The 57671-nt window shown below is 52.0% G+C and carries 48 protein-coding genes, 1 rRNA gene and 3 pseudogenes (1 of these 52 running past the window's edge); 16 read left to right on the top strand and 36 right to left on the bottom strand.

From position 1 onward, the window contains the following. Window positions 1–800, top strand: partial view of a stationary phase inducible protein CsiE gene (gene csiE / locus C4F37_RS21550; protein WP_001539357.1) — the 3' portion only. 481 nt of this gene lie to the left of the window's left edge; the window shows 800 of its 1281 coding nt (coding positions 482–1281); the start codon falls outside the window, past its left edge; its stop codon occupies window positions 798–800. Here csiE and C4F37_RS21545 read toward each other — a convergent pair. Beyond that, window positions 792–1931 carry a 3-phenylpropionate MFS transporter gene (locus tag C4F37_RS21545; protein ID WP_000244186.1) on the bottom strand — a complete coding sequence of 380 codons (1140 nt, stop codon included), beginning with the start codon at window positions 1929–1931 and terminating at the stop codon, window positions 792–794. The genes csiE and C4F37_RS21545 overlap by 9 nt on opposite strands. 368 nt (window positions 1932–2299) lie before the next feature. Here C4F37_RS21545 and C4F37_RS21540 point away from each other — a divergent pair, with 368 nt between their 5' ends. Then, window positions 2300–2722, top strand: coding sequence for a DoxX family protein (locus C4F37_RS21540; RefSeq protein ID WP_001539358.1), 423 nt, complete (start codon window positions 2300–2302; stop codon window positions 2720–2722). 159 nt (window positions 2723–2881) lie between these two features. Here C4F37_RS21540 and C4F37_RS21535 read toward each other — a convergent pair whose 3' ends face one another. The 6 genes from C4F37_RS21535 to C4F37_RS21510 all read right to left on the bottom strand — a co-directional run bounded on the left by C4F37_RS21535 (window position 2882) and on the right by C4F37_RS21510 (window position 11811). Then, a complete protein-coding gene (locus C4F37_RS21535) occupies window positions 2882–3754 on the bottom strand; it encodes an aldose 1-epimerase (protein WP_000158510.1) in 873 nt (290 codons plus the stop codon). A gap of 11 nt (window positions 3755–3765) precedes the next feature. Beyond that, window positions 3766–4860, bottom strand: a complete 1095-nt coding sequence (locus tag C4F37_RS21530) for a zinc-dependent alcohol dehydrogenase family protein (RefSeq protein WP_000700799.1) — start codon at window positions 4858–4860, stop codon at window positions 3766–3768. Window positions 4861–4892: 32 nt separating this feature from the next. Then, entirely contained in the window at window positions 4893–5891 is a 999-nt protein-coding gene (locus C4F37_RS21525) for an ABC transporter permease (RefSeq protein WP_001276657.1), read from the bottom strand. A gap of 24 nt (window positions 5892–5915) precedes the next feature. Next, on the bottom strand, window positions 5916–7427 hold the full coding sequence (locus C4F37_RS21520) for a sugar ABC transporter ATP-binding protein (RefSeq protein ID WP_000493464.1): 1512 nt from the start codon (window positions 7425–7427) through the stop codon (window positions 5916–5918). A 22-nt stretch (window positions 7428–7449) separates the two neighbouring features. Beyond that, window positions 7450–8433, bottom strand: a complete 984-nt coding sequence (locus tag C4F37_RS21515; protein WP_001124926.1) for an ABC transporter substrate-binding protein — start codon at window positions 8431–8433, stop codon at window positions 7450–7452. Between the two features lie 96 nt (window positions 8434–8529). After that, the gene (locus C4F37_RS21510) at window positions 8530–11811 is read right to left on the bottom strand and encodes a DUF5107 domain-containing protein (RefSeq protein WP_001774019.1); all 3282 of its coding nucleotides are present in this window, start codon (window positions 11809–11811) and stop codon (window positions 8530–8532) included. A gap of 117 nt (window positions 11812–11928) precedes the next feature. On the opposite strand from C4F37_RS21510, the gene C4F37_RS21505 reads away from it, so the two are divergent. Next, entirely contained in the window at window positions 11929–13122 is a 1194-nt protein-coding gene (locus C4F37_RS21505; RefSeq protein WP_001467877.1) for an ROK family protein, read from the top strand. Window positions 13123–13185: 63 nt separating this feature from the next. Here the strand turns inward: C4F37_RS21505 and glyA are convergent, their stop codons facing one another. After that, window positions 13186–14439, bottom strand: a complete 1254-nt coding sequence (gene glyA / locus C4F37_RS21500; RefSeq protein ID WP_000919159.1) for a serine hydroxymethyltransferase — start codon at window positions 14437–14439, stop codon at window positions 13186–13188. Between the two features lie 328 nt (window positions 14440–14767). Between glyA and hmpA the strand changes: the two genes are divergently transcribed. Then, a complete protein-coding gene (gene hmpA, locus C4F37_RS21495) occupies window positions 14768–15958 on the top strand; it encodes an NO-inducible flavohemoprotein (RefSeq protein WP_000883120.1) in 1191 nt (396 codons plus the stop codon). Window positions 15959–16002: 44 nt separating this feature from the next. Here the strand turns inward: hmpA and glnB are convergent, their stop codons facing one another. The 5 genes from glnB to purL form a co-directional block, all read right to left on the bottom strand. Continuing rightward, window positions 16003–16341: a nitrogen regulatory protein P-II gene (glnB, locus tag C4F37_RS21490; protein ID WP_000717694.1), complete on the bottom strand. Its 339-nt coding sequence runs from the start codon at window positions 16339–16341 to the stop codon at window positions 16003–16005. A 60-nt stretch (window positions 16342–16401) separates the two neighbouring features. Next, window positions 16402–17736 carry a two-component system response regulator GlrR gene (gene glrR, locus C4F37_RS21485; RefSeq protein WP_001539367.1) on the bottom strand — a complete coding sequence of 445 codons (1335 nt, stop codon included), beginning with the start codon at window positions 17734–17736 and terminating at the stop codon, window positions 16402–16404. Continuing rightward, a complete protein-coding gene (gene qseG, locus C4F37_RS21480) occupies window positions 17726–18439 on the bottom strand; it encodes a two-component system QseEF-associated lipoprotein QseG (RefSeq protein ID WP_001215879.1) in 714 nt (237 codons plus the stop codon). Before qseG ends, glrR begins: the two co-directional genes overlap by 11 nt. A gap of 164 nt (window positions 18440–18603) precedes the next feature. Further along, window positions 18604–20031, bottom strand: a complete 1428-nt coding sequence (gene qseE, locus C4F37_RS21475) for a two component system sensor histidine kinase QseE/GlrK (protein WP_001297612.1) — start codon at window positions 20029–20031, stop codon at window positions 18604–18606. A gap of 575 nt (window positions 20032–20606) precedes the next feature. After that, on the bottom strand, window positions 20607–24494 hold the full coding sequence (gene purL, locus C4F37_RS21470) for a phosphoribosylformylglycinamidine synthase (protein ID WP_001539368.1): 3888 nt from the start codon (window positions 24492–24494) through the stop codon (window positions 20607–20609). Window positions 24495–24751: 257 nt separating this feature from the next. On the opposite strand from purL, the gene mltF reads away from it, so the two are divergent. After that, window positions 24752–26308, top strand: coding sequence for a membrane-bound lytic murein transglycosylase MltF (gene mltF, locus C4F37_RS21460; RefSeq protein WP_000734199.1), 1557 nt, complete (start codon window positions 24752–24754; stop codon window positions 26306–26308). Here mltF and tadA read toward each other — a convergent pair. Together tadA and yfhb are read right to left on the bottom strand one after the other, a co-directional pair. Beyond that, the gene (tadA, locus tag C4F37_RS21455) at window positions 26305–26808 is read right to left on the bottom strand and encodes a tRNA adenosine(34) deaminase TadA (protein WP_001301544.1); all 504 of its coding nucleotides are present in this window, start codon (window positions 26806–26808) and stop codon (window positions 26305–26307) included. The two genes, mltF and tadA, sit on opposite strands and share 4 nt — an antisense overlap. Window positions 26809–26865: 57 nt before the next feature. Further along, window positions 26866–27501, bottom strand: a complete 636-nt coding sequence (yfhb, locus tag C4F37_RS21450; protein WP_000190644.1) for a phosphatidylglycerophosphatase C — start codon at window positions 27499–27501, stop codon at window positions 26866–26868. Window positions 27502–27709: 208 nt separating this feature from the next. Here yfhb and C4F37_RS21445 point away from each other — a divergent pair, with 208 nt between their 5' ends. Both C4F37_RS21445 and yfhL read left to right on the top strand, forming a co-directional pair. Next, complete coding sequence (locus tag C4F37_RS21445; RefSeq protein ID WP_001296301.1) at window positions 27710–28558, top strand: MurR/RpiR family transcriptional regulator; 849 nt, start codon at window positions 27710–27712, stop codon at window positions 28556–28558. Window positions 28559–28613: 55 nt separating this feature from the next. Further along, on the top strand, window positions 28614–28874 hold the full coding sequence (gene yfhL / locus C4F37_RS21440) for a 4Fe-4S dicluster ferredoxin YfhL (RefSeq protein WP_001196285.1): 261 nt from the start codon (window positions 28614–28616) through the stop codon (window positions 28872–28874). A 193-nt stretch (window positions 28875–29067) separates the two neighbouring features. Here the strand turns inward: yfhL and shoB are convergent, their stop codons facing one another. The 13 genes from shoB to rseD form a co-directional block, all read right to left on the bottom strand. After that, window positions 29068–29148 (bottom strand): type I toxin-antitoxin system toxin ShoB, encoded by an 81-nt coding sequence (gene shoB, locus C4F37_RS21435; protein ID WP_000128776.1) that lies wholly within the window; start codon window positions 29146–29148, stop codon window positions 29068–29070. 420 nt (window positions 29149–29568) lie between these two features. Beyond that, on the bottom strand, window positions 29569–29949 hold the full coding sequence (gene acpS / locus C4F37_RS21425; RefSeq protein WP_000986038.1) for a holo-ACP synthase: 381 nt from the start codon (window positions 29947–29949) through the stop codon (window positions 29569–29571). Next, on the bottom strand, window positions 29949–30680 hold the full coding sequence (gene pdxJ / locus C4F37_RS21420) for a pyridoxine 5'-phosphate synthase (RefSeq protein WP_001296302.1): 732 nt from the start codon (window positions 30678–30680) through the stop codon (window positions 29949–29951). Before pdxJ ends, acpS begins: the two co-directional genes overlap by 1 nt. An 11-nt stretch (window positions 30681–30691) precedes the next feature. Continuing rightward, on the bottom strand, window positions 30692–31420 hold the full coding sequence (recO, locus tag C4F37_RS21415) for a DNA repair protein RecO (RefSeq protein WP_000399404.1): 729 nt from the start codon (window positions 31418–31420) through the stop codon (window positions 30692–30694). An 11-nt stretch (window positions 31421–31431) separates the two neighbouring features. After that, entirely contained in the window at window positions 31432–32337 is a 906-nt protein-coding gene (gene era / locus C4F37_RS21410) for a GTPase Era (protein WP_000020737.1), read from the bottom strand. Continuing rightward, window positions 32334–33014, bottom strand: a complete 681-nt coding sequence (rnc, locus tag C4F37_RS21405) for a ribonuclease III (RefSeq protein ID WP_001068343.1) — start codon at window positions 33012–33014, stop codon at window positions 32334–32336. Before rnc ends, era begins: the two co-directional genes overlap by 4 nt. 271 nt (window positions 33015–33285) lie before the next feature. After that, a complete protein-coding gene (gene lepB, locus C4F37_RS21395; RefSeq protein ID WP_000002542.1) occupies window positions 33286–34260 on the bottom strand; it encodes a signal peptidase I in 975 nt (324 codons plus the stop codon). Window positions 34261–34275: 15 nt separating this feature from the next. Then, window positions 34276–36075, bottom strand: coding sequence for a translation elongation factor 4 (gene lepA, locus C4F37_RS21390; protein ID WP_000790169.1), 1800 nt, complete (start codon window positions 36073–36075; stop codon window positions 34276–34278). Between the two features lie 197 nt (window positions 36076–36272). Continuing rightward, window positions 36273–36752: a SoxR-reducing system protein RseC gene (gene rseC / locus C4F37_RS21385; protein WP_001539371.1), complete on the bottom strand. Its 480-nt coding sequence runs from the start codon at window positions 36750–36752 to the stop codon at window positions 36273–36275. Next, window positions 36749–37705: a sigma-E factor regulatory protein RseB gene (gene rseB / locus C4F37_RS21380; RefSeq protein WP_000812040.1), complete on the bottom strand. Its 957-nt coding sequence runs from the start codon at window positions 37703–37705 to the stop codon at window positions 36749–36751. The genes rseC and rseB overlap by 4 nt, the downstream gene beginning before the upstream one ends. Beyond that, a complete protein-coding gene (gene rseA, locus C4F37_RS21375) occupies window positions 37705–38355 on the bottom strand; it encodes an anti-sigma-E factor RseA (RefSeq protein ID WP_001168466.1) in 651 nt (216 codons plus the stop codon). Before rseA ends, rseB begins: the two co-directional genes overlap by 1 nt. Window positions 38356–38387: 32 nt before the next feature. Further along, window positions 38388–38963: an RNA polymerase sigma factor RpoE gene (rpoE, locus tag C4F37_RS21370; protein WP_001295364.1), complete on the bottom strand. Its 576-nt coding sequence runs from the start codon at window positions 38961–38963 to the stop codon at window positions 38388–38390. Continuing rightward, window positions 38960–39115: a rpoE leader peptide RseD gene (rseD, locus tag C4F37_RS27420; protein ID WP_001303621.1), complete on the bottom strand. Its 156-nt coding sequence runs from the start codon at window positions 39113–39115 to the stop codon at window positions 38960–38962. Before rseD ends, rpoE begins: the two co-directional genes overlap by 4 nt. 255 nt (window positions 39116–39370) lie before the next feature. On the opposite strand from rseD, the gene nadB reads away from it, so the two are divergent. Then, entirely contained in the window at window positions 39371–40993 is a 1623-nt protein-coding gene (gene nadB / locus C4F37_RS21365) for an L-aspartate oxidase (protein WP_001094471.1), read from the top strand. Here nadB and trmN read toward each other — a convergent pair. Then, complete coding sequence (trmN, locus tag C4F37_RS21360) at window positions 40978–41715, bottom strand: tRNA(1)(Val) (adenine(37)-N(6))-methyltransferase TrmN (protein ID WP_000083664.1); 738 nt, start codon at window positions 41713–41715, stop codon at window positions 40978–40980. The two genes, nadB and trmN, sit on opposite strands and share 16 nt — an antisense overlap. 131 nt (window positions 41716–41846) lie before the next feature. Here trmN and srmB point away from each other — a divergent pair, with 131 nt between their 5' ends. Next, entirely contained in the window at window positions 41847–43181 is a 1335-nt protein-coding gene (srmB, locus tag C4F37_RS21355) for an ATP-dependent RNA helicase SrmB (RefSeq protein ID WP_000219206.1), read from the top strand. Between the two features lie 32 nt (window positions 43182–43213). On the opposite strand, the gene C4F37_RS21350 is transcribed toward srmB, so the two are convergent. Beyond that, a complete protein-coding gene (locus C4F37_RS21350) occupies window positions 43214–44095 on the bottom strand; it encodes a LysR family transcriptional regulator (protein ID WP_001298616.1) in 882 nt (293 codons plus the stop codon). Between the two features lie 102 nt (window positions 44096–44197). Between C4F37_RS21350 and eamB the strand changes: the two genes are divergently transcribed. Next, window positions 44198–44785 carry a cysteine/O-acetylserine transporter gene (gene eamB / locus C4F37_RS21345; RefSeq protein WP_000189208.1) on the top strand — a complete coding sequence of 196 codons (588 nt, stop codon included), beginning with the start codon at window positions 44198–44200 and terminating at the stop codon, window positions 44783–44785. A gap of 55 nt (window positions 44786–44840) precedes the next feature. Here the strand turns inward: eamB and grcA are convergent, their stop codons facing one another. After that, a complete protein-coding gene (gene grcA, locus C4F37_RS21340) occupies window positions 44841–45224 on the bottom strand; it encodes an autonomous glycyl radical cofactor GrcA (protein WP_000627807.1) in 384 nt (127 codons plus the stop codon). Window positions 45225–45528: 304 nt separating this feature from the next. On the opposite strand from grcA, the gene ung reads away from it, so the two are divergent. Then, entirely contained in the window at window positions 45529–46218 is a 690-nt protein-coding gene (gene ung, locus C4F37_RS21335; protein ID WP_001539375.1) for a uracil-DNA glycosylase, read from the top strand. Between the two features lie 47 nt (window positions 46219–46265). On the opposite strand, the gene C4F37_RS21330 is transcribed toward ung, so the two are convergent. Continuing rightward, window positions 46266–47303 carry a tRNA/rRNA methyltransferase gene (locus C4F37_RS21330; protein WP_000997418.1) on the bottom strand — a complete coding sequence of 346 codons (1038 nt, stop codon included), beginning with the start codon at window positions 47301–47303 and terminating at the stop codon, window positions 46266–46268. Between the two features lie 206 nt (window positions 47304–47509). Between C4F37_RS21330 and trxC the strand changes: the two genes are divergently transcribed. The 5 genes from trxC (at window position 47510) to C4F37_RS21300 (ending at window position 53226) form a co-directional block, all read left to right on the top strand. Further along, window positions 47510–47929, top strand: a complete 420-nt coding sequence (gene trxC / locus C4F37_RS21320) for a thioredoxin TrxC (protein WP_001098726.1) — start codon at window positions 47510–47512, stop codon at window positions 47927–47929. A 68-nt stretch (window positions 47930–47997) separates the two neighbouring features. Further along, window positions 47998–48696: a tRNA-uridine aminocarboxypropyltransferase gene (tapT, locus tag C4F37_RS21315; RefSeq protein WP_001298618.1), complete on the top strand. Its 699-nt coding sequence runs from the start codon at window positions 47998–48000 to the stop codon at window positions 48694–48696. Between the two features lie 31 nt (window positions 48697–48727). After that, window positions 48728–51388, top strand: a complete 2661-nt coding sequence (patZ, locus tag C4F37_RS21310) for a peptidyl-lysine N-acetyltransferase PatZ (protein ID WP_000082939.1) — start codon at window positions 48728–48730, stop codon at window positions 51386–51388. A 113-nt stretch (window positions 51389–51501) separates the two neighbouring features. Further along, window positions 51502–52857 carry a CDP-diacylglycerol--serine O-phosphatidyltransferase gene (gene pssA / locus C4F37_RS21305; protein ID WP_106106715.1) on the top strand — a complete coding sequence of 452 codons (1356 nt, stop codon included), beginning with the start codon at window positions 51502–51504 and terminating at the stop codon, window positions 52855–52857. 45 nt (window positions 52858–52902) lie between these two features. After that, window positions 52903–53226 (top strand): YfiM family lipoprotein, encoded by a 324-nt coding sequence (locus C4F37_RS21300; RefSeq protein ID WP_001467872.1) that lies wholly within the window; start codon window positions 52903–52905, stop codon window positions 53224–53226. Here the strand turns inward: C4F37_RS21300 and kgtP are convergent. The 4 genes and pseudogenes from kgtP to rrf form a co-directional block, all read right to left on the bottom strand. Beyond that, a pseudogene (gene kgtP, locus C4F37_RS21295) lies at window positions 53223–54521 on the bottom strand (alpha-ketoglutarate permease). The gene C4F37_RS21300 and the pseudogene kgtP sit on opposite strands and share 4 nt — an antisense overlap. Window positions 54522–54864: 343 nt before the next feature. Continuing rightward, window positions 54865–55831, bottom strand: a pseudogene (locus tag C4F37_RS21280) (IS110 family transposase). 243 nt (window positions 55832–56074) lie between these two features. Then, window positions 56075–57422 (bottom strand): annotated as a pseudogene (locus C4F37_RS21270) (IS3-like element IS1397 family transposase). A 130-nt stretch (window positions 57423–57552) separates the two neighbouring features. Beyond that, a 5S ribosomal RNA gene (gene rrf / locus C4F37_RS21265) occupies window positions 57553–57668 on the bottom strand. Window positions 57669–57671: the final 3 nt, after the last annotated feature.

Genomic DNA, 57671 nt, shown 5'->3' with positions numbered 1-57671 from the left:
TGCAACACCACGCTGGAATTACGCCTCAGTTTAATCCGCTCCAACGTCGCTGGGCGGAATCCTGCCTTGAATTTCAGGTAGCGCAGGAAATTGGACGCCACTGGCAGCGTCGGGCGCTCCAGCCTGTACCGCCTGATGAGCCACTGTTTATGGCATTACTTTTTTCCATGTTGCGGGTTCCCGATCCACTGCGGGATGCGCATCAGCGGGACAGACAACTGCGTAAGTCTATCAAACGTCTGGTAAACCACTTTCGTGAGCTGGGAAATGTTCGTTTTTATGATGAACAGGGGTTATGCGATCAGCTTTATACCCACCTCGCCCAGGCGTTAAATCGCAGTTTGTTTGCCATCGGTATTGATAACACCCTGCCGGAAGAGTTCGCCCGCCTGTATCCACGCCTGGTGCGCACCACCCGCGCGGCGCTGGCTGGATTTGAAAGTGAATACGGCGTCCATCTTTCTGATGAGGAAAGCGGTCTGGTCGCGGTGATTTTTGGTGCCTGGCTAATGCAGGAAAACGACCTGCATGAGAAACAGATTATTCTATTGACCGGGAATGATAGCGAGCGAGAAGCGCAGATTGAGCAGCAGCTACGCGAACTAACGTTACTGCCGCTCAACATTAAACATATGTCGGTAAAGGCATTTTTGCAGACAGGCGCTCCGCGCGGCGCGGCACTGATTATTGCGCCTTATACCATGCCGTTACCGCTCTTTTCACCACCGCTGATCTATACGGACCTGACGTTGACAACACATCAACAGGAGCAGATCCGCAAAATGCTCGAATCAGCATGAGGGAACAACTTTCGGGCGCAAAAACATTGCCGGAAGCGCCACCAGCGCCATCACCCAGAACACGCCGTGGCCGAGATATTGATACAGGAAACCGGCGAAAACGGTCATGATGGCGATACTGCCGCCCATCGCGACGGCAGAGTAAACCGCCTGTAAACGGATGACTTCGCTACCCTGGCGAGCAGCAATATAGCGCATGGCAGCCAGGTGGCAGACCGTGAAGGTACCGCAATGCAGAATTTGCACCACTATCAACCACGGCAACGCCGTAGTTGCTCCCATAATGCCCCAGCGCACTACGCCGCAAATCGCCGAGATCAACAGCATATCGCGTGCACTACAACGGCGGAAAAGTTTATTACTCAGCGCAAAGATAATGACTTCCGCCACCACGCCCAGCGACCACAAATACCCCACCGCCGAGGCCGAGTAGCCAGCTGCCTGCCAGTAAATGGCGCTAAAACCGTAATAGGCCGCATGTGCCCCCTGCAATAAACAAACGCAGGCCAGAAAGCGCCAGTTCTGGCGAACCAACGCCAACCACGCAGACCAGCCGGTGCTCTCCTGCTGGCGGCTTGCCCCTTGTGGCTGAATCGTCGGACGGATGAGAAAGCCGAGCAGCATGGATGCCACGCCCAACGTCAACAGCGCGAGGATCACCCGATAATCAAACATACTGACCAGTTTGCCCGTCAGCGCCGAGCCAATGACAAACGCCACCGAGCCCCACAGTCTCACTTTGCCGTAATCAAGCGGGAACTGCTTTTGCCACGTATTCGCCAGTGCATCGGTCAACGGTACCAGCGGTGAGAAAAAGAGGTTAAAGCCAATCATCACCAGCATCAGCCACGCTACGTGCGCCCCCGCCCAGAAGGCGACAGCAAAGAGAAGTGTCAGCAGTGCCAGCACGCGCAAGGCGGAAATCAGGCGGGAAGGATCGCTGACGCGGGGCGCGATGAGCAAACTCCCGAGGAAACGGGCAACCAGACCCGCCCCCAATAACAGGCCGATGGTTTCTGGCGTTAAACCAATCCCTTTAAGCCAGACGCTCCAGAAAGGTAGAAAAATGCCGTAACTAAAAAAGTATGTGAAATAGCCGAGCGCCAACCAGCGCGTGGATTGCAAAACCATGAGTCCCTCCCGTCAGGAGGCGTTAGTCTGAGGTTAATCGAATGTTGGTGCAAGTTGAAAAATAAGAATATTCGACCCTGCTTCCTGACGGTTATCCTGCATATCAGGAAATGACAAAAAAGAGCGGCCCACAACACAACATGTAAAAAAGAACGATGAAACAGGTGAAAATCGCAATTTATTGAACTGACAAACTCATGTGAGACGGATAAGGCGTGCATGTCGCATCCGGCAGGAAACAATAAGCACATTGTCAGCCATCTGCGTTATGCCGTTATACCAGAAACGAATATCTCAACGCCTGGGCGTGGCGAGGTACCAGAGTGTGTATTACGTTTAAATCACATCATCTTGCAAAGGGATTGGTTATGAACTCACTACGTTATTTTGATTTTGGCACTTCCCGCCCCGTTTTATTATTAATTGCCCGTATCGCCGTGGTCTTAATTTTCATTATTTTTGGTTTTCCCAAAATGATGGGCTTTGGCGGTACGGTCCAGTATATGGCCTCGCTGGGCGCACCAATGCCGATGCTGGCAGCGATTATTGCGGTAGTTATGGAAGTGCCCGCCGCGATATTAATCGTGCTTGGCTTTTTCACCCGTCCGCTGGCGGTGCTGTTTATTTTCTACACGCTGGGTACAGCGGTAATTGGTCACCATTACTGGGATATGACCGGCGATGCGGTTGGGCCAAATATGATTAATTTCTGGAAGAATGTCAGTATCGCTGGCGCATTCCTGCTGTTGGCAATTACCGGGCCGGGGGCGATTTCTCTCGATCGCCGTTAGGAAAGATGCCGGATGCGGCGTAAACGCCTTATCCGGCCTACCGCTCCAACACCGATTGTAGGCCTGATAAGACGCAGCAAGCGTCGCATCAGGCATCGTGCACCGAGTGCTACAAAATCGAAATTACCCCGTAGGCCTGTGCATCCGGCATTTTATAAATTACAGCAACGCAACCCGCAACGACATCTCTGAAATTGTTGATTCCCCTGGTGCAAGCGCAATGAGGTCACCACCTTCCGGACGATGATGGTCATCCGGCGCATGGCTCATCGGTTCCAGACAGAAGAAATCAAACGCATATCCTTTATCAAACGCAGGGTCTGAAACAAAGATGAAATAACACGGTGCAGGTGGCGTCGTTTCCATGATGATGGCATAACCCTCCTGCGGCTGCTCGATGCGGGCCTTACCATTCCATCCGGCAAAACCATTGTTTACCCACTGGCGCGGCAACGGCGCGAGCTGGTTAAAATCCAGCTCCTGCGGTAGCTGCTCGCAAAACTCACCCGCCAGCCACTGCTCCCGCTCCAGCCAGTAACCGCTCGCCTGTGCCTGAATCCGCGTTTGCGGCGACAACGGAAAATAAGGATGCCAGCCGGTACCAAATGGCAGCGTCTCTGCCCCTTGATTGGTGACAGCGAGCGTCACCGTCAGCGTATCCGCCGTTAAATGAAATGCCTGGCTTACCCGATAGTGATAAACACCGCTGAGATGTTCATACACCAGACACAAGCTATCATCGCTGCGCGAGACACATTGCCACTCGCCCAACCAGCCATCGCCGTGTAGATAGTGCGCATCCCACTCAACATTCGGTTGCAGTTGATACTCACGCCCCTGCCAGACAAAACGGTTGCCGCTCACCCGGTTTGCAAATGGTACCAGCGGAAAACAAGAGGCATCGGTTGCCACACCGCTTTTTTTACCAGGACGTAGCAGCGGCGTCGTATCGCGCCAGAAGCCTTCGATTACGCCGCCCTGATCAGAAACGTCCAGCTTTAGCGGCCCGTGAGATAAGGTATAGATGGTCATCCGCAGACTCCTTAATCCGGGAAATTAATCACAACTTTCCCGCATTTGCCGCTCGCCATTAGCGCGTAAGCATCTCCCGCCTGCTCCAGTGAGAAGCGATGGGTAATAGCGTTACGCGGCCACAGTTTCCAGTCAGTCAAATCGTGGGCGCATTTTTCCATATGGAACAAGCTGGTCACCCAGGAGCCAATAATTCTGCGTTGGTGATGCATCAGGTCAGCGCTGACCTCAAATTCCACTTTTCCGGTTTCGCCAATGTAAACCACTCGCCCCCAGTCGGCGGTAGATTGCAATGCCAGCAAGCGCCCCGCAGCATTACCGGAACAATCAAGCGCAACATCCGCACCGCCATGAGTGAGTTCAGCGATGATCTGCGGCAGACCTTCGGTGGTCGCTAAATAGCCGTGATCCATCACCCCTAGCTGTTTCGCCATCGCCAGACGTTCCGGCAGCATATCAACGCCGATGATCCTTTTTGCACCACGACCTTTCGCCAGCATCATCGCCATCATGCCGACCGGCCCCAGACCGACCACCAGTACGTTATCACTGCCGGAAACTTCGCCGCGCAAAATCCCTTCATACGCTGTACCAACGCCGCAACTGATAAACGCACCATCTTCGTAACTCAGTGCATCCGGCAGGAGGATCAGATCTTTTTCTTCCACCAGCAGGTATTCAGCATGGCCGCCGTCACGCTGCCAGCCGTAAGCCGCTTTTCCTTCGCCAGTACAAGAAATAGGAAAACCGCGACGGCAGTTCGGGCAAAAACCACAGCCAGAAATGTGATACACCAGCACGCGGTCGCCCTCTTTAAAATGGCGGCAGCCTTGCCCCATCGCCACAATCTGCCCGCACGGTTCATGACCGTTGATAAATCCCTGGTATAACGGTTTATCGGGTGCCGCCGCCGTAGCGCGGTGCTGGTGGTAGATATAGTGGACATCGCTTCCGCAAATCCCGGAGGATTTCATTTTGATCAGTACCTGGTTAATCCCCGGCGTCGGCACCGCAACTTCCCGCAGATCGACGGTCGAATTTCCTGGTAAATAAGCTGCCAGCATCGTTTTCATAAATCCCTCATTAACAATACGATTAATTTTCATCCCTGCCGCACCCGCGCCAGGGGCGTTAAGGTTTAGCGTTTCGCTTTACTGCTACGCTGGGTCAGCAAGATATTCGCCAGCACCGCCACCACGATGATGACGCCGCGCACCACCTGCTGGAAAAAGGAGTTAATCCCGAGCAGCACCAGACCGTTACCGATTAGCGTAATCACCAGTACGCCAAGCAGCGTACCGAACAACGAGCCGCGACCGCCGGAAAGCGCCGTACCGCCGACAACGACCGCGGCGATGACGTCAAACTCCAGACCGTTTGCGGCACCTGCGTTACCGGAACCGAGGCGCGCCGCCAACAAAATGCCGGTCACCGCCGCTAATAATCCCGAAAGGGTAAAAATAAGAATGCGTACCCGACGAACGTTAATACCGCACAACTGCGCTGCAGTGGCATTACCGCCAACAGCAAAAACCGAGCGCCCGAAGGCGGTTTTGCGGCTAATGAACACAAACAGCGCAAATAACACCATCATGATCAGCGCGGATACCGGCACCCCGAGAAATTGTCCGCCCAGCCAGTCCAGCACTTCGTTTTCGTTAATTGGCACTGGCAAGGCGTTCGTCATAAACAGCCCCATTCCGCGCAGGGCGCTCCATAAACCCAGCGTGGCAACAAAACTTGGCACGTTAAACACGCCGCGCAGCACCCCGGCGAGCGTTCCCATCAGCGCACCTAACAGCAACACCAGCAGACAAGCAATCGCCAGCGGAACGTCAAATTGCAGCAAAAACGCCAGGCACACTGAAACAAAAGCCACCATCGGCCCAACGCTGACATCAATTTCACCGGAGATAATAATCAGCGTCATCGCCCAGGCGGCGATCCCAATGGTGGCGGCATCGCGCAGCACGTTCATCTGGTTATTCAATGAGATAAAGCCAGGCGCATTCAGGGAGAAGACCAGATAAAGAATGGCAATCACCACCAGCAAACCGATCTCATTAATATGGCGACTGACAAATTGTTTGAGCGAGACGCTCTTGCCCTGCGGCAATGGTAATGACGAAGCAGACATCTTCAGGTTCCTCGGTAAAATTCATCAGTGCACAGACAGAATGGCGGACATCAGCTCATCCACATTGACCGGCGAGTGAAACTCCTGCGAGAACGTACCGTGCTGTAATAACAGGATGCGGTCACACACCAGCGGCAACTCCTCCACTTCACTGGAGATAAACACCACGCTTTTTCCTTCGGCAGCCAGCTCGCGGACAATACGGTAAATCTGCTGTTTGGCTTCGATATCGACGCCACGCGTTGGCTCGTCGAGCAACAAAATCTGGCTGGCGGCATAGACCCAACGACCGATCACCACTTTTTGCTGATTGCCACCAGAAAGCGTGCCGATGGGCGTTTCGCTACTGGCGGCCTTGACCGTCATCCGCTGCATCACCTCTTCGGTCAGGCGGCGGATGGTGGACCATTGCAGCACACCGTTGGCGCTGATTTTTTGCCGATTGGTCAGCACTGTATTTTCGTCAACGCCCAACCAGGGAATGATCCCCGCTTCTTTGCGGTTTTCTGGCGTATAGCCAATGCCGCGTTTCAGCATGTCGCCGTAATCGGGGCGCGTGATTTTCTCGCCGTTGATAACAATTTCGCCCTGTTCATACGTCTCCAGCCCAACAATCGCCTTCAGCAATTCACTGCGCCCTGCCCCCAGCAGACCAGCAATGCCGAGCACTTCGCCACGACGTAGTGTAAAACTGATATCCTCCAGCTTGGGCTTATGGCGTAACGCACGGACTTCCAGCACGGCTTGATCCATAATTTCCTGAGGGGCAACCGGCGCAATATCAACGTGATCGCGCCCGAGCATTAGCGACACAATATGATGCGTGGAGGTGTTTTCGAGCATCACATCGCCCGCCACCTGACCATCGCGCATAACGGTGGCACAGGAGGCAATGCGGCGAATTTCTTCCATCCGGTGGCTGACATAAATCACCGCCACGCCCAGTGCCGACATCTTTTTCACCGCGCTGATCACCAGTTCAACCTCCGCACTGGCAAGCGAGCTGGTGGGTTCATCAAGAATGACCACGCGCGGCTCGCCCTTCATCACCCGCGCAATTTCCACCAGCTGCTTTTGCGCCGGGCTTAGTGTTGAAACAAGTTGTTCAGGACTAACGTCAACGCCCAACGCCTGCAAGCAACGTTGGGCGTCCTGCGCCATTTGCAGGTAATCAATCATGCCGTTGCGGCGGGGCCACTGACCGAGGCAGAGGTTTTCCGCCACTGTCAGCCCTTCCACCAGACTTAACTCCTGATAAACCGCGCGTACCCCCAGTTCAGCGGCACGGCGAGTCAGCGTAGCTTCGTCACCTTCCAGTCGCGTCTCGCCAATCCAGATATCACCGCTATCCGGACGTTCGCTACCGGTAAGCATTCGAATGAGGGTCGATTTTCCCGCACCGTTTTTGCCTAACAGCGCACGAACTTCGCCTTTATTGAGCGTGAAGTTAACGTTATCCAGCGCAACGACGCCGGGATAACGCTTATTTCCTGCCACCACTTTTGCTACCGGGACTGCCTCTGTTGCCGTGAACATAGGGACCTCTGCGAATCAGCGATTAGGGCAGACCATCAACGTGCGTTGCCAGCCACTGTTTACCGTCTTCCGTTTTGGTATAGAGATCGATTGGCACCTGAATCACTTTTTCACCGTCGGCTTGTTTATTGATAACCTTCAATGTTTGCGTAAAAACAGCATTGCCCATTTTCTTACCGGAAATATCCACTACCGCTTTCAGCACCTGGTTGTTTTCCAGCTCCTGAGCAATTTCAGTGGTCATATCAGAACCGAAAACAGCAATTTTTCCGGCCTGATTTTGATTACGTACCGCTTTTACCGCGCCGAGTGTCGCTCCGCCCGATTCCCCCATAATGGCGTTGAGATCCGGCGTGGAGATAATCAGTTTTTCACCGACAGAAATCGCTTTATCTAAAACAGTCCCTTCCTGATTAGCGACAATTTGCGCGCCGGGAACGCGGGCTTTTAATACTTCTTCAAACCCTTTACGTCGTTGCACACAAACTTCAAAGGCTTCGCAATTGATGACGGCAATTTTCGGCTGGTCAATTTTGTTGGCAATAAAATAATCGGCGGCTGCGTTACCCAGTTTTTTACCAAATTCCAGCGGGTCACCAACCAGATATGCCGAGACATATTTATCGACACCCTTTTGATTAATACAGGTGTTGTAGCAAATCACCGGAATACCCGCTTCACTGGCGCGACGAACGGTACGGCTACTGCCATTTTCAGACACTGCCGATAAAATAATGGCATCGACATTACGCGCCACGAGGGTATCAACAAAGGTACTTTCTTTCGAAATATCGCCCTGAGCGTTAGTTTCAATTAACTGTACCTGTACTGAAGAATCTTTTGCCGCATCCTGAACGCCCTGACGCACTCCGGCGTAATATCCCTGGGTATCAAGGTATATTGCGCCAATAGTCATTTCTTTATCAGAAGCCCTGGCAAATAGTGCGCTACCCAATAGTGTAGCCATTAATAATAAATTACGGGTTCTTGTCATTTTTTTAGGCATAGTGCCTCCTGTAGGGTTTTTATTTACAACGGCTTATTTTAATTATTTGAGCGTGAGCGGCAGCGCGTGCCGCTCAAATATTACAGTTAATAGGGTTTAGTGAACGTAGCTAAAAATAAAAGGCATCACGGTGGTGAATAATGCCGCTTTCGGCCAGGCTGGATTAATCGCCATCAATTCAGCGCGAGCAGATTCATAGTGCGCAACCTCCCCTAATCCCGCGGCCGCCAGCATCGCCACCATCAGGCATTTTTCTTTATGCTGCTGTTGTAAATCGCTATACAGCGACAACAAGTCAGGCTGCGAGACGGCAAAGAAATCCGCTTCGATACTGGTTTTCGCCATCTCTTTCGCCCACTGTTTCATTTCACTAAACAGTTGCTGTGCGGTGTGTTGTTCGCCCAGCAGTCGCAGCGCCATTCCTTGCCAGAAGAGATAATCAACCGGCTGATCGTTGTAATAACTGTGGATGTTAATGGTGCGATCGCCGGTCGCCGCCAGACGTAAACAACACGTCGCTTCAGTTTCATCGCCCTGCGCGTTGGCGCATACTGCCTGCCAGAACCAGATGTCGTTGTCAGTTTGCCCCGGTAAACGGCCTTCGCTTAAATTCTCCGGATAATGCAGCGCGGCATGAAGCAGCTCGCTGGCCTGCTGCGGCTCTCTGTCATCAAGATGCTGCCAGGCGCGTAATAACTGGTTGAGGATAAACTGGCTGGTGACCTTCCCTTCCCCACCTTCCCACGGGTGGAATTTGCGCGTGGCGAGAATGTCCGCCGCTTTGTCTGCCTGACCAGTGAGATGCCACAAATTGAGCAGTTCTGCGGTCATGTCGTCGCGTTTCAGCGCAATTTCCAGATTATTTTCCAGACGCGCCAGTCGTTTCTCCGGTGTGACACCGCTTAACTTATCCAGCAAATCCCGTTCGAAAAGCAGACGTGCATCCTGCGGCGCAAGCTGATAAGCATTATCAAGATAACGCGCGGCCAGCTCATAATCGTGCTGCTTATTCCACGCATGGATCGCCAACCCGCGCCAGCCGTCGGCAAACTCCGGCGACATCTCTACGCAACGCTGCCATAAGGCAATGGCTTTACCGTAGCTACGCTTGTTGTAGTAGAAGCAGGCCAGTAAATGCCGGGCAAACCAGCACTCTTCGATACTCTCCAGCGCCGCCACTTCTTCCAGCGTATTCGGGAAACGGACAAACTGCGGGAAGGCATCAATAGCTTTTACGACCAGTTCTCCGCGTTCAGCTTTTGGTAGCAAACTGGCTTGCAGGTAAAGCGGTAGCGTGCGCTGACAGTCCAGTGCGTTCAGCATATCTGCCGCCAGGGCGGGCATGCCCCAGTTAATCAGTTGCCCGGCGGTCATCAGGGCGTTAACGTCGCGTCCCTGACAAAGACCTCGCCACTGTACGAGGGCAGATTCGCTACGACCATCGAACCAGTTCAGCCACCACAGAGTAGCGTTCAGCGGATAATCACGCAGCAGTTTCTCGCGCTGCAAACGCGCGTTGTCCTGACGACCACTTAACACCAGTAGCAGGTTATGCAGGCAAAGCACTTCCTGATTGGTTGGGCAGGCGCGAAGACTTTGTTGGCAAAAATCCAGACCAGCGTCAAAGTTACCATTACGCGCCGCCAGCCGTGCCAGACCATAATAGCCGCCTGCTTTACTGTTGCCGCTCCAGACCGCACGCCAGAAATCCTCTTCGGCTTGTTGATATTGCCCCTGACGTTCGTAAGCACTGGCGCGAATCAAACTCGCCTGTCCGCACTGCGGATTTTTGTTCAGCGCATGTGCGCGTTTCAGCGCCTGAGTGGCATACGCCACCGCTTGCGGGAAATCGGCACGGTTATATTCCAGCATCGCCAGCGCCAGGTTACAGCGATAATCCAGCGGATCCAGCGCCACGCCGCGCAGGTAGTAATCGAACGGTGAACGGCTCGCGTGATGATATTGCTCCAGATGTTGACCGATAAACCAGGCTTCATCTGTACTGGTAATGTCTTGTGCTGCCAGTGGCGCTTTGGCGACGTCCGGCAACGGCAACGCTTGCGACTGATGTTCATGATAACTCAGTACAATATTGCCGTCGGCATCGGAGAGCTCAATGGTCAGCCTTTCAGGATTGATACTGTGCAACACGCCCTGGATGGCGGTCGCTGGTGTCAGGGCCACGGCATCATCGAGCAACGCGTTGCATTTGCCGATTTCGCGGATCGCCAGGCGGTATCCGTTCAACGGAGAGATGGCATACAGCCCCCACTCAATCCCCCGCTCACTACGCTGGAGTTTTATCACCGCATCGCGGGAGGCATTTTGCACCATGCCCAGAGAATGATAAGGCAGGAAATACTGCTCGAAACGCTTCTCCTCGTAAGCATCAAGCCAGGTAAAATCAGGCTGGTTATCGGCAAAAATACCGGTCATCAGTTCGATATACGGGCCGTTATTGTCAGTCAGGCTCTTATCCCACGCCTGGCCAAATTCACTGTGTCCCCAGCTCCACTGTTTTTTACCTGGCGCAATATGGTGGTTGGCAACGTGTAGCAAACCACCATCTTCATCGTGACACCACGCGCCAACAAAATCGTACTGTGATTTTTCAGCCATATATGAGGTTGGAACGGGCACATTTTTATAGCGAGAAATGTCCACTCCGGCGGAGTAGTCCACTTTGTAGTAAGTGCCGGTGGCGATGGGGAAAGCGGAGACGGCCCGTTTACCGTGATCAAACACCGCAGTCACATCCGGTGGGAAAACGCTCTGATGCCCTTCACCCCCTTTCACTGCCGGGTTGGCCCACCACAAGAAATGACGCGGCGTGGCGTTGCCGTTATAGACGCGACTGGCGATTTCCAGCGCCGCCCGGTCAGGGCGCAGGGTGAAACCTGTCATCACCTGTAAACCGTGCATCGGCTCCGTTTCGCCGACCCACACCGTCTGTGCGCCGTCGTCATGGGCTTCGAGGGTGAAATCAACGGGCATAAAGGTGGTCGGGCGATGGTGTTGCGGCCAGTTAAACTCAATCCCGCCGGAGATCCACGGCCCCAGCAGTCCCACCAGCGCCGGTTTAATGACTTCATTGTGATAAACAAAATCGCGCTGTTTCACTTTATCCCACGCGCGATGCACCCGACCGCCCAGTTCCGGCAGGATCATCACTTTGATGTAGTCGTTTTCCAGCCACACCGCCTGCCAGGATTTCAGGGTTTTCTGCTCGCTCAGCGTATCGGTCACGCCGTAGGGATAAACCGCGCCGGACGATCCCTGATAAACGCGATTTTCCAGGAACATGGGATGTATATCCTGCGGCCCGGTTTCATAGGTCGGGATCTCAACGCGCTCTTGCCACACTTTTACTGGAGTCATGGTGCCCTCAATATTAACAAGACATACTGAATTAAAAGATTTGTGGCAGTGTATTGAACAATCTGGCAATGTTTTCGCGGAATAATCACGCAATTAACTAAACAAGGTTTAGTGAAGATGAGAGCCTGCATTAACAATCAACAGATTCGCCACCATAACAAATGCGTGATTCTGGAACTGCTGTACCGGCAAAAGCGCGCCAATAAATCAACGCTGGCCCGGCTGGCGCAAATTTCGATTCCGGCGGTCAGTAATATTTTGCAGGAACTGGAAAGCGAAAAACGGGTGGTGAATATCGACGATGAAAGCCAGACGCGCGGGCATAGTAGCGGTACATGGCTGATTGCGCCGGAAGGAGACTGGACGCTGTGCCTGAACGTGACGCCCACCAGCATTGAGTGTCAGGTCGCTAATGCCTGTTTAAGTCCGAAAGGCGAATTTGAGTATTTACAGATTGATGCACCGACGCCGCAGGCGCTGCTGTCCGAAATCGAAAAATGCTGGCATCGCCACCGTAAATTGTGGCCGGACCGCACCATCAATCTGGCTCTGGCAATCCACGGTCAGGTTGATCCAGTGACCGGCGTGTCGCAAACCATGCCGCAAGCGCCGTGGGCAACACCGATTGAGGTGAAGTACCTGCTGGAAGAGAAGCTGGGCATTCGGGTAATGGTCGATAATGACTGCGTGATGCTGGCGCTGGCGGAGAAATGGCAAAATAATTCGCAGGAACGGGATTTCTGCGTAATCAACGTTGATTACGGCATTGGCTCGTCGTTCGTGATTAACGAGCAAATTTATCGCGGCAGTTTGTATGGTAGCGGACAGATTGGTCACACCATCGTTAATCCGGATGGCGTCGTCTGCGACTGCGGGCGTTATGGCTGCCTGGAAACCGTCGCCTCGTTAAGCGCATTAAAAAAACAGGCGCGGGTATGGCTAAAATCACAACCGGTTAATACTCAGCTTGATCCTGAAAAATTGACTACCGCGCAGTTAATCGCTGCCTGGCAGAGTGGAGAACCGTGGATCACCAGTTGGGTTGACCACAGTGCCAACGCCATTGGTTTGAGTCTGTATAACTTCCTCAACATCCTCAATATTAATCAGATTTGGTTGTACGGTCGCAGTTGTGCCTTTGGTGAGAACTGGCTTAATACCATTATTCGCCAGACGGGATTTAACCCGTTCGACCGCGACGAAGGACCGAGCGTGAAAGCGACACAGATTGGCTTTGGGCAATTAAGCCGTGCACAACAGGTACTGGGAATTGGCTATTTGTATGTTGAGGCGCAGTTACGGCAGATTTGATGGCGCGATAACGTAGAAAGGCTTCCCGAAGGAAGCCTTTTTTCAACAGATTAACCGTTTCGCTTACGCGTAAACCGGGTAACGTGCGCAGATGTCGAGAACTTTACCTTTGATGCGCTCGATAACGGCTTCATCATTGATGCTGTCCAGCACGTCACACATCCAGCCAGCCAGTTCTTTCGCTTCGGCTTCTTTAAAGCCACGACGGGTAATCGCCGGAGTACCTACACGAATACCGGAAGTCACAAACGGGCTCTTCGGATCGTTCGGTACGCTGTTTTTGTTCACGGTGATGTTAGCACGGCCCAGAGCGGCGTCTGCTTCTTTACCGGTCAGGTTTTTATCAACCAGATCAACCAGGAACAGGTGGTTATCAGTACCACCAGAAACCACTTTGTAGCCGCGTTCGAGGAACACTTCTACCATCGCTTTGGCGTTTTTCGCGACCTGCTGCTGGTAAGTTTTGAACTCAGGTTCCATTGCTTCTTTCAGAGCAACCGCTTTACCGGCGATTACGTGCATCAACGGACCGCCCTGACCACCAGGGAAAACGGCAGAGTTCAGTTTTTTGTACAGCTCTTCGCTACCACCTTTCGCCAGGATCAGGCCGCCGCGCGGACCCGCCAGGGTTTTGTGAGTGGTGGTAGTAACAACGTGAGCATGAGGAACCGGGTTAGGGTAGACACCAGCGGCAACCAGGCCCGCAACGTGCGCCATATCAACGAACAGGTAAGCACCGATGCTGTCAGCGATTTCACGCATTTTCGCCCAGTCCACCACGCCGGAATATGCAGAGAAGCCACCGATAATCATTTTCGGTTTGTGTTCTTTGGCTTGTTTTTCCAGATCGGCGTAGTCGATATGACCGGTAGCATCGATACCGTAAGGAACGATGTTGTACAGTTTACCGGAGAAGTTAACCGGAGAACCGTGAGTCAGGTGACCGCCATGCGCCAGATTCATACCCAGAACGGTATCGCCTGGTTCCAGCAACGCGGTGTAGACCGCAAAGTTAGCCTGGGAGCCGGAGTGCGGCTGGACGTTAGCGTAGTCAGCGCCGAACAGTTCTTTCGCACGATCGATCGCCAGTTGTTCAACGATATCAACATACTCGCAACCGCCGTAGTAGCGTTTGCCCGGATAACCTTCAGCATATTTGTTGGTCAGCTGAGAACCCTGCGCCTGCATTACGCGCGGGCTGGTGTAGTTTTCGGAGGCGATCAGTTCGATGTGCTCTTCCTGACGTACTTTTTCCTGCTCCATAGCCTGCCACAGTTCGGCATCATAATCGGCAATGTTCATTTCACGCTTTAACATCCGCATCTCCTGACTCAGCTAACAATAAAATTTTTGGCCTTTATAGGCGGTCCTGTTGGACAACGGCGAACAGTATAACCGAATCATTGTGCGATAACAGGTCTTGACAAAGGAATTTACGCAAACGATTACCTTCAGGCTACGCAAGGCTTTGGAGAATAAAGAGCTTGCAACCGGAAACGGATTTCTTTTCAGGTTTGTGATGCAAATTTTTCACTTCATCACATTCTTTCTGAAAAACACCAAAGAACCATTTACATTGCAGGGCTATTTTTTATAAGATGCATTTGAGATACATCAATTAAGATGCAAAAAAAAGGAAGACCATATGCTTGACGCTCAAACCATCGCTACAGTAAAAGCCACCATCCCTTTACTGGTGGAAACGGGACCAAAGTTAACCGCCCATTTCTACGACCGTATGTTTACTCATAACCCAGAACTCAAAGAAATTTTTAACATGAGTAACCAGCGTAATGGCGATCAACGTGAAGCCCTGTTTAACGCTATTGCCGCCTACGCCAGCAATATTGAAAACCTGCCTGCGCTGCTGCCAGCGGTAGAAAAAATCGCGCAGAAGCACACCAGTTTCCAGATCAAACCGGAACAGTACAACATCGTCGGTGAACACCTGTTGGCAACGCTGGACGAAATGTTCAGCCCGGGGCAGGAAGTGCTGGACGCGTGGGGTAAAGCCTATGGCGTCCTGGCTAATGTATTTATCAATCGCGAGGCGGAAATCTATAACGAAAACGCCAGCAAAGCCGGTGGTTGGGAAGGTACTCGCGATTTCCGCATTGTGGCTAAAACACCACGCAGCGCACTTATCACCAGCTTCGAACTGGAGCCGGTCGACGGTGGCGCAGTGGCAGAATACCGTCCGGGGCAATATCTCGGCGTCTGGCTGAAGCCGGAAGGTTTCCCGCATCAGGAAATTCGTCAGTACTCTTTGACTCGCAAACCGGATGGCAAAGGCTATCGTATTGCGGTGAAACGCGAAGAGGGTGGGCAGGTATCCAACTGGCTGCACAATCACGCCAATGTTGGCGATGTCGTGAAACTGGTCGCTCCGGCAGGTGATTTCTTTATGGCTGTCGCAGATGACACACCAGTGACGTTAATCTCTGCCGGTGTCGGTCAAACGCCAATGCTGGCAATGCTCGACACGCTGGCAAAAGCAGGCCACACAGCACAAGTGAACTGGTTCCATGCGGCAGAAAATGGCGATGTTCACGCCTTTGCCGATGAAGTTAAGGAACTGGGTCAATCACTGCCACGCTTTACCGCACACACCTGGTATCGTCAGCCGAGCGAAGCCGATCGCGCTAAAGGTCAGTTTGATAGCGAAGGTCTGATGGATTTGAGCAAACTGGAAGGTGCGTTCAGCGATCCGACAATGCAGTTCTATCTCTGCGGCCCGGTTGGCTTCATGCAGTTTGCCGCGAAACAGTTAGTGGATCTGGGCGTGAAACAGGAAAACATTCATTACGAATGCTTTGGCCCGCATAAGGTGCTGTGATTTGATGTTGCCGGATGGACACATCCGGCAACCCTTGACGCGTTTTAAATTGCCGCGTCGTCCTCTTCACCGGTACGGATGCGAATGACCCGTGCCACGTCGAAGACGAAGATTTTACCGTCACCGATTTTGCCAGTTTGCGCCGTGCGAATAATGGTATCGACACAGGTATCGACAATGTCGTCCGGTACGACAATCTCAATTTTCACTTTCGGCAGAAAATCCACCATATACTCCGCACCGCGGTACAGCTCGGTATGGCCTTTCTGGCGGCCAAAACCTTTCACCTCAGTGACCGTCATGCCGGTAATACCGACTTCAGCCAGTGCTTCGCGGACATCGTCCAGCTTGAAGGGTTTAATAATCGCATCAATCTTTTTCATGCTATTCCTTGAAAAGGTCGCCTGTCTTTTGATCTGCTAAACGTAACACATAACGCCAATTCATTCCTTGAAATCGTTTGCATCCAGTTCGTGTCGGGAAAGCAGTTTATAAAATTCTGTCCGGTTGCGCCCCGCCATTCTCGCCGCGTGGGTGACGTTGCCTTTGGTGATTTGCAGCAGCTTACGCAAATAGTTGAGTTCAAACTGATTACGCGCCTCAACAAAGGTTGGCAGCGCCGTGTTTTCGCCCTCCAGCGCCTGCTCCACCAGCGCATCACTAATTACCGGAGATGATGTCAGCGCCACGCACTGTTCAATCACGTTGACCAACTGGCGCACGTTGCCCGGCCAGCTCGCAGTCATCAGGCGTTTCATTGCATCGGTGGAGAACGCGCGGACAAACGGTTTATGTCGCTCTGCCGCCTGGCGCAACAGGTGATTTGCCAGTAGCGGAATGTCTTCTGTGCGCTCCGCCAGGGCCGGAATTTTCAGGCTGACAACGTTGAGGCGGTAATAGAGGTCTTCACGGAATTCCCCGCGCGTCATCGCTTTTGGCAGGTCGCGGTGGGTCGCAGAAATAATCCGCACGTCGATATCAATATCGCGGTTACAGCCCAGCGGGCGCACTTTACGCTCCTGCAACACGCGCAGCAGTTTGACCTGCAACGGTGCGGGCATATCGCCAATCTCATCGAGAAATAGCGTACCGCCTTCCGCCGCCTGGAATAAACCTTCGCGATTGCTGACAGCGCCAGTAAACGCGCCACGTGCATGACCAAACAGCTCCGACTCCAGCAATTGCTCGGGTAATGCGCCACAGTTAATAGCAATAAATGGCTTGCTGTTGCGCGGGCTGGCGTTGTGGATAGCCTGGGCGAAAATCTCTTTCCCGGTGCCGCTCTGGCCGTTAATCAAAACGCTAACGTCTGATTGTGCCACCAGCCGCGCCTGTTCCAGCAAACGCAGCATCAGCGGGCTGCGGGTGACAATCGCCTCGCGCCAGCGTTCGTCGGTGGCTGGCGCGGATTGTTCCAGCGCATCGTCAATTGCCTGATATAGCGCATCTTTATCGACAGGCTTGGTGAGAAAACTGAACACGCCCTGCTGTGTTGCAGCAACGGCATCAGGAATAGAACCATGCGCGGTAAGAATAATTACTGGCATTCCCGGCTGCACTTTCTGGATTTCAGCAAACAGCTGCATACCGTCCATTTCATCCATCCGCAGGTCGCTGATGACTAAATCTACTTTTTCGCGATTCAGTACCCGCAATCCTTCAGCACCACTTTCCGCCGTGACCACACTGTAGCCTTCGCTGGTCAGGCGCAGGCCAAGCAGTTTCAGCAATCCCGGATCGTCATCGACCAGTAATAAATGCGCAGGTTTATGGCTCATCAGGAGTGACCTCATCGGTGGATGGCGCGGGCTTTTCACTCTCGTGCGGCGTATCCGGCGAGAAATTTCCAGCCGGTTTGCGGGTCGAGAGCTGGCGTTCAATATCGGTCAGGTTTTCCAGCTTGCGGGTAGTGAGTTCCAGTTGCTGTTGTAGAACGTGATGTTGCTGGCGCAAAGTATCCAGCTCGCTGTCGCTGGACTGCTGGAGTTTGCTGTAGCGTTGGCGCTCTTCCGCCAGTTGCAGTTGCAGCGCCTGACCGTCGCGCCAAAGTTGATACAGTGGGCGAACCTGTGCCGGGATCTCGGTACTTAGCGCATCAATGCGCGCGACCAGCTGGCGGCGCTCATACGGCGTAATTTTGGCGTCGGCGAGCAAAATCCCTTGTTTAAAGGTATTTTGCCAGTTGCCGTCGTCATATTGGCGGGCTTGCTGACGCGACTGCGCAGGCATTAAACGATCAGCACAATCCATCGCCCGCAGCCAGTAAAGCGGATTGGTTTCGGTTGATTTACCTTGCAGCGCCCAGATGTCGCTACATTCAGTAGAAAGATAGTCAGCCAGTTGATAAACCGGAATTTTTTCTTCTGCTGGCGTATCAATGGCTGGCTTATTGTGACTCTGCACGCAACCCAGCAATGCCAGACATGGCAGCCCTGCCAGCCACAGCCGTCGGGGCAATAATCGTTGAAAAATGTGTCGCATATTCACCAGACTTAAAGCCTATCCCAGTGGGCGTAATTGTTGCAGGCAGTTTGGACATGGACAGCGCGGAGAAACCAGAGCGTACATGTCGTACGTGAAGATTTCGAGCACTGCCCGGGGCCGAACTGACAAATAAAATAGCCTGATGGGATGGGCTGTTAGCATTATTTCGTGTTTTTCGACGACGGTAATTCAATGCGGAAACAAACGTCTTGCCCGCTCTCGTCGACCAGATACAGTTCCCCTTGCATACGGCGAATACAATCCCTGGCAATGCTTAATCCCAGACCGCTGCCCTTCACCGCCCCTTTTCGCTGGTGGCTTCCCTGAAAAAAGGGTTCGAAGATCATGGCGCGCTCCTCTTGCGGAATGGGCGTGCCTGTATTGATGACATCAATATAAACCCGCGCACCATGTAAACTGCTGCGAAGGCAAATGTTACCGGATTCAGCCCCGTAGTGCACCGCATTGGAGTAAAGATTATCCAGTACGCTCATCAGCAGCATTGGCTCCGCCAGGCAAGCTGTTGCTTTGAGATCAACGTCGGTATGCATCATTTTAGCCCGTGCGGGCAGGCTATGAGCAGAAACCACTGTCTCCACCAGCGGTGCTAACTCAACATTCTCCAGTTCCACCGCACTGTCCGCCTGTTTACGGTTGTAATCAAGCAGTTGTTCGATCAGCTTTTGCAAATTGCGGCTGCTGCTATCAAGAATGCTCACCACCTCTTTTTGCTCTGGCGTAAGCGGCCCGACAACCTGATCAGCCAGTAATTCAGTGCCCTCGCGCATACTCGCCAGTGGCGTTTTTAATTCATGAGATAAATGTCTTAAAAATTGATGGCGTTGGGATTCCAGCCATGACAGGCGCTCACTTAACCAAAGAATACGTTGCCCAACCGAGCGTAACTCGCTCGGTCCACTGAACGAGACGCTATTGCCCAGAGAACGCCCTTCCCCCAGCCGGTTGATCATGCGCTCGATATTTTTCACCGGACCGATAATCATCCTCGTGAAAAGCAGTACCATCACCAGACTCACCAGAAATAGCACCAGCGATTGCCAACCAAAATATTGCCCACGTTCGGCGATTTCACGCTGAAGTTGCTGCCCACGAGAGAACACCACTGTGCGCGTGGCCTGCACCATTTCGGTATTGGCACTGGCAAAGGCTTCCAGACGCGCGGCGGCAGCAGCATCGGGACCGCTGTTGTTACACTGAAGTTGAGCCAGATTATTCAAATCCTGACGTAATGCCTGGTAGAGTTTATCGTCCGGCAGCACGCCTGCGTGGGCATCGAGCATTTCGCTGTAACGCTTGCGCTGGCTTTGATAAACCTTCGCAAGCGTAGGGTCGTCCAGCACGCAGTACTGACGATAGCTGCGCTCCATCTCCAGTGCCGCGTTGGTCATCGCTTCACTGCGCCGGGCATCAATAAGCGTAGTGCGGTTAACCAGCGCCGCCTGATCGCTAAGTGCATTCAGGCTTTGCCAGGCTTGCCATGCCAGCACCAACAGGGGCAGCAGAATCAGCAAAAATGCCAGCATTACCAGTTGTCGTAATGAGCGGGGAAAAACGGGCCAGCGTTTCAAGGCGTTACTCTCGTCAGACGCGAATAGCCTGATGCTAACCGAGGGGAAGTTCAGATACAACAAAGCCGGGAATTACCCGGCTTTGTTATGGAATAAGGCGGTGCCTAACTCGACGTTTCGCCCGATGGTTGATATAGCTACGCTGATATCAGAAGTTGGACGGCAGGCACCTTGTTGTGCGTCATTCGAATTTTATGTAGCACGTCCCGAAGGGGCTGACATAAGTCGGTGAATGAGCCACTGCTTACTATTATGCAGTAACTGTGCCAATAAAGAAAATAGTTTGGTAACGTACTGATTATACGCTGCTTTGAGGGGTTTATGGCTTCTCCGCTATTTGAATGTAAATCAGCCACTGTGTCGCTAAAAAGAGACAACTTAAGATAAACTTATTAGATAATATTAAAATCAAGGAGTTAAGTGTCACCAAAAAGCGACACGGCAAACCACCCATTGTCGTGATTTAAAGACACAAAAAAGCTCCCGAAGTTGGGAGCTCATAATAGCGGTTGGTGCTTAATGCCGGATGCGGCGTGAATGTCTCATCCGGGCTGCAATACCAATGGGTTGACGACTTACCCCAACTGCTTACGTGCATTGCGGAAAATGCGCATCCATGGGCCATCCTCGCCCCAGTTTTCCGGATGCCAGGAGTTGCTGACGGTACGGAAAACTCGTTCCGGGTGCGGCATCATAATGGTAACTCGACCACTTTCAGTCGTGACCGCCGTAATACCGTTCGGTGAACCGTTCGGGTTAGCCGGGTAGGTTTCAGTGACTTTGCCGAAGTTATCGACATAGCGCAGTGCCACCAGCCCTTTGCTTTCCAGTGCCGCCAGATGCGCCCCATCACGTACTTCCACGCGCCCTTCACCATGAGAGACAGCAATCGGCATCTGCGAGCCCACCATCCCCTGCAACAGCAGCGACGGGCTTTGGGTTACTTCTACCAGACTGAAACGCGCTTCAAAGCGATCGGAGGTGTTACGCACAAAACGTGGCCACAACTCGCTACCTGGGATCAGTTCACGCAGATTAGACATCATCTGGCAACCGTTACATACCCCCAGCGCCAGCGTTTGCGGACGATGGAAGAAGGTTGCAAACTCATCGCGTACACGGTCATTGAACAGGATAGACTTCGCCCAACCTTCACCAGCGCCCAGCACATCACCGTAGGAGAAACCACCGCACGCGACCAGGGCGTGGAAACCCTCCAGGCCCGTGCGTCCAGCCAGCAGATCGCTCATATGCACGTCGATAGCATCGAAGCCCGCACGGTGGAAAGCTGCCGCCATTTCAACATGGGAGTTCACACCCTGCTCACGCAGTACGGCAACTTTCGGGCGCGCGCCAGTGGCAATAAACGGTGCTGCCACATCTTCGTTGATATCAAACGACAGTTTCACATTCAGGCCCGGATCGGCGTCGTTTGATTTCGCCTGGTGTTCCTGATCGGCACACTCCGGGTTGTCACGCAGGCGCTGCATCTGCCAGGTCGTTTCTGCCCACCAGACACGCAACGTGGTGCGGCTTTCGCTAAATACAGTCTGCCCGTTGGCGGTAATCACAAAACGGTCACCGGAAACCGCCTGCCCAACATAATGGACGCAATCAGCAAGCCCATGCTGTGCCAGTACCGCTTCAACGGCTTCACGGTCAGCGGCTCGCACCTGAATCACCGCACCCAGTTCTTCGCTAAACAATGCAGCCAGACGATCGTCACCCAGAGTGGCGATATCCGCGTCAATGCCGCAATGACCAGCAAAGGCCATTTCCGCCAGCGTTACCACCAGCCCGCCATCAGAGCGGTCGTGATACGCGAGCAGCTTACGCTGTGCAACCAGCGCCTGAATCGCGTCATAGAAGCCTTTCAGTTGCGCGACATCGCGTACATCTGCCGGTTTGTCGCCAAGCTGACGATAAACCTGCGCCAGCGCCGTTGCGCCCAGCGCGTTATTGCCTTTGCCTAAATCAATCAGCAGCAGTGCGTTATCTTCGGTAGAAAGCTGCGGCGTGATGGTGTGACGTACATCTTCCACGCGGGCAAATGCAGAAATCACCAGCGAAAGCGGCGAGGTCATTTCGCGCTCTTCGCTACCTTCCTGCCAGCGGGTTTTCATCGACATAGAGTCTTTACCCACCGGTATCGTCAGGCCCAGCGCCGGACAAAGTTCTTCACCCACAGCTTTAACGGCTTCATACAGGCCAGCATCTTCACCAGGGTGGCCTGCCGCCGCCATCCAGTTGGCGGAAAGTTTAATGCGTTTGATATCGCCAATTTGTGTTGCGGCGATGTTGGTTAGCGCTTCACCGACTGCCAGACGGGCAGAAGCGGCGAAATCCAGCAGCGCAACTGGCGCACGTTCGCCAATTGCCATCGCTTCGCCGTAGTAGCTGTCGAGGCTGGCAGTAGTGACCGCACAGTTAGCGACCGGCACCTGCCACGGCCCCACCATCTGATCGCGCGCCACCATGCCGGTTACGCTGCGGTCACCGATGGTCACCAGGAAAGTTTTCTCCGCCACGGTCGGCAGATGCAGCACGCGTTTCACCGCGTCAGCGATGGTGATCCCTTCACGGGCCAGCGCGTCGCCTTTCGCTTTCAGCGTTTGTACATCGCGGGTCATCTTCGGCGTTTTGCCAAGCAGTACGTCCAGCGGCAGATCGATGGGTTGATTATCAAAATGACGATCGTGCAGAGAAAGATGTAATTCTTCGGTGGCCTCGCCAATCACCGCGTAGGGTGCTCGTTCACGCTTACACAGTTCGTCAAACAGCGGTAACTGATCGGCAGCAACCGCCAGCACGTAGCGTTCCTGGGATTCGTTACACCAGATTTCCAGCGGGCTCATGCCCGGTTCGTCGCTCAGGATATCGCGCAGTTCAAATTTACCGCCGCGCCCGCCGTCGCTCACCAGTTCCGGCATGGCGTTAGAAAGACCGCCTGCGCCAACGTCGTGGATAAACAGGATTGGGTTGGCATCACCAAGCTGCCAGCAACGGTCGATCACTTCCTGGCAGCGACGCTCCATCTCCGGGTTGTCGCGCTGTACGGAAGCAAAGTCGAGGTCGGCATCAGACTGACCAGATGCCATAGAAGACGCCGCGCCGCCGCCAAGACCGATGTTCATTGCCGGGCCGCCGAGAACGACCAGCTTCGCACCAACGTTGATCTCGCCTTTTTGTACGTGATCGGCGCGAATGTTGCCGATCCCACCCGCCAGCATGATCGGTTTGTGATAACCGCGCAGCTCTTCGCCATTGTGGCTGTTCACTTTTTCTTCATAAGTACGGAAGTAGCCGTTCAGTGCCGGGCGACCAAATTCGTTGTTAAACGCCGCGCCGCCCAGCGGGCCTTCGGTCATGATGTCCAGCGCGGTGACAATGCGCTCAGGCTTACCGAAATCTTCTTCCCACGGCTGTTCAAAGCCCGGAATACGCAAGTTGGATACGGAGAAACCAACCAGACCGGCTTTCGGCTTTGCGCCACGCCCGGTGGCACCTTCATCGCGGATTTCACCGCCGGAACCGGTCGCCGCGCCCGGCCACGGAGAAATCGCCGTCGGGTGGTTGTGGGTTTCAACTTTCATCAGAATATGCGCCGGTTCCTGATGGAAATCGTAGCGGCCCGTTTCGTGGTCAGCAAAGTAGCGACCCACTTCAGAACCTTCCATGACGGCGGCGTTATCTTTATAAGCAGAGAGAACGTGGTCTGGCGTGGTTTCGAAGGTGTTTTTGATCATCTTAAACAGCGATTTCGGCTGCTGTTCACCATCGATAACCCAGTCGGCGTTAAAAATTTTGTGGCGGCAGTGCTCGGAGTTCGCCTGCGCGAACATATACAGCTCGATGTCGTTCGGGTTACGACCCAGCTTTGTGAACGCATCCTGCAGATAGTCAATTTCATCTTCCGCCAGTGCCAGGCCAAGACGCAGGTTAGCGTTGATTAGCGCCTGACGGCCCTGCCCCAGCAAATCTACGCTGGTGACCGGAGTCGGTTGATGGTGTGCAAACAACTGCTCTGCATCATCTAAAGCAAAAAAGACCGTTTCCATCATGCGGTCATGCAGTTCAGCGGTCACCTGCTGCCATTGTTCATTGGTCAGCGTACCGGCTTCTATATAGTAAGCCACGCCGCGCTCAAGGCGGTTTACCTGTTGTAGACCGCAATTATGGGCGATATCGGTCGCTTTCGAAGACCAGGGAGAGATGGTGCCAGGACGCGGGGTCACCAGCAGGAGTTTGCCTTGCGGGGCGTGGCTGGCGAGTGCCGGGCCATATTTCAGCAGGCGTTCAAGTTGTGCGTGCTCATCATCGTTTAACGGCGCATTGAGGTCAGCAAAATGGACATACTCGGCGTAAATATTGTGAACCGGGAGCCTGGCAGCCTGAAAACGTGCCAGCAGTTTGTTGATTCGGAATGCCGACAATGCAGGCGAACCACGCAGAATTTCCATCATAAGTCTCTCGTCTTCTAAGCTTTCGGTGTACCCAAGGGGGGGAAACGGGCGTCATTATAAAGAATCTGATGCGCTGACGAAACCGTTTGCGTGGAAATAAAATCACCATCGTGAATTAGCAACGCGTGCCGCCAATGGCTGTAATAAGTTGCCATCTGGCGCAGGTTTACGCAAAATGCCGCTCATTTATGAGTAAACCTTTCACTATTATTACGTTTTTTCAAGCTGGGACGCGCACGACACAGAGAATTAACTAATTGAAAAAATTAAAGATTAATTATCTGTTCATCGGCATTCTGGCACTGCTGCTCGCGGTCGCTCTCTGGCCATCCATTCCCTGGTTTGGTAAAGCCGACAACCGTATCGCCGCCATTCAAGCGCGGGGAGAGTTGCGTGTGAGCACCATTCATACCCCCCTGACTTATAACGAAATCAACGGGAAACCTTTTGGCCTGGATTACGAACTGGCGAAACAGTTTGCCGATTACCTCGGCGTAAAACTGAAAGTGACCGTGCGGCAGAATATCAGCCAGCTGTTTGACGACCTCGATAATGGTAACGCCGACCTGCTGGCGGCAGGCCTGGTCTATAACAGTGAGCGGGTAAAAAATTATCAGCCTGGCCCTACCTATTATTCCGTGTCACAACAACTGGTTTATAAAGTCGGTCAGTATCGCCCACGTACGCTGGGCAACCTGACGGCGGAGCAACTCACCGTTGCACCGGGTCACGTGGTGGTTAACGATCTCCAGACCCTGAAAGACACAAAATTCCCGGAATTAAGCTGGAAGGTAGACGACAAAAAAGGCTCTGTGGAATTAATGGAAGATGTCATCGAAGGAAAACTCGATTACACCATTGCTGATTCTGTCGCCATCAGCCTGTTTCAGCGCGTTCACCCGGAACTCGCCGTAGCGCTCGATATCACCGATGAACAACCGGTGACCTGGTTTAGCCCGTTAGATGGCGATAATACCCTTTCCGCCGCCCTGCTCGACTTCTTCAACGAAATGAATGAAGACGGTACACTGGCACGCATTGAAGAGAAATACCTGGGGCATGGCGATGATTTTGATTACGTCGATACGCGCACATTTTTACGCGCCGTCGATGCGGTACTGCCGCAGTTAAAGCCCCTGTTTGAGAAATACGCCGAAGAAATTGACTGGCGTTTGCTGGCCGCTATTGCTTATCAGGAATCGCACTGGGATGCTCAGGCCACTTCACCGACGGGTGTGCGCGGCATGATGATGTTAACCAAAAACACCGCGCAAAGCCTCGGAATTACGGATCGTACCGATGCCGAACAGAGCATCAGCGGCGGCGTGCGTTATTTGCAGGATATGATGAGTAAAGTGCCGGAAAGTGTGCCGGAGAACGAACGGATCTGGTTTGCCCTCGCCGCGTACAATATGGGCTATGCGCATATGTTGGATGCCCGCGCCCTGACGGCAAAAACCAAAGGTAATCCTGACAGTTGGGCTGACGTAAAACAGCGTCTGCCTTTACTTAGCCAGAAACCCTATTACAGCAAGCTGACTTACGGCTACGCTCGTGGGCATGAAGCCTACGCTTATGTCGAAAATATTCGTAAATATCAGATTAGCCTGGTGGGTTATCTGCAGGAGAAAGAGAAGCAGGCTACAGAAGCGGCGATGCAACTGGCGCAGGATTATCCGGCGGTATCGCCTACGGAGTTGGGCAAAGAGAAATTTCCTTTTCTCTCGTTTCTTTCCCAGTCGTCATCAAACTATTTGACCCACTCTCCCTCTCTGCTGTTTTCCAGAAAAGGGAGTGAAGAGAAACAAAATTAATCTGTCGAGGATTGCGCTTTTTTCTGCGCTTTAATTTCCTGGCGGCGCATGCGAAAGAAGTCACTGAGCAACGCCGCACACTCATCCGCCAGTATTCCTTCCGTAATTTCCACCCGGTGATTCATACCCGGATGATGCAGCACATCCATTAAAGATCCCGCAGCGCCAGTTTTCGCGTCACGCGCACCAAAGACCACGCGACCAATGCGACTGTGGATCATCGCTCCGGCACACATTACACAGGGTTCAAGTGTGACATACAACGTGGCGTCGATCAGTCGATAATTTTGCATCACCAGACCGCCCTGCCGCAGAGCCATGATTTCTGCATGTGCGGTGGGATCATGTCGACCAATCGGACGGTTCCAGCCTTCGCCGATTACCCGATTGTTATGCACTAATACCGCGCCGACCGGTACTTCCCGCTCATCCCAGGCACGCTTCGCCAGCGTCATTGCATGACGCATCCAGTATTCGTGGCTAAATTCGACTTCAGACAAAAAGAAAACTCCGGTTATAAAAGCGCGGCGCATTATACACGGACGCTATGCTTTACTCTATTCCAGTTGCTGGAGTTCACCGCGCGGGGTTACCCGCCAGCGATGCTGGCAAAAGTAAAGCAGCGGGTTGTCCTGGTTACTGTCGCTATAGCCACTATACAGCCGCAGCGGCGTGCCGATTTTGCGCTCCAGTTGCGCGACCTTTTCATGTCCCAGACAACGCATCGTCAATACCCAACCACCATAGCCACGCTGAATCTGACTGGCGATAAGATTAACCCGCGGCAGCCAGGGCGTATCGAAATAAACCGCTTCAACCAGCGGCTGCGGAGAGCCGGTAATCAACCATATATCAGCATCGGAACTTAACAGGTAGGTGGTTAATCGCTCCTGAACCAGCGGAAAGGCGGTAACATTGTCACGAAACCAGCGTACGAAATCGGCCTGCAACGCCTGCAAACGCGCTTCATTGTGACCAAAAGTGCATCCCCACAGAAGCAGACTCATCGGCCAGCGTGCCGCACGACCTTTTATCAATAACGCAATGGCTATGATCGGCAACAACGGCAGAACAAGTAACGCATTCAGCGGTTGGCGACGCAGTAAATAACGTAAAAAACTACCGAACATATCCTGCTGATGCAATGTTCCATCTAAGTCAAAAAACACCACACGACGCTCGTGAGTTGCCAAACCATACTCCTCTGGACTGAAACATCCTGATTAATTTTCGCTACTACATAGCCTAACAGATAGATCATCACTTTTCCGGCAACAATCGACCGCATCATGGCTAACTGGAATTTTTAATTCATGGCAATTAGCGGCAATGGAATATAAAATTCACTCGCGTGTGTCTCATATTGCCTGTTGTCGCCACTATTTCATCGCGAGGAAAGATATGAACGGCTTACTTCGTATCCGTCAGCGTTACCAGGGGCTTGCCCAGAGTGATAAAAAACTGGCGGATTATCTGCTGCTACAACCTGATACGGCGCGCCATTTAAGCTCTCAGCAACTGGCCAACGAAGCCGGAGTCAGTCAGTCCAGCGTCGTGAAGTTCGCGCAAAAACTCGGCTATAAAGGTTTTCCGGCACTTAAGTTAGCGTTGAGTGAAGCGCTGGCAAGCCAGCCGGAATCTCCCTCCGTGCCCATTCATAACCAAATCCGCGGTGATGATCCGTTACGGCTGGTCGGCGAAAAACTGATTAAAGAAAATACTGCCGCTATGTACGCAACGTTAAACGTTAATAGTGAAGAGAAACTGCATGAATGCGTGGCAATGTTGCGCTCTGCGCGGCGGATAATTCTGACCGGTATTGGCGCTTCGGGTCTGGTGGCGCAAAACTTTGCCTGGAAGCTGATGAAGATTGGCTTCAATGCTGCCGCAGTGCGCGATATGCATGCGCTACTCGCTACAGTACAGGCGTCGTCCCCTGACGATCTGTTATTAGCCATTTCCTACACCGGTGTACGACGCGAGTTAAACCTGGCGGCAGATGAGATGCTGCGAGTGGGCGGAAAAGTGCTGGCGATTACCGGCTTTACTCCCAATGCCCTGCAACAGCGTGCTTCTCATTGCCTGTATACCATTGCCGAAGAACAAGCGACAAACAGTGCTTCAATCTCTGCTTGTCACGCGCAGGGAATGTTAACGGATTTGCTGTTCATTGCGCTGATTCAGCAGGATCTGGAACTGGCACCAGAACGTATTCGTCATAGCGAAGCGCTGGTGAAAAAACTGGTCTGAGTAAAGAATGCGCGTATAATGCCCGCCCGGTTTGTGTTGTTTTGAGAGTTTCCTTATGGCGCTGTTAATCACTAAAAAATGCATCAATTGTGATATGTGTGAACCCGAATGCCCGAATGAGGCGATTTCAATGGGCGATCATATCTACGAGATTAACAGCGATAAGTGTACCGAATGCGTAGGGCACTACGAGACACCCACCTGCCAGAAGGTGTGCCCGATCCCCAATACTATTGTGAAAGATCCGCAACATGTCGAGACGGAAGAACAGTTGTGGGATAAATTTGTGCTGATGCACCACGCGGATAAAATTTAATATTTTGCTCTGGAAGTAGAGTGTTAATTATCTTATAGAGAAACCTTAACGCTATTATATTTATTTGATTGATGACATTAGCATAATTATTCACTAAGTTAATTTATATAGTATCTGCCCAGACACTTATTTATAGTTATTAAAGGCGCGTCCGATTGGTTCACCGGATGCACCTTAAGTACGTTTCCTTATGTTATAAGAACAGAAGGATCAGCTGTAAAACAGCAATGATGATTTTGATGACCCGTTTAATCAGGTATCGGCAATCAGTCATTCGTTTTTCCTTAAACAAGGAATGCAGCCGTTCAGATTAGCCCTTACATCTCCCCAAAACTGAACGTGCGAGTTATTGGAATCGAGTGCTGCAATCCACACCAGAGCTTTGACGACACCACTCGTTTCAATGGGGGAATTCAGTGGCATGGTGTAAAGCACAGCAAAATTGCCAATAACGAAACCGATTTTAATGTACTTATCAAAAAGCGGTCACGTTAATCTTTTCATCAATGTCGATTTCTTCGTAAAGGCTCGCGTTTTTTATGTCAGAGATTGCAAGTTGCTTGTACAGGTCAACGAAATTGATCCATAATCATTTTCGTTGGAATCGTGTGCTGCACAAAATTAAAGTTAAAAAGTAAAACCCCCGTTCCTTACCAGTTCGGGGGTTTTACTTTATAAAGAGAACGGTATTATTTTAACTTTCAATAATTACCGTGGCACAAGCATAGTGGCGCTCATCGGCAAGCGTTACATGCATATTTACAACGCCGAGCTTTTCCGCCAGTTTTAATGCCTCACCCCATAGCCGTAGCCGTGGTTTGCCGAGCTCATCATTGAATACTTCAAACTGATTAAACGCCAGACCATTGCGGATCCCTGTGCCAAATGCTTTTGCCGCCGCTTCTTTCACAGCAAAACGCTTCGCCAGAAAACGCACTGGCTGGTGGTGCGTTTTCCAGATTTCCCATTCGTTATCGCTTAATACGCGGCGTGCCAGGCGCTCACCGGATCGGGCGATCACCGCTTCTATGCGAGCGATCTCTACAATATCCGTACCTAAACCTAATATTGCCATTAGCCACGCGCTTCCAGCATCAGACGTTTCATTTCTGCCACCGCATCTTTCAGTCCGGTCATCACTGCACGACCAATAATGGCATGACCGATATTCAGTTCATGCATCTCAGGGATGGCGGCAATGGCTTTCACGTTGTGATAGGTCAGACCGTGTCCGGCGTTAACTTTCAGACCGAGACTAGTGGCAAAGGTCGCGGCTTTGGCGATACGCGCCAACTCTTGCGCCTGTTCGGCGTCAGTTTTGGCATCAGCATAGCAACCGGTGTGGATCTCGATAAACGGTGCGCCAACCTCTGCCGCAGCTTTGATCTGCTCTTCATCGGCGTCGATAAACAGAGAAACCTGGATCCCGGCATCTGCCAGACGTTTGCAGGCATCGCGCATTTTTTCACGCTGCCCTGCGACGTCCAGGCCGCCTTCGGTTGTTACTTCCTGACGCTTTTCCGGTACCAGACAGCAAAAATGTGGCTTCGTCTCAACGGCGATCGCCAGCATCTCTTCGGTCACCGCCATCTCCAGATTCATGCGGGTATCCAGCGTCTGGCGCAGGATGCACACATCGCGGTCGGTAATGTGGCGGCGGTCTTCACGTAAATGCACGGTAATGCCGTCCGCTCCCGCCTGCTCAGCAATAAACGCCGCCTGCACCGGATCCGGGTAAGCAGTACCGCGCGCGTTACGCAGCGTTGCAATATGGTCAATGTTGACGCCTAACAGTAATTCAGCCATGACAATCCTCATCATTCATAATGTGTTTTCACCGTTCGCTTAGGCATAAACTGCCGGAACAGTTCCCTGCTCTTTAATGGTTTACCGCCAAGATACGGCTTAAGCGCCATGCGGGTAAAGCGTTTCGCGGCGCGCAGTGTGTCTGCGTCAGGAAATTCCCGCGCGTTTAACGCTTTTAACTGCCTTCCGGTGAACGTTTTATTGTCGATAACGACGCTTGCGATAAACCCTTTTTCTTCGCGATAACGATACGTCATGGTGTCATCTACCGGCTCGCCGCTACCCGCACAATGGGTAAAATTGACGCCATAGCCCAGATGCCCGAGCAGTGCCAGTTCAAAGCGGCGCAACGCGGGTTCTGGCGTACCAGTGACCCCGGCAAGAGACTGAATGCAGTGCAAGTAATCGAAAAAGAGTTCAGAGAAGCGCGTCTCGTATTCCAGTACGCGGGAGAGAAGTTCGTTGATGTACAGACCGCTGTAAAGCGTGATACCGCTTAATGGCAGCGCCAGCGAGACAGCTTCAGCACTGCGCAGCGTTTTGACTTCGCCACGCCCGCCAAAACGTAGCAAGAGAGGGGTGAAAGGCTGTAATGCCCCTTTCAGAGTAGAGCGTTTAGAGCGTGCGCCTTTGGCAACCAGACGCACGCGACCCGATTCCTCCGTGAAGACGTCCAGCATCAGGCTGGTTTCGCTCCACGGGCGACTATGCAGGACAAATGCGCGCTGCCAGCCTTCCATCGGAGTTACTCTTAAAGATCGTCAACATAACCGAGACTGCGCAGTGCGCGTTCGTCGTCGGCCCAACCGGATTTCACTTTTACCCACAGCTCAAGGTGAACAGGCGCTTCGAACATTTCCTGCATGTCTTTACGCGCTTCAATCCCGATGGTTTTGATCTTGGCCCCTTTGTTGCCAATGACCATCTTCTTCTGCCCTTCACGCTCAACGAGAATCAAACCGTTGATGTCATAACCGCCGCGTTCGTTAGAGACGAAACGCTCGATCTCCACGGTCACGGAGTACGGCAGTTCAGCGCCGAGAAAACGCATCAGTTTTTCGCGGATAATTTCAGACGCCATAAAACGCTGTGAGCGATCGGTGATGTAATCTTCCGGGAAGTGATGGGTCGCTTCAGGCAGATGCTTACGCACGATTGCCGCGATAGTGTCGACATTCAGCCCGGTTTCGGCAGAGATCGGCACGATATCGAGGAAGTTCATCTGGCTTGCCAGGAACTGTAAGTGTGGCAGCAGATCGGCTTTTTCCTGCACGTTGTCCACTTTGTTCACCGCGAGGATTACCGGCGCTTTGCCATCGCGCAGTTTGTTGAGCACCATTTCATCGTCCGGCGTCCAGCGGGTGCCTTCTACGACAAAAATCACCAGCTCAACGTCGCCGATAGAGCTGCTCGCCGCTTTGTTCATCAGGCGGTTAATGGCGCGTTTTTCTTCCATATGCAGGCCTGGGGTATCAACGTAGATCGCCTGATACGCGCCTTCAGTATGGATCCCCACAATGCGGTGACGAGTTGTTTGCGCCTTGCGGGAGGTGATGGAGATCTTCTGCCCCAGCAGTTTGTTCAATAATGTGGATTTGCCAACGTTCGGACGTCCGACGATAGCAATAAATCCGCAGTAACTTTTATCGATGCTCATTCCAGCTCCAGTTTTTTCAACGCCTGTTCGGCGGCAGCCTGCTCAGCCTTACGACGGCTTGAACCTGTGCCAACCACCGGTTCACTCAGGCCGCTGACCTGGCAGTGGATAGTAAATTCCTGATCGTGCGCTTCGCCACGTACCTGGACGACCAGATAAGTCGGCAGCGGCAGATGGCGACCCTGCAAATATTCTTGCAAGCGCGTTTTCGGATCTTTTTGTTTGTCACCTGGGCTAATTTCGTCCAGACGGGTTTGATACCAGTTAAGGATTAATTTCTCGACGGTTTGAATATCACTGTCGAGGAATACGCCACCAATTAATGCTTCGACGGTGTCGGCGAGAATTGACTCACGACGAAATCCACCGCTTTTAAGTTCACCTGGCCCTAAACGTAAGCACTCGCCTAACTCAAATTCGCGCGCCAGTTCTGCCAGCGTATTGCCACGGACCAGCGTGGCGCGCATCCGGCTCATATCGCCTTCATCCACACGAGGGAAACGGTGATAAAGCGCATTGGCGATAACGTAGCTCAGAATAGAGTCGCCTAAAAATTCTAAACGCTCGTTATGTTTGCTGCTGGCACTACGATGGGTTAATGCCTGCTGCAACAGTTCCTGATGATTAAAAGTGTAGCCCAGCTTCCGTTGAAGCCGATTAATTACGATGGGGTTCATGCGATACCAATAAATAAATGCGTCAACAATTCAGCACACGAAACAGACCTGATATACATGGCTCGGCTAACTGCTTCACTGCAGTTTCAGTTTACCGGTATATGGGGACCAACGCTGTTTCGTGTGCCGTGGCAACCTGGAGGTGCCAACCTTAAACTTCGGGGGAATATTCTATACACAACGACGGGGGATGTCGTTAGCCACGGGAGATTTATCTCATAAATAATTCACGTTGTCGCCATAACGGCGACAACGTGAACGAAGATGGCTATTAATGGATACCGCCAATGCGACTTAAGCGCACACCAGTCGGCCATTCGCCTTCTTGCTTATCGAAGCTCATCCAGATAGCCGTTGCCCGACCGACCAGATTCGCTTCAGGCACAAAGCCCCAGTAACGGCTGTCCGCGCTGTTGTCGCGGTTGTCGCCCATCATGAAGTATTGTCCCGGCGGAACAATCCAGGTTGCCAGTTGTTGCCCTGGCTGCTGGTAATACATCCCCACCTGGTCCTGCGCAATCGGCACTGTCAGAATGCGGTGCGTCACATCACCCAATGTCTCTTTACGCTCGGAAAGACGAATTCCATTTTCTTTGGTTTCGTTTTTCGGCACTTCAAAGAATCCGCTGGTCGCTTCCCCACCATTACGGCGTGAGAAGGTCTGAACGAAATCGCTCGGTTCCACGTTGGAGTAAGTGACCGGTAGCGCGTTTTCGCACGCCTGGCCGGAACTGCATCCCGGTTGAATCGTCAGCTCTTTTGAGACCGGATCATAAGTGACTTTATCGCCCGGCAAACCCACCGCGCGCTTGATGTAATCAAGCTTTGGATCTTCCGGATATTTAAAGACCACGATATCGCCGCGTTTCGGATGACCGGTTTCGATCAGCGTTTTCTGGTAGATAGGATCTTTAATGCCATAAGCAAACTTCTCTACCAGAATAAAATCACCGATTAACAGAGTCGGCATCATCGAACCTGACGGGATCTGGAACGGTTCATAAATAAACGAACGCACAATCAATACGATAGCCAGTACCGGAAAAACAGAAGCACCGGTTTCCAGCCAGCCAGGCTTCGGCGCAACCTTTTTCAGCGTTGCTTTATCCAGTGAGTCACCGGCAGCCGCCTGCGCCGCTGCCTGACGTTCCCGCCGTTTAGGTGCGAAAAAGAATTTATCCACGCACCATAAAATGCCCGTCACCAGTGTGGCAATCACCAGAATCAGGGCAAACATATTCGCCATGCCAACTCCTAAGGGTTATTTGTTGTCTTTGCCGACGTGCAGAATGGCGAGGAACGCTTCCTGCGGCAGCTCGACGTTACCGATCTGCTTCATGCGTTTCTTACCTTCTTTCTGCTTCTGCAGCAGCTTTTTCTTACGACTGATATCGCCGCCATAACATTTAGCCAGTACGTTTTTACGCAGCTGTTTCACGGTGGAGCGCGCAATGATGTGCGTACCAATCGCTGCCTGAATGGCGATATCAAACTGCTGGCGCGGGATCAGATCTTTCATCTTCTCCACCAGCTCGCGACCGCGGTTTTGCGAATTACCACGGTGGGTGATCAGCGCCAACGCATCAACACGTTCACCGTTGATTAATACGTCTACACGTACCATGTCGGACGCCTGGAAGCGTTTGAAGTTGTAATCCAGAGACGCATAACCACGCGAGGTAGATTTCAGGCGATCGAAGAAGTCGAGCACCACTTCCGCCATCGGGATCTCGTACGTCAGCGCCACCTGATTACCGTGGTAAACCATATTGGTCTGCACGCCGCGTTTTTCTACGCACAGCGTAATAACGTTGCCGAGATATGCCTGCGGTAGCAGCATGTGACACTCTGCAATCGGCTCGCGCAGTTCGTAAATGTTATTTACCGCTGGCAGCTTGGATGGGCTGTCGACGTAGATAACTTCTCTTGACGTGGTTTCAACTTCATACACTACAGTCGGCGCAGTGGTGATCAGATCCAGATCGTATTCACGTTCCAGACGTTCCTGGATGATCTCCATGTGCAGCAGGCCAAGGAAGCCGCAGCGGAAACCAAAGCCCAACGCGCTGGAGCTTTCCGGCTCATAGAACAGTGAGGCATCGTTCAGGCTGAGTTTACCCAGCGCGTCACGGAAGGCTTCATAGTCGTCGGAACTTACCGGGAACAGACCAGCATATACCTGAGGTTTGACTTTCTTAAAGCCAGGCAGCGCCTTTTCTGCCGGATTACGCGCCAGTGTTAAGGTATCGCCTACTGGAGCGCCGTGGATATCTTTAATCGCACATACCAGCCAGCCTACTTCGCCACATTTCAGTTCAGTACGGTCAACCTGCTTCGGCGTGAAGATGCCCAGACGATCGGCGTTATAGGTCTGCCCGGTGCTCATGACTTTCACTTTGTCGCCCTTACGCAAGGTGCCGTTTTTAATACGGATAAGTGAAACAACGCCCAGATAGTTGTCGAACCAGGAGTCGATAATGAGTGCCTGCAACGGGCCTTCCGGATCGCCTTCCGGCGGCGGAATGTCGCGCACAAGACGTTCGAGAACGTCCTGCACGCCAACGCCGGTTTTCGCTGAACAGCGCACCGCGTCGGTGGCGTCGATACCGACGATATCTTCAATTTCTTCCGCCACGCGTTCAGGATCGGCTGCCGGCAGGTCAATCTTGTTCAGTACCGGCACCACTTCGAGATCCATTTCCATGGCGGTGTAGCAGTTTGCCAGGGTTTGCGCTTCTACGCCCTGCCCGGCATCGACCACCAGCAGTGCGCCTTCACAGGCAGCCAGCGAACGGGAAACCTCATAGGAGAAGTCTACGTGGCCCGGGGTGTCGATAAAGTTAAGCTGATAGGTTTCGCCATCAGACGCTTTGTAGTCCAGCGTCACGCTTTGCGCTTTGATGGTAATGCCACGCTCACGCTCAAGATCCATGGAATCGAGAACCTGCGCCTCCATTTCACGGTCAGACAGGCCACCGCAGATCTGGATAATACGGTCAGACAGCGTCGATTTACCGTGGTCAATGTGAGCTATGATCGAAAAGTTACGTATATTCTTCATAAAGTATGATTATTGTGCCTTAATGCCCGGTTAACCAGGCTTTTAGAAGTCGCTGTTCTGAGCTTAACGTCTGTATTAATAGAAACGCCGCATTCTACACTACAACATTGAGGCGAGGAAATGTTCATACCGTATGGATTGTGGTATCTGGAAACGTCCTCGCATTTGTTATGCAAAATGCAACAAAGCCAGTGAAATCACTGGCTCGCGTCTTCCGAAGATGTTTCAAATCGCACAAGGCCAGGCGGCAATGCCACGCTTAAGATGATCGGTTGCCATTCAGACCGGGCAGCAAACTTTCGAGAGCAGCCACGTGCAATCAGGAATCCACCAACGCCACCGAAAATCGCACCGCATAATGCTGCGACGTCAGAAGCAAAGAGTAGCTGAAATAGTGAAGCGATGAGGAATAGTCCCACCAGCGGCGACATATAAACCAGTAATGCGGAGCTAAGCAGGCTGCCTTCGGCGATTCCTAATTCCACTTTTTGCCCCGGCACTAACGGCTCATCACAGGGTACGACAATGGTATGCGTGGTTTGCGGGCCAAGTTTATTCAACACGCGGCTACCGCAACCGGCGCGTGAAGCGCAGCTGCTGCATGAGGCTTTAACATCGCAACTGACCAGCGCCTGCCCGTTTTCCCAGGAGACGACGGTAGCCCACTCTTTGATCATTGCGCTGCCCCGAACTTAATATTCTCGGCAATGCGTTTCGCCGTTTGCGGCGGCAGTTCACCGACAATGGTGATTTCGGCGTTATCACGTACGCTTGTACTGACGGTTCTGCGCCCGGTGCGCAACATCTGATCGGTGCTCGATGGCGTAGCGCGGTTAACGTTTACCGAGAAGCTGAATAATCCGTCGGAATAGAGACGTGATTCGATAGGCATGTTGTCCATCGTCGGTAGCGGACGTCGACTACTGGAAACTTCGCTAAAACCCTGTGGCAGCCAGGTTGGCGTCCAGCTGAATTTAGCTTTTTCACCGACAGGAACAGAAAGCAACGGCGGCAAATTTGCCTTCGCCAGCGTCTGCATACTGCTGCCGATATCCTGATTGACGTTAAAAGCAATCACACGAAATTGTTCCAGCGTTTCACCATCGCGATCAAGGAGATCAACCCGCATCGGTAATTTCGATTCGGTGTCCATCCACACGATGTAGCTGTAGCGTGTACCATCTCGGGCAACCACGCGAATGACTTCGCAAAGACGATCAGCAATACGCGTGCGCCCGACGGAGATAAAGTCGTAGTAAGGAGAAAGGCGTTTGAAATCGGTATAGATGAGCGATGGCAGAGAATCAACAATGTAATCGCCATTAAGCGTGAACGGTTCAAGTCCCGGTTCAAAATAGCTGATTTCATTGCCGCGCTGTACCACTTCCCGGCGCGGGCCATCCATTTGCAACAATTGTGCAAGAGGACGGTTATCGAGGCGTGCATGTCGATAACGCAGAGACTCAACACCCTGTTTATTGATGCTGATGAATGACAGCTCGTAATTCAGTGACTGACTGGCCAGGTTCATCTGCTGTAATAACGCCCCGGACGCGGGAGTGGCCGAGGCGTTAGCAGAGAATAACAGGCTACCTGTCACTAATGACATGGCAAACCAAAGTTGCTTCATTACTGCGATTGCGTTCCTAAAGTTTGAATTCCTGGCACCTGTACAGCGGCTTGCTGAGTTTGTGCCTGCTCAAACTGAAGCTGTTCAGAGTGGAGTCGGCGTTGCAGTTCGTAATCCTGCAACATTGCATTAATGCGACGACGCTGCTCCTGTACCTGCTGCTGTTGACCATTATTTGCGGTCGCTTCAGAAGGTACTCCCAGACTAACCGGGCTGGCTTTACCCATCATCGGCAGTGTATTAAATACTGGCGTTTCGGGCTGCTGGGACGTTTCAGATTGCCCATTATAGTGCTGGACGCCAACGATAACTGCAAGCGATACGCATGCTGCTACGCCCATTTGGGTAAGCTGTGCCGCCCACGGACGTACTTTCTGCCAGAATGGCATTTTCTGCCATTGATGCGGCGCAGGCTGGGCTTCCGGGATCAATGTCGCCGATTGACGTACTGGCTCTTCTTCAATGGCGGCCATCACGCGTGAAGAGATATCGAAATGGAGCACCTCGGGAGTATCACCCCGCATTGAGTCACGGATCAAGTGATAGCTTTCCCAGGTTTTCTGCATTTCTGGGTTATGAGCCAGTTCGTTAAGCAGCTCACTATCCAGCGTTTCGCCATCCATTAAAGCGGAAAGTTGTTCTTTCTGCATGCCTAATACCCTTATCCAGTATCCCGCTATCGTCAACGCCTGATAAGCGGTTGAACTTTGTTATCAATAGCTTCCCTCGCTCGGAAGATACGTGAACGCACCGTACCTACCGGACAATCCATGATAGCGGCTATCTCTTCATAGCTCAGGCCATCCAGCTCCCGCAAGGTTATTGCCATGCGTAAATCTTCCGGGAGGGACTCAATAGTTCGGAAAACTATCTGTCTCAGTTCTTCTGACAACATTAAGTTCTCAGGGTTCGAAATTTCTTTCAACGCGCCGCCACTTTCGAAGTTTTCAGCTTCAATGGCATCCACATCACTGGAAGGTGGACGACGCCCCTGAGCAACCAGGTAATTTTTCGCTGTATTTACAGCAATCCGATACAGCCATGTATAAAAAGCGCTATCTCCCCGGAACGAATCCAGCGCACGATAGGCTTTAATAAAAGCTTCTTGTACCACATCGGGAACATCACCCGACGGCACATAGCGGGAAACCAGACTCGCCACTTTATGCTGATAGCGCACTACCAGTAAGTTAAAGGCTTTCTGATCTCCCTTCTGGACCCGTTCAACCAGGACCTGGTCCGTTAACTGCTCGCTCATCCGAGGTAAAGTCTCCCCAAACCAAATTTCCACGCGCTATCGAAACGCCACTCCATTAGCTGCAATTTGAGCAAGCAAAGGGTTAGAGTGTCTCGTTTTTGTAAAGTTCCGTAACGCATCTGTTTTTGTTTGTCATGCTGTAGACGGATCATTATCTATCATTATAAGTCTACAGAATCTGAACATCGCATTATCTGTGTAGAAATGCCCATTTAACTGCCTGAAGAGTAACCCAACGGCCTTTTTATTTCACCACCTAATCCTCCACCAGCCAGTAACTTCTCGTTTTCTCGCCGCCCTGAGGCAGCGTGTTTAGTCACTGTAACAAATATTAAAATAGCAGGTGTTTATTCGCACAACATGATGTTATGCTGACCAAACCGTGTTTAGTAAATTAAACAAAGAAAATGAATACTCTCCCTGAACATTCATGTGACGTGTTGATTATCGGTAGCGGCGCAGCCGGACTTTCACTGGCGCTGCGCCTGGCTGACCAGCATCAGGTCATCGTTCTAAGTAAAGGCCCGGTAACGGAAGGTTCAACATTTTATGCCCAGGGCGGTATTGCCGCCGTGTTTGATGAAACTGACAGCATTGACTCGCATGTGGAAGACACATTGATTGCCGGTGCTGGTATTTGCGATCGCCATGCAGTTGAATTTGTCGCCAGTAATGCACGATCCTGTGTGCAATGGCTAATCGACCAGGGGGTGTTGTTTGATACCCACATTCAGCCGAATGGCGAAGAAAGCTACCATCTGACTCGTGAAGGTGGACATAGTCACCGTCGTATTCTTCATGCCGCCGACGCCACCGGTAGAGAAGTAGAAACCACGCTGGTGGGCAAGGCGCAGAACCATCCGAATATTCGCGTGCTGGAGCGCAGCAACGCGGTTGATCTGATTGTTTCTGACAAAATTGGCCTGCCGGGCACGCGACGGGTTGTTGGCGCGTGGGTATGGAACCGAAATAAAGAAACGGTTGAAACCTGCCACGCAAAAGCAGTGGTACTGGCAACCGGCGGTGCTTCAAAAGTTTATCAGTACACCACCAATCCGGATATTTCTTCTGGCGATGGCATTGCTATGGCGTGGCGCGCAGGCTGCCGGATTGCCAATCTCGAATTTAATCAGTTCCACCCTACCGCGCTGTATCACCCACAGGCACGCAATTTCCTGTTAACGGAAGCACTGCGCGGCGAAGGCGCTTATCTCAAGCGCCCGGATGGCACGCGTTTTATGCCCGATTTTGATGAGCGTGGCGAACTGGCTCCGCGCGATATTGTCGCCCGCGCCATTGACCATGAGATGAAACGCCTCGGCGCGGATTGTATGTTCCTCGACATCAGCCATAAGCCCGCCGATTTTATTCGCCAGCATTTCCCGATGATTTATGAAAAATTGCTCGGGCTGGGGATAGATCTCACGAAAGAACCCGTGCCGATTGTGCCTGCTGCACATTATACCTGCGGTGGTGTAATGGTTGATGATCATGGGCGTACGGACGTCGAGGGTTTGTATGCCATTGGCGAAGTGAGTTATACCGGCTTACACGGCGCTAACCGCATGGCCTCGAATTCATTGCTGGAGTGTCTGGTCTATGGCTGGTCGGCGGCAGAAGATATCAGCAGACGTATACCTTATGCCCACGGCGTCAGTACGTTACCGCCGTGGGATGAAAGCCGCGTTGAGAACCCTGACGAACGGGTAGTAATTCAGCATAACTGGCACGAGCTACGTCTGTTTATGTGGGATTACGTTGGCATTGTGCGCACAACGAAGCGCCTGGAACGCGCCCTGCGGCGGATAACCATGCTCCAACAAGAAATAGACGAATATTACGCCCATTTCCGCGTCTCAAATAATTTGCTGGAGCTGCGTAATCTGGTACAGGTTGCCGAGTTGATTGTTCGCTGTGCGATGATGCGCAAGGAGAGCCGTGGCCTGCATTTCACGCTGGATTATCCGGAACTGCTCACGCATTCCGGTCCATCGATCCTTTCTGCCGGCAATCATTACATAAACAGATAAAAAGCCTGGGTCAGCGCCGTATACGCTTCGGAATAGTTCTGGTCTGGCCCACGAATGACTAAGCGATCGCTAAAGCATTCTCCCGCCTGCGGGGAGAATGCCAGCAGCACCCGATGCGGCAGTCGCGCTTCGTTTTCCGCCACATCCGTCCGCAAACGTAAATGCCAGCCCATACTTAATGCCAGTTCAGTAAAACCATTACCAATCTGCTCTGGCAGCACCACGCAGAAAAATCCCTCTTCGGTAATGCACTCCGCCGCACAAGTCAGCAACGATGGGTGATCAAGCGTAGTGGTATAGCGAGCCTGTTCCCGTTGAGGTGTCGCGCACTCTACTCCCTGCTGATAGTAAGGTGGGTTGCTGATGATTAAATCGAAGCGTACTGTCTGCTGTGTGATCCACTGCAGAATATCCGCCGTATGGACGTTAATCCGCTCTGCCCACGGGGACTGGTTGATATTTTCCTGCGCTTGCGCGGCAGCTTCACTTTCCAGTTCAACTGCATCAATCATCACGCTGTCATCTGTTCGCTGCGCCAGCATTAATGCCAACAACCCGCTACCCGCGCCGATATCAAGGCAACGTTTTACCCCAGCCACAGGTGCCCATGCGCCCAGCAAAATGCCATCCGTTCCCACTTTCATCGCACAGCGATCGTGAGCAACAAAAAACTGTTTAAAAGTAAATCCATTACGACGAAACACGGATGTAGACTGTGACATGAAAATAAAACCTTGCAGGAAAAACGGCGATAGCACCGGGTGAGAACAATACCCGAGAAGCGATATCCATACAAACAGATGAAGATTGCAGCCGTAACGTCTATAATCAGCGCCCCACACAGAGGTAGAACATGACTGTAACGACTTTTTCCGAACTTGAACTCGACGAAAGCCTGCTGGAATCCCTCCAGGATAAAGGTTTCACTCGCCCGACCGCCATTCAGGCTGCCGCCATTCCGCCTGCGCTCGATGGCCGTGATGTACTCGGGTCTGCGCCGACAGGCACCGGTAAAACGGCGGCGTATCTGCTGCCAGCGTTGCAGCACCTGCTCGATTTCCCACGTAAGAAATCCGGTCCGCCGCGTATTTTGATCCTTACCCCGACTCGCGAACTGGCGATGCAGGTGGCCGATCATGCCCGCGAACTGGCGAAACATACGCATCTGGATATTGCCACCATCACCGGCGGCGTGGCCTATATGAACCACGCAGAAGTGTTCAGCGAAAACCAGGACATTGTGGTCGCCACGACCGGACGTCTGCTGCAATACATAAAAGAAGAGAACTTCGATTGCCGCGCGGTTGAAACGCTGATCCTCGACGAAGCAGACCGTATGCTGGATATGGGCTTCGCCCAGGATATCGAACATATTGCTGGCGAAACGCGCTGGCGTAAACAGACCCTGCTCTTTTCGGCAACTCTGGAAGGCGATGCGATTCAGGACTTTGCCGAGCGTCTGCTGGAAGATCCGGTGGAGGTTTCTGCCAATCCGTCCACCCGTGAGCGCAAAAAAATTCATCAGTGGTATTACCGCGCCGATGATCTTGAGCATAAAACCGCGTTGCTGGTGCATCTGTTAAAACAGCCGGAAGCGACCCGCTCAATTGTGTTTGTGCGTAAGCGTGAGCGTGTGCATGAGCTGGCAAACTGGCTGCGCGAAGCAGGCATCAACAACTGCTATCTCGAAGGTGAGATGGTACAAGGCAAGCGTAACGAAGCGATTAAACGCTTGACCGAAGGCCGCGTAAACGTACTGGTTGCTACCGATGTTGCCGCGCGCGGTATCGACATTCCTGACGTCAGCCACGTCTTTAACTTCGATATGCCGCGCAGTGGCGATACTTATTTGCACCGTATCGGACGTACCGCGCGCGCCGGTCGTAAAGGCACCGCGATTTCGCTGGTGGAAGCCCATGACCATCTGCTGCTGGGCAAAGTTGGTCGCTATATTGAAGAGCCAATTAAAGCTCGCGTAATTGACGAGTTACGCCCGAAAACGCGTGCGCCAAGCGAGAAGCAGACCGGCAAGCCATCGAAGAAAGTACTGGCAAAACGCGCCGAGAAGAAAAAAGCTAAAGAGAAAGAGAAGCCGCGGGTGAAAAAACGCCATCGCGACACCAAAAATATTGGTAAGCGCCGTAAACCAAGCGGAACGGGCGTGCCACCGCAAACGACAGAAGAGTAATCTCAATGCCGGGTTTAAGCCCGGCATTGTTTTTATCCCGGCAAAAAACACTCTTCAACACACTGAATAAAAGTGTGCATCGCCGGGCTAACCGCTTTTCCGGCATGGTGAGCGCACATTGCCGTAATGGTCTGCGACTGTTCGCCAAAAGGCAATTCAATTAATTCTCCGCACTCCAACTCTTTTACCACCGCAAAACGCGGCAGGTAACTGACTCCGATATTTGCCGCGACACAACGCTTGATGCTTTCGATACTTATAAGCTCAATGGTGTTTTCCACCGTGATCCGCCGCTGGCGCAGCGTGCTCTCAAATATCTGCCGGAAGACACATTGTGGTTCGTTGATAATAAAGCTACAGGCGTTATGTCTTCCCGGCTCAGTAAAATCGACATCTGCAATTTGCGGTGAAGCCACCAGCGCCAGCGGTTGTTCACCCAACTCTCGTCGGTTCAGAGCATCATCATTCCCTACGCGATAAAAAACCCCGACATCGGCCTCATCATTCAGTAGCGCATCACGGATCACGTAACAGTTCAGCGACTGCAACGATAAACGCACTTTTGGAGCGCGTTGCCGAAAACGCTGCAACACCTGCGGCATTCGATAAGAGAGCAACGTTTCGCCTGAAATAACGCGTAGTTCCCCGTCCGGATCCGACTCTTTTTTAGCAGCCTCACGAAGCGTATCCATCACTCGGGTAAGTTCATAGATGTGCGGCAGCAGCTTTTTTCCTTCGCGGGTAAGGCACATTCGTCGACCAATTTTCTCAAACAATTGTACCGAGAACTCCTGCTCAAGCTGCTGAATATGAAAAGTCACCGTCGATTGTGTGCAGCACAATTTTTGCGAAGCTCGCAAAAAGGAACCCTCTTCCACCACGGTTTTAAGTGTAATAAAACGGCGCAGATCCATAACCCCAAACCTATCGAAAATATCGAATTTAGAATGTAAAAACATTCATTTTTTTAAATGTTCCGTGTCGGGTACTGTCTACCAAAACAGAGGAGATAACAAGTGACACCGACCCTTTTAAGTGCTTTTTGGACTTACACCCTGATTACCGCCATGACGCCAGGACCGAACAATATTCTCGCCCTTAGCTCTGCTACGTCGCATGGATTTCGTCAAAGTACCCGTGTGCTGGCAGGGATGAGTCTGGGATTTTTGATTGTGATGTTACTGTGTGCGGGCATTTCATTTTCACTGGCAGTGATTGACCCGGCAGCGGTACACCTTTTGAGTTGGGCGGGGGCGGCATATATTGTCTGGCTGGCGTGGAAAATCGCCACCAGCCCAACAAAGGAAGACGGACTTCAGACAAAACCAATCAGTTTTTGGGCCAGCTTTGCTTTGCAGTTTGTGAACGTCAAAATCATTTTGTACGGTGTTACGGCACTGTCGACGTTTGTTCTGCCGCAAACACAGGCGCTAAGCTGGGTAGTTGGCGTCAGCGTTTTGCTGGCGATGATTGGGACGTTTGGCAATGTGTGCTGGGCGCTGGCGGGGCATCTGTTTCAGCAATTGTTTCGCCAGTATGGTCGCCAGTTAAATATCGTGCTTGCCCTGTTGCTGGTCTATTGCGCGGTACGCATTTTCTATTAACGAAAAAAAGCGGAAGAGGTCGCCCTCTTCCGCTTAGTAACTTGCTACTTAAGCCTTACAGGCTTTCAGTAAAGGTACGAGCGATAACGTCGCGCTGCTGTTCCGGAGTCAGAGAGTTAAAGCGAACTGCATAACCGGATACACGGATGGTCAGCTGCGGATATTTTTCCGGATGCTTAACTGCATCTTCCAGAGTTTCACGACGCAGAACGTTTACGTTCAGGTGTTGACCACCTTCAACGCGAACTTCTGGTTTCACTTCTACTGGAACTTCACGGTACTCAATGTCACCCAGTTTGCTTACTGCAACCACTTCATCTTCTGCATAACCTGCTTTTGCAACGATGCAACGCGCTTCGCCTTTTTCGCTGTCCAGCAGCCAGAAAGAGTTCAGCAGATCGTCGTTAGCGGCTTTAGTAATCTGGATACCTGTAATCATGTGATGCCTCCCCGGCAAAATTATTTGATTTGTTCAGCCTGTCGCGGCCAATTGGTAAAACCATTGTTGCTTGAGTGTATATATACTCCTCAAACACCCTTGAATCTTTGATTTAAATCAATAAAAACCACACATCAAGTATGGTTGCAAATGGATTTTATTGTTTTACATCAACTTATGCAGGTGTGAAATTTTACCAATTTACATTTTTTTGCACTCGTTTAAGTCTAAAAAATGAGCATGATTTTGTTCTGTAGAAAGAAGCAGTTAAGCTAGGCGGATTGAAGATTCGCGGGAGAGCGAGATGGCAAACGAATTAACCTGGCATGACGTGCTGGCTGAAGAGAAGCAACAACCCTATTTTCTTAATACCCTACAGACCGTCGCCAGCGAGCGGCAGTCCGGCGTCACTATCTATCCGCCACAAAAGGATGTCTTTAACGCGTTCCGCTTTACAGCGTTGGGTGACGTTAAAGTGGTGATTCTCGGCCAGGATCCTTATCACGGACCGGGACAGGCGCATGGTCTGGCATTTTCCGTTCGCCCCGGCATTGCGACACCGCCGTCACTGCTGAATATGTATAAAGAGCTGGAAAATACTATTCCCGGTTTCACCCGCCCTAATCATGGTTATCTTGAAAGCTGGGCGCGTCAGGGCGTTCTGCTACTCAATACTGTGTTGACGGTTCGCGCAGGTCAGGCACATTCCCACGCCAGCCTCGGCTGGGAGACCTTCACCGATAAAGTAATCAGCCTGATTAACCAGCACCGCGAAGGCGTGGTGTTTTTGTTGTGGGGCTCACATGCGCAAAAGAAAGGGGCGATTATTGATAAGCAACGCCATCACATACTGAAAGCGCCGCATCCATCACCGCTTTCTGCGCATCGTGGGTTCTTTGGCTGCAACCATTTTGTGCTGGCAAATCAGTGGCTGGAACAACGTGGCGAGAAACCGATTGACTGGATGCCAGTATTACTGGCAGAAAGTGAGTAAATTTGCAGGAAAACGCCGGATGGCAGCGTTGCCACCCGGCTGATTTATCAGGCTTTATTCTGACGCCACCATTCACCAAGCAAAACGCCGGTTGCAACAGAGATATTTAGCCCGGCAACGTTGCCAGTACCATCAATCTTCACGCGCAAATCGTTCGGATCGCGTGCGGCATCCGGTAACCCTTCATATTCCTGACCCAGCACCAGTACCATTTTCGCTGGCAGACTGGTTTTGAACAGCGGTTTCCCCTGCTCGCTGGAAGTGGTCACTACGGTGTAACCTGCCTGACGGAAATCATCCAGCACGTTAACAATGTTGTCGCCAGTAATCGGCTGAACGTGCTCTGCGCCGCCTTCTGCGGTACGGATAGCCGCCCCCGACTCCAGCAGTGCCGCATCCTGCACCACAACGCCTTTCACGCCGAAGTGCGCGCAGCTGCGCATCATGCCACCCAGGTTATGCGGGTTAGATTCGTTTTCCAGCGCCAGTACACAATCCTGCGCGCCTGCCTGGCTTACCCACTGCTGCACGGTTGTACCGTTACGCTTTTTGATCAGGAAGCAAACGCCGCCGTGATGTTCCGTGCCTGACGCTTTTGTCAGTTCCGCTTCATCTACCACATGGTACGCTTTGCGGTTTGCTGCCATCCAGCGCAAGGCTTCTTTAAAACGCGGCGTTACACTCTGGATAAACCAGGCGCGAACAATCGCTTCCGGACGGCTCTGGAACAGTGCCTGACAGGCATTTTCGCCGTAGACGCGGGTTTCTTCCGCACGCTGACGACGCAACACTTCCGGATCAATAAAACTTTTACCACTGATGCCACCGTGATCGGCCTTTTCCGGCGTCTCATCACCCGGCGCGCGGGAAACTGTGCGCCACGGCGACTCTTCCCACTTGCGGTCACGGGGCTGACTCTGTTTGTCATCGCGGGCGGGGCGACGGCCACCGTCAGCACGAGATTTTCCTGGACGCCCGCCCCCTTTCCCGGTACGCGGGTTGTGGGTACGTTTATCAGAATCATCATCACTGCGGACATACATCACTTTGACCTTGCCGCTTTTACCTTTCATTTCATCGTTCATGCTTTTCTCCACCAGCGCTGCGCGAAGCGCGCAGATTACCCGAAGTGCGCGCGGTTCGCCATGATTTCGTTCCAAAGCCTGTGTCTATCATACCCATTGAATAAAACAGATTGTTGTCTGGAACAATGTCCCCGATAATATGTAACATATTAGAAACATACCGGCGTCGTTGCCGATAAGTCTCCTTACTCATCCCGAGGTTAGTTATGAATACCGTTTGTACCCATTGTCAGGCCATCAATCGCATTCCCGACGATCGGATCGAAGATGCGGCAAAATGCGGACGCTGCGGTCACGACTTGTTTGACGGAGAGGTGATTAATGCGACCGGTGAAACGCTCGACAAATTGCTGAAAGATGATCTACCTGTGGTGATCGACTTCTGGGCGCCGTGGTGCGGCCCCTGCCGTAACTTCGCGCCAATTTTTGAAGATGTTGCGCAAGAGCGTAGCGGTAAAGTGCGCTTTGTGAAAGTGAATACCGAAGCTGAACGTGAATTGAGCAGCCGCTTTGGAATTCGTAGTATACCGACGATCATGATTTTCAAAAATGGTCAGGTTGTCGACATGCTTAATGGCGCAGTACCGAAAGCGCCGTTCGACAGCTGGCTGAACGAATCTCTTTAATCTTACCGGGGCGCATCTTGTGCCCCGTTTTCTCCTCTGCGACAATGGCGTTTTTTCGACGCTCTCTTATGACCGAAAACGCTGTTCTCCAGTTACGCGCCGAGCGTATTGCGCGTGCAACACGTCCTTTTCTTGCCCGCGGTAATCGCGTTCGTCGCTGCCAACGCTGTCTTTTGCCAGAGAAATTATGTCTCTGTTCGACAATTACCCCAGCACAAGCAAAAAGTCGCTTCTGTTTGCTGATGTTCGACACCGAGCCAATGAAGCCCAGTAATACCGGGCGTCTGATTGCTGATATTTTGCCTGATACCGTTGCGTTTCAATGGTCGCGTACCGAACCCTCGCAAGATTTGCTGGATCTGGTGCAAAACCCGGACTATCAGCCAATGGTGGTCTTTCCCGCTTCGTATGCTGATGAGCAACGGGAAGTGATCTTCACACCACCTGCCGGTAAGCCTCCGCTATTTATCATGCTCGATGGTACCTGGCCAGAAGCTCGCAAGATGTTTCGTAAAAGTCCGTATCTGGATAATCTTCCCGTCATTTCCGTCGATCTTTCTCGGCTTTCTGCCTATCGCCTGCGTGAAGCCCAGGCTGAAGGCCAATATTGTACTGCCGAGGTAGCCATCGCACTGTTAGATATGGCCGGCGATACCAGGGCGGCGACAGGGTTAGGCGAGCATTTTACCCGCTTTAAAACACGCTATCTGGCAGGAAAAACGCAACATCCGGGAAGCATCACAGCAGAACAGTTAGAAAGCGTTTAAAATCATTCGGTCACTTCTGCGGGAGACCGATATGAGTCAGCGAGGACTGGAAGCACTACTGCGACCAAAATCGATTGCGGTAATTGGCGCATCGATGAAACCCAATCGCGCAGGTTACCTGATGATGCGTAACCTGCTGGCGGGAGGCTTTAACGGACCGGTACTCCCGGTGACGCCAGCCTGGAAAGCGGTGTTGGGTGTGTTGGCCTGGCCGGATATTGCCCGCTTGCCCTTTACACCCGACCTTGCGGTTTTATGTACCAATGCCAGCCGTAATCTTGCTCTTCTGGAAGAGCTCGGCGAGAAAGGCTGTAAAACCTGCATTATTCTTTCCGCCCCGGCATCGCAACACGAAGATCTCCGCGCCTGCGCCCTGCGCCATAACATGCGCCTGCTAGGACCAAACAGTCTGGGCTTACTGGCTCCCTGGCAAGGTCTGAATGCCAGCTTTTCACCTGTGCCGATTAAACGCGGCAAGCTGGCGTTTATTTCGCAATCGGCTGCTGTCTCCAACACCATCCTCGACTGGGCGCAACAGCGTGAGATGGGCTTTTCCTACTTTATTGCGCTCGGCGACAGCCTGGATATCGACGTTGATGAATTGCTCGACTATTTGGCGCGCGACAGTAAAACCAGCGCCATCCTGCTCTATCTCGAACAGTTAAGCGACGCGCGACGCTTTGTTTCGGCAGCCCGTAGTGCCTCGCGCAATAAACCGATTTTGGTGATTAAAAGCGGACGTAGCCCGGCGGCTCAACGTCTGTTGAACACCACGGCAGGAATGGATCCGGCGTGGGATGCAGCTATTCAGCGTGCCGGTTTGTTGCGGGTACAGGACACCCACGAACTGTTTTCGGCGGTGGAAACCCTTAGCCATATGCGCCCGCTGCGTGGCGACCGGTTGATGATTATCAGCAACGGTGCTGCGCCTGCCGCGCTGGCGCTGGATGCCTTATGGTCACGCAATGGCAAGCTGGCAACGCTAAGCGAAGAAACCTGCCAGAAACTGAGCGATGCACTGCCAGGGCATGTGGCAATCTCTAACCCGCTCGATCTGCGCGATGACGCCAGCAGCGAGCATTATGTCAAAACGCTGGACATTCTGCTCCACAGCCAGGATTTTGATGCGCTGATGGTTATTCATTCGCCCAGCGCCGCTGCTCCCGCAACAGAAAGCGCACAAGTATTAATTGAAGCGGTAAAGCATCATCCCCGCAGCAAATATGTCTCTTTGCTGACGAACTGGTGCGGCGAGCACTCCTCGCAAGAGGCACGACGTTTATTCAGCGAAGCCGGGCTGCCGACCTACCGTACTCCGGAAGGAACCATCACTGCTTTTATGCATATGGTCGAGTACCGACGTAATCAGAAGCAACTACGCGAAACGCCGGCGTTGCCCAGCAATCTGACTTCCAATACCGCAGAAGCGCATCTTCTGTTGCAACAGGCGATTGCCGAAGGGGCTACGTCGCTCGATACCCATGAAGTTCAGCCCATCCTGCAAGCGTATGGTATGAATACTCTCCCTACCTGGATTGCCAGTGATAGCACCGAAGCGGTACATATTGCCAAACAGATTGGCTATCCGGTGGCACTGAAATTGCGCTCGCCGGATATTCCACATAAATCGGAAGTTCAGGGCGTCATGCTCTACCTACGTACAGCCAATGAAGTCCAGCAAGCGGCAAACGCTATTTTCGATCGCGTAAAAATGGCCTGGCCGCAGGCGCGGGTCCACGGCCTGTTGGTGCAAAGTATGGCTAACCGTGCTGGCGCTCAGGAGTTGCGGGTTGTGGTTGAGCACGATCCGGTTTTCGGGCCGTTAATCATGCTGGGTGAAGGCGGTGTGGAGTGGCGTCCTGAAGATCAAGCCGTCGTCGCACTGCCGCCGCTGAACATGAACCTGGCCCGCTATCTGGTTATTCAGGGGATCAAAAGTAAAAAGATTCGTGCACGCAGTGCGCTACGCCCATTGGATGTTGCAGGCTTGAGCCAGCTTCTGGTGCAGGTTTCCAACTTGATTGTCGATTGCCCGGAAATTCAGCGTCTGGATATTCATCCTTTGCTGGCTTCTGGCAGTGAATTTACCGCGCTGGATGTCACGCTGGATATCGCGCCGTTTGAAGGTGATAACGAGAGCCGGCTGGCTGTGCGCCCTTATCCGCATCAGCTGGAAGAATGGGTAGAATTGAAAAACGGTGAACGCTGCTTGTTCCGCCCGATTTTGCCAGAAGATGAGCCACAGCTTCAGCAATTCATTTCGCGAGTCACCAAAGAAGATCTTTATTACCGCTACTTTAGCGAGATCAACGAATTTACCCATGAAGATTTAGCCAACATGACGCAGATCGACTACGATCGGGAAATGGCATTTGTAGCGGTACGACGAATTGATCAAACGGAAGAGATCCTCGGCGTCACACGTGCGATCTCCGACCCTGATAACATCGATGCCGAATTTGCCGTGCTGGTTCGCTCGGATCTCAAAGGGTTAGGCTTAGGTCGACGCTTAATGGAAAAGTTGATTACCTATACGCGAGATCACGGACTACAACGTCTGAATGGTATTACGATGCCAAACAATCGTGGCATGGTGGCGCTGGCCCGCAAGCTCGGGTTTAACGTTGATATCCAGCTCGAAGAGGGGATCGTTGGGCTTACGCTAAATCTTGCCCAGCGCGAGGAATCATGAGTAAGGTACTGGAAATGTTGACCACTTAATCGGGACTGGTGTTATTATTGCCCGCTTATGTCGTCTGCATTGCACAGAGGACCCTTCAATGAACAGAGAAGAAATGCACTGTGATGTTGTCAAAATTTAAGCGTAATAAACATCAACAACACCTTGCCCAACTACCCAAGATTTCTCAATCAGTTGATGATGTCGATTTCTTTTACGCTCCCGCCGACTTCCGGGAGACGCTGCTGGAAAAAATAGCCAGCGCGAAGCAGCGCATTTGCATTGTTGCCCTGTATCTCGAACAGGATGACGGTGGCAAAGGCATTCTGAACGCGTTGTATGAGGCTAAAAGGCAGCGTCCGGAACTGGATGTGCGGGTGCTGGTCGACTGGCATCGTGCACAACGTGGACGCATTGGCGCTGCGGCATCTAACACTAACGCTGACTGGTACTGCCGCATGGCGCAGGAAAATCCGGGCGTAGATGTTCCGGCTTATGGCGTTCCAATCAATACCCGTGAAGCCCTTGGTGTTCTGCACTTTAAAGGCTTTATCATCGACGATAGCGTACTTTATAGCGGTGCCAGCCTGAACGATGTTTACCTGCATCAGCACGATAAATATCGCTACGACCGTTATCATCTGATCCGTAACCGTAAGATGTCAGACATTATGTTTGAATGGGTTACACAGAATATTATGAATGGCCGCGGCGTTAATCGTCTGGATGATGTTAATCGGCCAAAAAGCCCGGAAATCAAGAACGACATTCGCCTGTTCCGCCAGGAGCTGCGTGATGCCGCTTATCATTTCCAGGGCGATGCCGACAACGATCAGCTTTCCGTAACGCCGCTAGTGGGGCTGGGGAAATCGAGTCTGTTGAACAAGACCATTTTCCATCTTATGCCTTGTGCCGAGCAGAAACTAACCATCTGTACGCCATACTTCAACCTGCCAGCAATCCTTGTGCGCAATATTATCCAGTTGCTGCGCGAAGGGAAAAAGGTCGAAATTATTGTTGGTGATAAAACCGCGAATGACTTCTACATTCCGGAAGATGAACCTTTCAAGATAATTGGCGCATTGCCTTATCTCTATGAGATCAATCTGCGTCGTTTCCTGAGTCGTTTACAGTATTACGTCAACACTGACCAGTTAGTAGTTCGGTTATGGAAAGATGACGACAACACCTATCACCTGAAAGGGATGTGGGTTGATGATAAGTGGATGTTGATCACCGGTAATAACCTGAACCCGCGCGCCTGGCGTCTGGATCTGGAAAACGCCATTTTGATCCACGATCCGCAACTGGAGCTTGCGCCACAGCGAGAGAAAGAACTGGATCTGATCCGCGAGCATACCACCATCGTTAAGCACTACCGCGATCTGCAAAGTATTGCCGATTATCCGGTGAAGGTTCGTAAACTCATCCGCCGTTTGCGCCGTATCCGCATCGACCGATTAATTAGCCGCATCCTGTAATCACAACCCCGTCCTGTACGGGGTTTGTTTTTTGGAGGCCACGTTTTGCGTATTCTTTTTGTCTGTTCGCTATTGTTACTTTCTGGATGCAGCCATATGGCTAACGATAACTGGAGCGGGCAGGATAAAGCTCAACACTTTATCGCCTCGGCGATGCTTTCCGCCGCCGGAAATGAATATTCACAGCATCAGGGGATGAGCCGGGATCGCAGTGCCATGTTTGGATTGATGTTCTCTGTCAGTCTGGGGGCGTCAAAAGAGCTTTGGGATAGCCGCCCTGAGGGGAGCGGCTGGAGCTGGAAGGATTTTGCCTGGGATATCGCCGGTGCAAGCACCGGCTATACCGTCTGGCAACTGACCCGTCACTAAAGCCGCATCCCTTTTCCTTTACGGTGCAATGTTAGTGAAACCAGAAACGCCACCACGGCCATCAAGGTCACATACCAGAAGAAGGCTGTTTCCATTCCTATTGATTTCAGCGACAACGCTACGTACTCCGCCGAACCACCAAATATAGCATTGGCGACCGCATATGACAGACCAACGCCTAATGCGCGAACCTGTGCCGGGAACATCTCAGCCTTCAGTATTCCACTGATTGAAGTATAAAAACTCACTATCAGCAGGGCGCACATCACCAGACCAAAAGCGGCATAAGGCGAGGAAACGTTCTGCAATGCTGAGAGAATAGGAACGGTAAAAATGGTTGCCAGAGAACCGAAACATAACATTGAGGTACGGCGACCAATCTTATCCGACAGCGCGCCAATAAGTGGTTGAATAAGCATGAATACAAACAATGCGGCAGTCATAATGCCACTCGCCACGTTGGCATGCATTCCCGCAGTATTTACCAGATACTTCTGCATATAAGTGGTGAAGGTATAGAAACAAAGGGAGCCCGCAGCGGTAAAACCGAGAACCATGATGAATGCACGGCGATTGCGCCATAATCCTTTCAGAGATCCAGCTTCTTTTAAAGCGCGTGTTTCTTGTTGTGAAGTTTCATCTAACTGACGACGTAACCACAACGCCACAACAGCTAACACAGCCCCTAACGCGAAAGGAATACGCCATCCCCACTCTCTGAGTACAGCGTCTTCCATGGTGTGTTGTAAAACCACGACAACCAGTAGAGCTAGCAGTTGCCCGCCGATCAACGTCACATACTGAAATGATGCGTAAAAACCTTTGCGCCCTTCAACGGCAACTTCACTCATATAGGTGGCGCTGGTGCCATATTCTCCGCCAACGGATAATCCCTGGAATAAACGCGCGAGAAGCAATAATGCCGGAGCCCAGGTACCGATTGTTTCGTAGCCTGGCAAACAGGCGATAACCAGTGAGCCGAAACACATCATACACACCGATAACAGCATCGATTTTTTGCGACCATGTTTATCGGCTATGCGGCCAAACAGCCAACCGCCTATTGGGCGCATCAGAAATCCTGCAGCAAAAACACCTGCTGTTTGCAGTAGTTGAGTCGTCGTGTTCCCGGAAGGGAAGAAGATGTGGGCGAAGTAGAGTGAACAGAACGAGTAGACATAGAAATCGAACCACTCGACCAGATTACCTGAAGAGGCCCCAACAATTGCCTAAATGCGGCGACGAGTATCACTACTTGTCAGTTTGCTGTCTGCCGTTACAGTACTTTCAGCCATGCCATTATGTCTCCTGCCGTAATCCAATGCTTTTGTCGGTCGCTTTTGTTTATTTTTTGGTAAGAAAAAATGTTATACATTTGTTGCATATCATTATGCAACCTTAACCATGAATTTAGTTAGCAGGAAAATGGTTATTAAGGAGCTTAAGGATAGATTTCTGGTAAGGAGGAAGTATGGAAGTGGGCAATTTGGGGAAGACGTATTCGCTGTTGAATCTGGCTTATGTGGGAGCGTAGATACTGTTACGGCCAGCAAGTTTTTTCCTGGTCCAGTCTCCCGGATTGCAGGCATGCCAGACACAGCGCCGTCAGGCGCTGTTGTTTCATCCCTTCCGCGATTTTTACGCAGCTACCGGATTATGCCGTGACGCATCGAACGGCACGCCTGACTTCAGCACTCCATACGCCACCTGTGCCAGCTTGCGCATTATCGAGCCGAGAATCACCTTTCCTTTCTTGCCATTAGCTGCCAACGCCCGTCCCCACTCAGTCTTACTGGTGGCTACCATTGCAGGCATATACAACGGCCTGCGAAGCGACACATGTCCGGCTTTACTCAACCGGCTTGCCCCTCTCACACTACTGCCTGATTCATAACGCCGTGGTGTCAGACCCGCAAAAGCGGCGAACTGTCTGGCATGGGCAAAACGGTCCTTCAGACCATGTAAGCCAGCAATACCGCAGATGTTTTCTCTCCGATACCCGGGATGCTTTCCAGCAGTTTCCTGCGGTGTTTCATATCCGGATCATCGTCTGTCAGGTCTTTTATCTGCTTCTCAAGACGCTTCAGCTCTGCTTCAAGCCACAGAAGGTGAGCATCAATGCTCGGCCTCTGGACTTCCCGCGCCGTTTCAGTGCGATTCAGTTCCTGCCTGTGCATATCTGTCAGCGCCTGGTGGCGTACTACCAGGGCATGCAACGCGCGTTCAAGCGGGTGATGCGCTTCCCAGGCTGCAGGGCGCTTCTGACGACAGAACTCTGCCAGCATGCGGCATCCACGGTATCAGTCTTGTTACGCAGTCCTTCACTCTGAGCGAAAGCTTTACCCAGTGCAGGATTAATGACTGACACTATGTAGCCAGCATCGTAAAGGCACTCTGCGACAGGTTCCATATAGGTGCCGGTCGCTTCGATGCAGATATGCGCATGGTCAATCTTGTGACATTTCAGCCAACTCACCAGCTCATCGTGCCCTTTAGTGGTGTTAGCGAATTTTTTGGTGCGATGACGACCATCAGGACGCAACACATCGACATCCAGTTTCTCTTTAGCGGTGTCGATACCGATATAATGAAGTTCATGTTCCATAGTGAAACCAACCTTGCAAATACGGATTACCGGGAAAACCGGTCTATGATACTGTCCGGTTTATCACTTCGGGAGAAAGGCAGTCCGCCGCATAAATCTACCATGCAGGTTAGAACCCAAGGCCGGATACGGCATGCGGACTGCAGGCAGAGAAAACTGGCCGATTTTCTCTGCACTGGAGGGATAATACAAGGTCGGATAAGATGCGGCATGAACTGAACCCCAAAACCTGGACAGTTTCAGTTAACCGGCTTTTTGATACTCAGTCCGGTATTCTACCGGGCTGAGTCCCCCAAGACTGAGTTTTATTCTTTTTTGATTCCAGTAAGTTATGTATTCGTTAACGGCATTTTCCAGCTCTTCTACATTTCTGTAGTCCCGGCGATAGTACATTTCTTCTTTCAGGTGACCAAAGAAGTTCTCCATTACCGCATTATCAAGGCAGTTGCCCTTGCGCGACATGCTCTGCACTAACCCTCTGTCCGCCAGGGCGGACTGATAACTTTTTATCCGGTAATGCCATCCTTGATCACTGTGGAGCAGCGGTTTCTCCCCTTCAGCAAGGCTTTCCAGCCCCTTATTTAACATCCGCTTCACCAGCTCCTCTGTAGGCCTGCAGGCCGTTTCCCACGCCACGATTTCCCCGTTAAACAAATCAAGTATCGGGGACAGGTACAGTTTTTGTCCGCCAGCCCTGAATTCGGTGATATCTGTCACCCATTTCTCACAGGGAGCTTCCGCTTTGAACTGTCGCTGAAGGATATTTTCTGCAGCGAGTCCCATATTTCCCCGGTAAGACCGGTATTTCTTCAGGCGCACAGGAGACTTCAGGCCGAGCTGTTGCATCAGTTTTCTCACCGTTTTGCCACTGAACTTAAGACCTCTTTTCTGAAGCTCACAATGGATCCGCCGGTACCCATAACATCCCCGGTGTTCATGGAAGATGGAGGCTATGAGCTGTTTCACATCAGCATACTTGTCCTTAGCCTTCTGCAGTGACAGCTGGTAGTACAGCGTGCTTCTGGCCAGCCCTGCGGCCTTTAACAGGTCAGACTGGCAGTGTCCGTACCTCAGGCTCTGGATGACTTTCGTTTTTTCTCCAGCTCCTGGCGCTTTTTTTCCAGAAGATGCTCCTGCATGGCTTTCAGATATGCATTTTCTGCGCGAAGATAACGCAGCTCATTCTTCATCTCTTCCGGCGTCATGTTTGCCTCGTTTTCATGGGTATCATCAGAACGGGTCATGCTTTTCTCCTTCCTGCGCCTGATAAAGGCCTCATTACCAGATTTGCGGTAGCCTTTTATCCAGTTTTTAACCGTGTTGTGGCTGGGAATGTTAAACCGGGCAGCTACCCGGGGTAGAGACTCAGAATGCCCGAGAGCATAAAGAACCACGCAAAGTTTATCTTCAGGAGAATAGCTACGCTTGTGTCTGCAATCCAGTGCCGAGGACCGTGAAGAAGAAAAAGATTAATCCAGTGTGAGAGGCTGGTGTGAGAAAGTTGAAAGAGTTTTGCCGTAGAAATGATGCCTGCATGACCAGCCAGGTAATGATTTACAGCGGCAAGTTTTATTTCAAATGAATGTTTCATAAACTGCACCTTCAGATGTCAGATTATGTCCAACATTTGGGGTGCAGTTCAGCAGCGTCGCATCCGGCATTTATTCCGCACCAACGCAAAAAAGCCCAGTCTTCCGACTGGGCTCTTCGCTTAATTTGATGCCTGGCAGTTCCCTACTCTCGCATGGGGAGACCCCACACTACCATCGGCGCTACGGCGTTTCACTTCTGAGTTCGGCATGGGGTCAGGTGGGACCACCGCGCTAAGGCCGCCAGGCAA

The sequence above is a fragment of the Escherichia sp. R1 genome, from assembly GCF_003000935.1.
GTDB classification, from domain to species: Bacteria; Pseudomonadota; Gammaproteobacteria; order Enterobacterales; family Enterobacteriaceae; genus Escherichia; species Escherichia coli.
Note: the sequence above shows the minus strand (reverse complement) of the source record. Positions and strands in the feature narration are given on the sequence as shown.

Excerpts from the sequence above, each read along its gene's own strand:
- C4F37_RS21545 (WP_000244186.1), bottom strand. The coding sequence starts at position 1,931 with ATGGTTTTGCAATCCACGCGCTGGTTGGCGCTCGGCTATTTCACATAC.
- C4F37_RS21540 (WP_001539358.1), top strand. The coding sequence starts at position 2,300 with ATGAACTCACTACGTTATTTTGATTTTGGCACTTCCCGCCCCGTTTTA.
- C4F37_RS21535 (WP_000158510.1), bottom strand. The coding sequence starts at position 3,754 with ATGACCATCTATACCTTATCTCACGGGCCGCTAAAGCTGGACGTTTCT.
- C4F37_RS21530 (WP_000700799.1), bottom strand. The coding sequence starts at position 4,860 with ATGAAAATTAATCGTATTGTTAATGAGGGATTTATGAAAACGATGCTG.
- C4F37_RS21525 (WP_001276657.1), bottom strand. The coding sequence starts at position 5,891 with ATGTCTGCTTCGTCATTACCATTGCCGCAGGGCAAGAGCGTCTCGCTC.
- C4F37_RS21520 (WP_000493464.1), bottom strand. The coding sequence starts at position 7,427 with ATGTTCACGGCAACAGAGGCAGTCCCGGTAGCAAAAGTGGTGGCAGGA.
- C4F37_RS21515 (WP_001124926.1), bottom strand. The coding sequence starts at position 8,433 with ATGCCTAAAAAAATGACAAGAACCCGTAATTTATTATTAATGGCTACA.
- C4F37_RS21510 (WP_001774019.1), bottom strand. The coding sequence starts at position 11,811 with ATGACTCCAGTAAAAGTGTGGCAAGAGCGCGTTGAGATCCCGACCTAT.
- C4F37_RS21505 (WP_001467877.1), top strand. The coding sequence starts at position 11,929 with ATGAGAGCCTGCATTAACAATCAACAGATTCGCCACCATAACAAATGC.
- glyA (WP_000919159.1), bottom strand. The coding sequence starts at position 14,439 with ATGTTAAAGCGTGAAATGAACATTGCCGATTATGATGCCGAACTGTGG.
- hmpA (WP_000883120.1), top strand. The coding sequence starts at position 14,768 with ATGCTTGACGCTCAAACCATCGCTACAGTAAAAGCCACCATCCCTTTA.
- glnB (WP_000717694.1), bottom strand. The coding sequence starts at position 16,341 with ATGAAAAAGATTGATGCGATTATTAAACCCTTCAAGCTGGACGATGTC.
- glrR (WP_001539367.1), bottom strand. The coding sequence starts at position 17,736 with ATGAGCCATAAACCTGCGCATTTATTACTGGTCGATGACGATCCGGGA.
- qseG (WP_001215879.1), bottom strand. The coding sequence starts at position 18,439 with ATGCGACACATTTTTCAACGATTATTGCCCCGACGGCTGTGGCTGGCA.
- purL (WP_001539368.1), bottom strand. The coding sequence starts at position 24,494 with ATGATGGAAATTCTGCGTGGTTCGCCTGCATTGTCGGCATTCCGAATC.
- C4F37_RS21445 (WP_001296301.1), top strand. The coding sequence starts at position 27,710 with ATGAACGGCTTACTTCGTATCCGTCAGCGTTACCAGGGGCTTGCCCAG.
- yfhL (WP_001196285.1), top strand. The coding sequence starts at position 28,614 with ATGGCGCTGTTAATCACTAAAAAATGCATCAATTGTGATATGTGTGAA.
- shoB (WP_000128776.1), bottom strand. The coding sequence starts at position 29,148 with ATGACTGATTGCCGATACCTGATTAAACGGGTCATCAAAATCATCATT.
- acpS (WP_000986038.1), bottom strand. The coding sequence starts at position 29,949 with ATGGCAATATTAGGTTTAGGTACGGATATTGTAGAGATCGCTCGCATA.
- pdxJ (WP_001296302.1), bottom strand. The coding sequence starts at position 30,680 with ATGGCTGAATTACTGTTAGGCGTCAACATTGACCATATTGCAACGCTG.
- recO (WP_000399404.1), bottom strand. The coding sequence starts at position 31,420 with ATGGAAGGCTGGCAGCGCGCATTTGTCCTGCATAGTCGCCCGTGGAGC.
- era (WP_000020737.1), bottom strand. The coding sequence starts at position 32,337 with ATGAGCATCGATAAAAGTTACTGCGGATTTATTGCTATCGTCGGACGT.
- rnc (WP_001068343.1), bottom strand. The coding sequence starts at position 33,014 with ATGAACCCCATCGTAATTAATCGGCTTCAACGGAAGCTGGGCTACACT.
- lepB (WP_000002542.1), bottom strand. The coding sequence starts at position 34,260 with ATGGCGAATATGTTTGCCCTGATTCTGGTGATTGCCACACTGGTGACG.
- lepA (WP_000790169.1), bottom strand. The coding sequence starts at position 36,075 with ATGAAGAATATACGTAACTTTTCGATCATAGCTCACATTGACCACGGT.
- rseC (WP_001539371.1), bottom strand. The coding sequence starts at position 36,752 with ATGATCAAAGAGTGGGCTACCGTCGTCTCCTGGGAAAACGGGCAGGCG.
- rseB (WP_000812040.1), bottom strand. The coding sequence starts at position 37,705 with ATGAAGCAACTTTGGTTTGCCATGTCATTAGTGACAGGTAGCCTGTTA.
- rseA (WP_001168466.1), bottom strand. The coding sequence starts at position 38,355 with ATGCAGAAAGAACAACTTTCCGCTTTAATGGATGGCGAAACGCTGGAT.
- rpoE (WP_001295364.1), bottom strand. The coding sequence starts at position 38,963 with ATGAGCGAGCAGTTAACGGACCAGGTCCTGGTTGAACGGGTCCAGAAG.
- rseD (WP_001303621.1), bottom strand. The coding sequence starts at position 39,115 with ATGATCCGTCTACAGCATGACAAACAAAAACAGATGCGTTACGGAACT.
- nadB (WP_001094471.1), top strand. The coding sequence starts at position 39,371 with ATGAATACTCTCCCTGAACATTCATGTGACGTGTTGATTATCGGTAGC.
- trmN (WP_000083664.1), bottom strand. The coding sequence starts at position 41,715 with ATGTCACAGTCTACATCCGTGTTTCGTCGTAATGGATTTACTTTTAAA.
- srmB (WP_000219206.1), top strand. The coding sequence starts at position 41,847 with ATGACTGTAACGACTTTTTCCGAACTTGAACTCGACGAAAGCCTGCTG.
- C4F37_RS21350 (WP_001298616.1), bottom strand. The coding sequence starts at position 44,095 with ATGGATCTGCGCCGTTTTATTACACTTAAAACCGTGGTGGAAGAGGGT.
- grcA (WP_000627807.1), bottom strand. The coding sequence starts at position 45,224 with ATGATTACAGGTATCCAGATTACTAAAGCCGCTAACGACGATCTGCTG.
- ung (WP_001539375.1), top strand. The coding sequence starts at position 45,529 with ATGGCAAACGAATTAACCTGGCATGACGTGCTGGCTGAAGAGAAGCAA.
- C4F37_RS21330 (WP_000997418.1), bottom strand. The coding sequence starts at position 47,303 with ATGAACGATGAAATGAAAGGTAAAAGCGGCAAGGTCAAAGTGATGTAT.
- trxC (WP_001098726.1), top strand. The coding sequence starts at position 47,510 with ATGAATACCGTTTGTACCCATTGTCAGGCCATCAATCGCATTCCCGAC.
- tapT (WP_001298618.1), top strand. The coding sequence starts at position 47,998 with ATGACCGAAAACGCTGTTCTCCAGTTACGCGCCGAGCGTATTGCGCGT.
- patZ (WP_000082939.1), top strand. The coding sequence starts at position 48,728 with ATGAGTCAGCGAGGACTGGAAGCACTACTGCGACCAAAATCGATTGCG.
- pssA (WP_106106715.1), top strand. The coding sequence starts at position 51,502 with ATGTTGTCAAAATTTAAGCGTAATAAACATCAACAACACCTTGCCCAA.